25 protein-coding genes (1 of these 25 running past the window's edge) are annotated in these 41,122 nt (G+C 41.9%); 16 read left to right on the top strand and 9 right to left on the bottom strand.

Annotated features, from left to right (window positions below; translation table 11 throughout):
- Positions 1-11,834, bottom strand: an 11,834-nt coding sequence (locus C7Y70_RS16985; protein WP_135476049.1) for an Ig-like domain-containing protein, incomplete at its 3' end; no start/stop codon positions are given.
- A 580-nt stretch (positions 11,835-12,414) separates the two neighbouring features.
- Here C7Y70_RS16985 and C7Y70_RS16980 point away from each other — a divergent pair.
- Together C7Y70_RS16980 and C7Y70_RS16975 are read left to right on the top strand one after the other, a co-directional pair.
- Positions 12,415-13,212, top strand: a complete 798-nt coding sequence (locus C7Y70_RS16980) for a hypothetical protein (protein ID WP_135476047.1) — start codon at positions 12,415-12,417, stop codon at positions 13,210-13,212.
- A gap of 197 nt (positions 13,213-13,409) precedes the next feature.
- Positions 13,410-13,796, top strand: a complete 387-nt coding sequence (locus tag C7Y70_RS16975; RefSeq protein WP_099296887.1) for an MmcQ/YjbR family DNA-binding protein — start codon at positions 13,410-13,412, stop codon at positions 13,794-13,796.
- A 139-nt stretch (positions 13,797-13,935) separates the two neighbouring features.
- Here the strand turns inward: C7Y70_RS16975 and fadJ are convergent, their stop codons facing one another.
- Positions 13,936-16,203 (bottom strand): fatty acid oxidation complex subunit alpha FadJ, encoded by a 2,268-nt coding sequence (fadJ, locus tag C7Y70_RS16970; RefSeq protein ID WP_135476045.1) that lies wholly within the window; start codon positions 16,201-16,203, stop codon positions 13,936-13,938.
- Positions 16,203-17,513, bottom strand: coding sequence for an acetyl-CoA C-acyltransferase FadI (gene fadI / locus C7Y70_RS16965; RefSeq protein ID WP_099296889.1), 1,311 nt, complete (start codon positions 17,511-17,513; stop codon positions 16,203-16,205). Before fadI ends, fadJ begins: the two co-directional genes overlap by 1 nt.
- A 286-nt stretch (positions 17,514-17,799) precedes the next feature.
- Here fadI and C7Y70_RS16960 point away from each other — a divergent pair, with 286 nt between their 5' ends.
- The 9 genes from C7Y70_RS16960 to C7Y70_RS16920 all read left to right on the top strand — a co-directional run bounded on the left by C7Y70_RS16960 (position 17,800) and on the right by C7Y70_RS16920 (position 27,055).
- Positions 17,800-18,756 carry a MoxR family ATPase gene (locus C7Y70_RS16960; RefSeq protein ID WP_135476043.1) on the top strand — a complete coding sequence of 319 codons (957 nt, stop codon included), beginning with the start codon at positions 17,800-17,802 and terminating at the stop codon, positions 18,754-18,756.
- A gap of 3 nt (positions 18,757-18,759) precedes the next feature.
- Positions 18,760-19,704, top strand: coding sequence for a DUF58 domain-containing protein (locus C7Y70_RS16955; protein ID WP_135476041.1), 945 nt, complete (start codon positions 18,760-18,762; stop codon positions 19,702-19,704).
- 1 nt (position 19,705) lies between these two features.
- The gene (locus C7Y70_RS16950) at positions 19,706-20,143 is read left to right on the top strand and encodes a DUF4381 domain-containing protein (protein ID WP_099296892.1); all 438 of its coding nucleotides are present in this window, start codon (positions 19,706-19,708) and stop codon (positions 20,141-20,143) included.
- Positions 20,136-21,119: a VWA domain-containing protein gene (locus tag C7Y70_RS16945; protein ID WP_135476039.1), complete on the top strand. Its 984-nt coding sequence runs from the start codon at positions 20,136-20,138 to the stop codon at positions 21,117-21,119. Before C7Y70_RS16950 ends, C7Y70_RS16945 begins: the two co-directional genes overlap by 8 nt.
- Positions 21,119-23,014, top strand: coding sequence for a VWA domain-containing protein (locus C7Y70_RS16940; protein WP_135476037.1), 1,896 nt, complete (start codon positions 21,119-21,121; stop codon positions 23,012-23,014). The genes C7Y70_RS16945 and C7Y70_RS16940 overlap by 1 nt, the downstream gene beginning before the upstream one ends.
- Positions 23,008-24,642, top strand: coding sequence for a BatD family protein (locus C7Y70_RS16935; RefSeq protein ID WP_135476035.1), 1,635 nt, complete (start codon positions 23,008-23,010; stop codon positions 24,640-24,642). The genes C7Y70_RS16940 and C7Y70_RS16935 overlap by 7 nt, the downstream gene beginning before the upstream one ends.
- A gap of 63 nt (positions 24,643-24,705) precedes the next feature.
- The gene (locus tag C7Y70_RS16930; protein WP_099296896.1) at positions 24,706-25,263 is read left to right on the top strand and encodes a sigma-70 family RNA polymerase sigma factor; all 558 of its coding nucleotides are present in this window, start codon (positions 24,706-24,708) and stop codon (positions 25,261-25,263) included.
- The gene (locus C7Y70_RS16925) at positions 25,263-26,042 is read left to right on the top strand and encodes a DUF3379 family protein (protein WP_099296897.1); all 780 of its coding nucleotides are present in this window, start codon (positions 25,263-25,265) and stop codon (positions 26,040-26,042) included. The genes C7Y70_RS16930 and C7Y70_RS16925 overlap by 1 nt, the downstream gene beginning before the upstream one ends.
- A gap of 179 nt (positions 26,043-26,221) precedes the next feature.
- Positions 26,222-27,055, top strand: coding sequence for a Tim44-like domain-containing protein (locus C7Y70_RS16920; protein WP_135476033.1), 834 nt, complete (start codon positions 26,222-26,224; stop codon positions 27,053-27,055).
- Between the two features lie 329 nt (positions 27,056-27,384).
- Here C7Y70_RS16920 and C7Y70_RS16915 read toward each other — a convergent pair whose 3' ends face one another.
- The 4 genes from C7Y70_RS16915 to C7Y70_RS16900 all read right to left on the bottom strand — a co-directional run bounded on the left by C7Y70_RS16915 (position 27,385) and on the right by C7Y70_RS16900 (position 31,335).
- Complete coding sequence (locus C7Y70_RS16915) at positions 27,385-28,575, bottom strand: amino acid aminotransferase (RefSeq protein WP_099296899.1); 1,191 nt, start codon at positions 28,573-28,575, stop codon at positions 27,385-27,387.
- Positions 28,576-28,655: 80 nt separating this feature from the next.
- Complete coding sequence (locus tag C7Y70_RS16910) at positions 28,656-29,315, bottom strand: GAF domain-containing protein (RefSeq protein ID WP_135476031.1); 660 nt, start codon at positions 29,313-29,315, stop codon at positions 28,656-28,658.
- A gap of 68 nt (positions 29,316-29,383) precedes the next feature.
- Positions 29,384-31,030, bottom strand: a complete 1,647-nt coding sequence (locus tag C7Y70_RS16905; protein WP_135476029.1) for a fused response regulator/phosphatase — start codon at positions 31,028-31,030, stop codon at positions 29,384-29,386.
- Entirely contained in the window at positions 31,030-31,335 is a 306-nt protein-coding gene (locus C7Y70_RS16900) for an STAS domain-containing protein (protein ID WP_099296902.1), read from the bottom strand. Before C7Y70_RS16900 ends, C7Y70_RS16905 begins: the two co-directional genes overlap by 1 nt.
- Before the next feature lie 143 nt (positions 31,336-31,478).
- On the opposite strand from C7Y70_RS16900, the gene C7Y70_RS16895 reads away from it, so the two are divergent.
- Positions 31,479-31,808, top strand: coding sequence for a stress response translation initiation inhibitor YciH (locus tag C7Y70_RS16895; RefSeq protein ID WP_099296903.1), 330 nt, complete (start codon positions 31,479-31,481; stop codon positions 31,806-31,808).
- Between the two features lie 248 nt (positions 31,809-32,056).
- Here the strand turns inward: C7Y70_RS16895 and C7Y70_RS16890 are convergent, their stop codons facing one another.
- Positions 32,057-33,094 carry an endonuclease/exonuclease/phosphatase family protein gene (locus C7Y70_RS16890; RefSeq protein ID WP_099296946.1) on the bottom strand — a complete coding sequence of 346 codons (1,038 nt, stop codon included), beginning with the start codon at positions 33,092-33,094 and terminating at the stop codon, positions 32,057-32,059.
- A 422-nt stretch (positions 33,095-33,516) separates the two neighbouring features.
- On the opposite strand from C7Y70_RS16890, the gene yghU reads away from it, so the two are divergent.
- Both yghU and C7Y70_RS16880 read left to right on the top strand, forming a co-directional pair.
- Positions 33,517-34,353 (top strand): glutathione-dependent disulfide-bond oxidoreductase, encoded by an 837-nt coding sequence (yghU, locus tag C7Y70_RS16885; RefSeq protein ID WP_135476027.1) that lies wholly within the window; start codon positions 33,517-33,519, stop codon positions 34,351-34,353.
- Positions 34,354-34,374: 21 nt separating this feature from the next.
- Entirely contained in the window at positions 34,375-35,673 is a 1,299-nt protein-coding gene (locus tag C7Y70_RS16880; protein ID WP_135476025.1) for an MFS transporter, read from the top strand.
- A 66-nt stretch (positions 35,674-35,739) separates the two neighbouring features.
- Here the strand turns inward: C7Y70_RS16880 and C7Y70_RS16875 are convergent, their stop codons facing one another.
- Positions 35,740-37,662 (bottom strand): S9 family peptidase, encoded by a 1,923-nt coding sequence (locus C7Y70_RS16875; protein ID WP_135476023.1) that lies wholly within the window; start codon positions 37,660-37,662, stop codon positions 35,740-35,742.
- Positions 37,663-37,874: 212 nt separating this feature from the next.
- On the opposite strand from C7Y70_RS16875, the gene C7Y70_RS16870 reads away from it, so the two are divergent.
- Together C7Y70_RS16870 and C7Y70_RS16865 are read left to right on the top strand one after the other, a co-directional pair.
- Complete coding sequence (locus tag C7Y70_RS16870) at positions 37,875-39,257, top strand: VCBS repeat-containing protein (RefSeq protein WP_135476021.1); 1,383 nt, start codon at positions 37,875-37,877, stop codon at positions 39,255-39,257.
- A 687-nt stretch (positions 39,258-39,944) separates the two neighbouring features.
- Positions 39,945-41,122, top strand: partial view of a hypothetical protein gene (locus C7Y70_RS16865; RefSeq protein WP_135476019.1) — the 5' portion only. Its footprint extends 928 nt past the window's final position; only the first 1,178 of its 2,106 coding nucleotides appear in the window; the start codon lies at positions 39,945-39,947; its stop codon lies beyond the right edge, outside the window.

Here is a 41,122-nt window from a genome sequence, read left to right as displayed (position 1 = left end):
GCATTGATTGTAAGCGTCACTTTGGCCGCTTCTGAAGCCAATCCTTCACTGTCTTTAACCGTATAAGTAAAGCTGTAAACTCCGTTGATGTTTGTCTTCGGTGTAATGGCTAAACTGCCATCTAAATCAACACTCACACTGGCAAAGCTGTATTCTCCCACGCCGTCGCCTTTATCTTCTAACAATACATTCGCGCCATTGAATCCTTGGTCTTCAACGTCTGAATCGTTCGTTAAAATGGCAATACTTGTCGCGGTATCTTCGTCTGTGGTCACTGCATCATCAACCACTATTGGGCGGTCATTCACTGCGCCTATATTAATCGTTACCGTGGCGGTGTTAGAGACTAACCCTTCACTGTCTGCAATGGTGTAGGTAAAGGTGTCTTGGCCATTTTCATTAGCACTCGGTGTATAAATTAAAGTTCCATCATTTTGGTCGATACTGACGGCCCCTTTTGAAGGCTGTGCTACAACTGCAATATTTCCTGTCGGAATCGTGTCTTCAATATCAGTGGCACCTCCTCTAACTTGAATCGCGTTAGTTGCGGTGTCTTCATCCACCATTTCATTAAAGTTACTCACTACAGGGGCATCATTCACTGGAGTAATATCAATGTTCACAATCGCTTCGTTTGATTCTGCAAGCGTTGAGTCCTTCACCGTATAAGTAAACGAATCACTTCCGTTAACGTTTGAATTTGGTGTAAACGTTACAACACCATTAGCAATACTAAGCTGACCTTTTGTTGGTTGCGTTTTAACTGTAACAGATGAGGCAACCATATTGCTTTCAGGATCTGAGTCATTACTAAGTACATTAATTGATTTAGATTCATCCTCTAGAGTCAAAATGCTGTCATTAAATGCTGTAGGGGCATCTTCAACAGCATTCATATTAATTGTTACGGTATACACTGATGAACTAGCACTTTCACTGTCTTCAACATGATAAGTAAAACTATCAGTTAGATTTTCACTGCCATCGTGAACATAACTAAAGCTACCATTGCTATTGAGCGTTAAACTACCGTATTGTGGGTCGGTATCTTTAGCGATCGTCAAGCTGTCATTAGAGTCTAAATCATCATCAGCTGCTAACGTGAGTAAGCCATTATTAAAGTCTCTTGAAAGTGTTCCTCCTTCATTAATGGTATAGCTGATGTTTTGCCCCGTTGGTGCATCATTGGTATTTATTACTTCAATATCAAAGGCCGTTAAATTACCTGTATCTGTGCCATCATCAACCGATATTTGTATGTTTGATGTTGTGCCAACATGCTCATCCGTTGGTGTACCCGATAATTCACCTGTTTGTGTATCAAAGCTAGCCCAAGTCGGCTTATTAGTGATTGAGTAAGTATGCGTATCTTCACTATCTGAATCAGTTAATGTTGGTATAAAGCTATAAACACTATCTTCATTTATGCTTGTTGTGGGATTACCTGATAACACTGGCACAACATTATATTGCTTGGTGACTGTATCAGTCACTCCAATTCCAGGGTTTCCGCTTTCATCAGTAACGATTGCAGTAAGTGTTAAGGTGCCTTCATTAAGGTTTGTAACATTAATCGATGAAACTTGTTCTGTATTACTGGTTATAGCAACCGCACTTTGACCACTTACAGTATTAGACCCATCAGAAATTTGATAAGTGAAACTGCCTGAGCTTTCTAATCCTGATAAGGTAAAACTAAGCTCTGATTCATTACTTCTATTTATAATGCTTTGATCAATAGCTGCGGTAGTTCCTGTTGGCGCCACGTTATCTAAGATCACAGAAGTACTTGCAACACTAGACGTGTTGCCCGCACTATCTGTTTGAGTGGCATTAACGGTCAATGTACCATTATTAAACGTGCTAACATCAAACTCACTGCCACTGAGTGTCCATGTACCCGAGCCATCAGCCGTGACCGTACGTGTATCGCTATTCGCGCCATCGCTGATAGTAACAGTGACACTAGTATCAGCCTCTGCACCAGAGCCGGTGATTAGTACATCACTGTCTTCCACTGCATTAACTTTACCATCGCCTTCAATTGGAGTTGTGATACTCACAGCACTTGGCGCTGAGTTATCGAGCGTAATCGTGGCTGCTGCTGCCGTCGAGGTATTACCAGCTGCGTCAGTTTGTGTGGCACTCACACTGAGCGTGCCATTATTAAAGCTGCTGACATCAAACTCGCTGCCACTAAGTGTCCATGCACCTGAGCCGTCAGCTGTCACAGTCCGCGATTGGTTATTCGCGCCATCGCTGATAGTGACCGTGACGCTGGTATTAGCTTCTGCGCCTGAGCCAGTGATCAATACATCGCTGTCTTCCACTGCGTTAACTTTATCATCGCTTTCAATTGGCGTGGTTATAGTTACAGCATTTGGTGCTTCGTTATCTAATGTAATGGATGAAGTTGCCGCCGTCGACGTGTTACCTGCTGCATCTGTTTGCGTGGCGCTAATACTGAGTGAGCCATTATTAAAGCTGCTGACATCAAACTCGCTACCACTGAGTGTCCACGCACCTGAGCCATCTGCTGTCACAGTGCGCGATTGGTTATTCGCGCCATCGCTGATCGTGACCGTAACGCTGGTATTAGCTTCTGCGCCTGAGCCTGTAATTAACACATCACCGTCTTCAACAGCATTCACAATACCATCTGTTTCTATTGGTGTGCTAATCGTTAATGCATCGGGGGCTTGGTTATCGAGCATAATCGTAGTTGTAGCAGCCGTAGATGTATTACCTGCCGCATCTGTTTGTGTTGCTGATACCGTAAGCGTGCCATTATTCAGCGCGCTAATGTCTAATTCGTTACCCGACAATGTCCAATTACCACTTGAATCGGCGGTGGTGGTTTTAGTCACACCGTCAATACTGACTGTGACTGTTGCACCTGACTCTGCGCCGCCACCTTGAATTACCACATCACTGTCTTCAGCAGCGTTTACTATGCCGTCAGTTTCAATCGGCGTAGTAATACTAACAGCATCAGGGGTTTGGTTATCGAGCATAATCGCAGTTGTGGCAGCTGTCGAGGTGTTACCTGCCGCATCTGTTTGTGTTGCTGATACCGTGAGCGTGCCATTATTCAGCGCGCTAATGTCTAATTCGTTACCCGACAATGTCCAATTACCGCTTGAATCGGCGGTGGTGGTTTTAGCCACACCGTCAATGCTGACTGTGACTGTTGCACCTGACTCTGCACCACTACCTTGAATTAACACATCACCGTCTTCTGCGGCATTCACAATGCCGTCGGTTTCTATTGGTGTACTAATCGTCAACGCATCCGGCGCTTGGTTGTCCAAGCTGATGGTTGTGGTTGTCGCTGTTGAGGTATTACCTGCGCTGTCAGCTTGTGTTGCTGATACCGTAAGTGTGCCATTATTCAGCGCGCTAATGTCTAATTCGTTACCTGATAATGTCCAATTACCGCTTGAATCAGCTGTCGTGGTTTTAGCCACACCGTCAATGCTGACCGTCACTGTTGCGCCTGATTCTGCCCCGCCACCTTGAATTAACACATCACCGTCTTCAGCAGCATTTACAACACCATCTGTTTCAATTGGCGTGGTGATCGTCAGTGCATTCGGGGCTTGATTATCCAAGCTGATGGTCGTGGTCGTCGCTGTGGAAGTATTGCCTGCGCTGTCGGCTTGCGTTGCTGATACCGTAAGCGTGCCATTATTCAGCGCGCTAATGTCTAATTCGTTACCCGACAACGTCCAATTACCGCTTGAATCGGCGGTGGTAGTTTTAGTCACACCGTCAATGCTGACCGTCACTGTTGCGCCTGATTCTGCCCCGTCACCTTGAATTAACACATCCTCATCTTCTGCGGCATTCACAATGCCGTCAATTTCAATCGGTGTCGAAATGCTGACAGCATTGGGCGCTGAGTTATCTAATGTGATGGATGTCGTTGCCGCCGTCGAGGTGTTACCTGCTGAGTCTGTTTGTGTTGCTGATACCGTGAGCGTGCCATTATTCAGCGCGCTAATGTCTAATTCGTTACCCGACAATGTCCAATTACCGCTTGAATCAGCTGTCGTGGTTTTAGCCACACCGTCAATGCTGACCGTAACTGTTGCGCCTGATTCTGCCCCGTCACCTTGAATTAATACATCACTGTCTTCCGCAGCATTCACAATACCATCGGTTTCAATAGGTGTCGTAATGGTAACAGCATTGGGCGCTGAGTTATCTAATGTGATGGATGTCGTTGCCGCCGTCGATATGTTACCTGCCGCGTCACTTTGTGTGGCGCTCACACTGAGTGTGCCATCATTAAAGCTGCTGACATCAAACTCGCTGCCACTGAGTGTCCATGCACCTGAGCCGTCAGCAGCCACCGTGCGTGATTGGTTATTCGCACCATCGCTGATAGTGACCGTGACGCTGGTGTTGGCTTCTGCGCCCGAGCCTTGAATTAATACATCACCGTCTTCTACAGCATTCACAATGCCATCGGTTTCAATCGGTGTCGTAATGGTGACAGCATTGGGCGCTGAGTTATCTAATGTGATCGAGGTTGTTGCCGCCGTTGAAGTGTTACCTGCCGTGTCGCTTTGTGTGGCGCTCACACTGAGTGTGCCATCATTAAAGCTGCTAACATCAAACTCGCTGCCACTGAATGTCCATGCACCTGAGCCGTCAGCTGTCACTGTTCGCGATTGGTTATTCGCACCATCGCTGATAGTGACCGTGACGCTGGCGTTGGCTTCTGCACCAGAGCCTGTAATTAGTACATCATTGTCTTCCGCAGCGTTCACAATACCGTCGGTTTCAATCGGTGTCGTAATGGTTACAGCATTGGGCGCTGAGTTATCTAATGTGATTGAGGTTGTTGCCGCCGTCGACGTGTTACCTGCTGAGTCTGTTTGTGTTGCTGATACCGTAAGCGTGCCATTATTCAGCGCGCTAATGTCTAATTCGTTACCCGACAACGTCCAATTACCGCTTGAATCAGCTGTCGTGGTTTTAGCCACACCGTCAATGCTGACCGTCACTGTTGCGCCTGATTCTGCCCCGTCACCTTGAATGAATACATCACTGTCTTCCGCAGCATTCACAATACCATCGGTTTCAATAGGTGTCGTAATGGTAACAGCATTGGGCGCTGAGTTATCTAATGTGATGGATGTCGTTGCCGCCGTCGAGATGTTACCTGCCGCGTCACTTTGTGTGGCGCTCACACTGAGCGTGCCATTATTAAAGCTGCTGACATCAAACTCGCTGCCACTGAGTGTCCATGCACCTGAGCCGTCAGAAGTCACCGTGCGTGATTGGTTATTCGCACCATTGCTGATAGTAACAGTGATGCTAGCATTGGACTCTGCGCCAGAGCCTTGAATTAATACATCACCGTCTTCTGCAGCATTCACAATGCCATCGGTTTCAATCGGTGTCGTAATGGTGACAGTATTGGGCGCTGAGTTATCTAATGTGATAGATGTCGTTGCCGTCGTCGAGATGTTACCTGCCGTGTCGCTTTGTGTGACGCTCACACTGAGTGTGCCATCATTAAAGCTGCTAACATCAAACTCGCTGCCACTGAATGTCCATGCACCTGAGCCGTCAGCTGTCACTGTTCGCGATTGGTTATTCGCACCATCGCTGATAGTGACCGTGACGCTGGCGTTGGCTTCTGCACCAGAGCCTGTAATTAGTACATCATTGTCTTCCGCAGCGTTCACAATACCGTCGGTTTCAATCGGTGTCGTAATGGTTACAGCATTGGGCGCTGAGTTATCTAATGTGATTGAGGTTGTTGCCGCCGTCGACGTGTTACCTGCTGAGTCTGTTTGTGTTGCTGATACCGTTAAGCTGCCGTTATTTAGCGCACTGATATCTAACTCATTACCGAGCAGTGTCCAAATACCACTTGAATCTGCAGTGATCGTTTTATTGATCCCTCCAATATTAACCGTAACTGCAGCGCCAGATTCAGCACCACTGCCCTGTACCAATACATCGCTATCCTCACTGGCATTAACATTACCATCGCCTTCAATAGGCGTAGTGATGCTAAGTGAGCTTGCACTTGTATCAATGTTAACATTTAGAGAGCTTGACGAAATGCTATTATTGCCAGCAAGATCAGTTGTAAAAGCACTAATCGAGTGTAAATTTGAAGACAACGCAGATGATGGTGTAAAACTCCACGTACCACCAGATGGCACAACCACAGATCCTAATACACCATCTTGATCTGAAGTGAGTGTAACCGTATCTCCAGCTGTAGCAGTCCCAACAAAAGTGGGCGTGGCATCAGTTGTAATATTGTCTGTATTTGAACTTCCGGTATCACTTGCACTGCTTAAATCAGGTGTACTTGACACACTTGGGATTATCGAATCTAACGTGATACTCAAACCGCTGGATATCGACGATATATTATTACTTGCATCCGTTGCAGTTGCCGTAAAGGTGTGAGTGGTGTTAGAAGTTAGTGTACTTGTTGTGATCTCCCACGTTCCACTCGTTGCAGTCCCTGTACCAATAACAGTGTTTCCAGTCACACTACTAAACAACTTAACCGTTGAGCCTGCTTCTGCAGAGCCCGACAATGTGGGGGTTGTATCATTGGTATAATTATCAGTATTTGAAGATCCACTATCTGATGCTGCATTCAAATCGAGTGACGTTGGTGCACTTGGCGCCACATCATCACTGATAGTTATGGTAAATGACTCTTGGAATGAAGTACTACCATCGTAAGATTGCACACAAATAATGTAGCTGCCTGCGCTAATTGTTGCCTGCGTTTCTAATATACTGCCGTTTATTTGGAAACTACTGTTACCACTACTCGCTGTACACGTTCCACTTGTTGATGCTCCCACACTAACTAAAGTGTAAGTATGACTGTTATCATCAACATCTGTAGAGCTTAAGGTTCCAACATCAGCACCTACACTAGTACTTGATTGAGTCAAACTTAATGAAGATAACGCTATATCTGTCGGCGTATCATCAACAGCAGTAATTGATACAGTTGCTTGATTTGTGCCAGTACTATCAGACGTACCGTCATTAAAGATATAATCCAATGTAACACTACTGGATGGGTCTTCAGAAGTATTAGCATAAGTGAGAGAAGAGATAACCGCATCAACAATACTTGATGTTGCACTACTATTAAATGTGAGTTTAATAGTACCCGCAGAATTGGTTGTTACAGTACCTACTGATACACTATTATAAGTAAAACTATTACCTTGGGTCAGCGTTCCCAACAGACCGCTATTCGCAAATACATCAGCACTATTTGCACCACCACTTCTTGAAATTGTAAGACTTGCATTATTGTAATCGCCATTGCCACTATTGAGTGCGTCTAATTCAGTATCAGACACTGTCACGTCACTATCTATCGCAACAGCACTACCATTTTCAATAAACGTTGAACCGCCATTTAATGAAGAAAATACGGGTACACTATTACTAGCAATGAACGTGACCACCGTATTTGCACCACTATCAGCAACAGTAAATGCTAAATCTGCTGAAGGTGCGTTTGTCAGTGACAGTGTCAACTCGGATATATTAAAATCAGTCGCATCGGTATCAACTTCTAAGGTGCTTGAACCATTAAAACGTACGTTGTTAGTTGATAGCCCCGTAACGCCGATTAACGTGATCATGTCCCCAATGGCTAAGTCTGCAATGGTATCACCAGAAAGATCTGACGTACTGCCTATAAAGTTGTCATTACCACCGTTCCCTGTCATTGAATCGGTGCCGCCACCAGGGCGGATGGTATCAGCGCCACTGCCACCAGTAAAAGTATCAGAGCCATTTAAATCTGCTGCTGAAATAGTTAACACGTCACCACTAAATGCACTCGCATCCAACGTAATTGTACCGGTGATCGCACTGCCTGTGGTATTGGTTATATCGACCGTGCCGCCATCTGATGCAAAATTATCCGTTAAAGTAATTGCAAAATTACTATTTGTTCCAATAGCTACACCTTCAACTGATGAAACCGATGTGCTGCTAAAATCAAACGTGCCGCCATCCATTAATTTCAGTGTTTCGTTGCCAGCACTACCGACCATTGACGTGCCAAAATCACCGATATTGCCAGCGTCGATAGCAACCGTTGCACCACTGCTTAAGCTCAAAGTACCAATATTAAAGTAACTACCACCAGAGACATCTGCTCCATTAGAGGCCGATACTCTATCAGTTTGACTGGTATCACCGGTTAGTGTGCCTATATAGGCACTTGAGCCTATATCAAATGTTATTGCATCTGTGGATGAAATAGCATCCACATTGGTGCTGCTTGAAACTGTAATGGTTCTAGTATTAGTGCTGTCATCACCCACGCTATAGCTTTCAACACCGGCTAAAGCAGTAAAATCACCATCTCCGCTAATGGTAATAGATTCTGAGCCAGACGCAGTTATTGTGCCACTAAACGCATTATGCTGACTTGCGGTCATACTAACTGAAGCACCTGATGCCAAAGTTAAATTACTTATGTTGCTTATGGTACCCGCTGATATATTTGCACCATTACTTAAACTCAGTGTATCTGAAACAGTATTGTCACCCGTAATGGTGCCCGTAAACGCAAGCGTGCCTAGATCAAACGTAATGGCATCGGTCGTCGATGTTGCAGTAACAGAATGCCCTGCACTGGTTACAGTCACCGACCGAGCGTTCGTACTGTCATCATTTAAAGTATAATTCTCAATGGCTGATACCGTACTCAAATTGCCATCACCAGAAACAGATACCGTTTCTGTGCCACTGCCAGATACGGTCCCTGTGAACCCTGACAGTTGGGCTGCGTTTATTGTCACAGTACCACCAGCAGCAACCGATAAATCCTCAAACCCGCTGACTGTTGCACCTGATATATTACCGCCGTTGGTAACAACCAAGGTATCTGTGCCACTTCCACCCGCTAAAGTACCCGTCGCACTCAACGCATTCACATTTACAGTGTCGTCACTACCACTACCCGTTAGGTTCTGTGACGCGCTGCCTAAGGTAAATGTATTCCCTGCTGACAATACATAGGTTTCAACTGCGCTATTCCCAGTTAGGCCATCGGTCGCGGTGCTTATGGTGATTGAATCAGCGCCAGAAGCCGTTACCGTTGAAAAACTGTCGTGTTGCGCCTCAGTCATCGTCACTGAAGCACCACTGCTTAATGTTAAAGACTCGAACGCACTTACTGTGGCATTACTAATATTAGCACCAGTGCTCATTTGCAGTATGTCAGTACCGCCGCCGCCAGCAAGCGTCCCCGTAACACTTAAGCCTGCAATATTAACGGTATCAGCACTGCCACTTCCGGTAATATTTTGCGCTGCACTTGATAAAGTAATATTGAAAGCGGCATTTAAAACATACGTTTCTATGTCTGCATCTGCAATTACAGTGCTATCCCCATCGGCACTTGCCAAGGTAAATGTATTTGTGCCAGTCCCATTTATGGTTGTAAACGCATCGTGTTGTAACTCGCTAAGTGTTAACGAGCCGTTATTATAGGTAGAGAGCGTTTCAAAAGCGGTTAAACTGGTCAAGTGCGTGAGATCACTACCATCTATAACAATAATTTCATCTGTGCCGTCGCCACCTTGGGCTGTAGACCCAACAATATGACTCGCTGATGCTATAGTCAGTGTTTCATTGTCACTGCTGAAACTAATGGCTGGGCTTAAGTTGGCGCCCGATGTGGTATTAAATGATGCCCCGGTCGTACTGGCCGCTGTTACATTGGCTACACTAATAACAGCACTTCGTGACGCACTGTTGTCAGTTCCGTCGTTAACAACAACGCTCACCGTGCGCGACGTGGTATCCGGCGTCGAACTCGTATTATTGTAAGTTACAGCTTGTAAGAAAGCTGCAACCTCGGCTGTTGTCGCTGTTGCGCCCGTTATAGAGAGTGTATCTTGCAGTGTTATGTCAGAAGCGCCACTTACTCCTGTCAGCGCATTTTGCGCACTGGCTGATACATTAAGCCCTTCTGAAGCGCCATCTTGATCATTCGTTAAACTGACTGTAATTGTTGTTATTGTATCAGTATCCGTGACTGTTGGGCTTGTCATGAAGCTAACGGCACCAGACCCTTCAGAAAATGAAGCTGTGGTATCATTACCTGATGTACCACTATTTAAATCAACCACAGGTGCGGCGTTGATTGTAGTAAAATTAAAGGTGGTATCGTCACTAATGCCCGCAAAACTATTGCCTGCTGAGTCATCAACTGCCGTTGAATCTACTCGCACTGAATATTGATTACTGCCCGTTAAACTACTTGTCGGATTTATATAAATTTTGTCATTAGCGATGCCGATACGACCCGCGCTTGGGCTGGTCGTTGCGCCATCACTTTGCGTCGCAACATTAAACACCTCAAAGTTGCTGCTACCAGTGACATCGCGCACCGTTATATTGCCCATACCCAGTGCAATATTTTCATCAAAATCAATAACAATGTTATTACTGACAGACACATCCGTGTCATCATCATTAGGCGTTGAATTACCACCGTCAAAACTAGGTGCGGTGACATCTGCAGTAGTAAAGTTAAATGTTGTATCGTCGCTAATCCCTGCAAAACTATTACCAGCAGAGTCATCAACTGCCGTTGAATCTACTCGCACTGAATATTGATTACTGCCCGTTAAACTACTCGTCGGATTAATATAAACCTTATCGTTTACAATACCAATGCGGCCCGCACTTGGGCTAGTGGTTGCGCCATCACTTTGTGCTGCAACATCAAATACCGCAAAGTTGCTGCTGCCAGTAACATCTCGGACCGTTATATTGCCTGTACCAAGTGCAATATTTTCGCTAAAGTCGATAATAATATCGTCACTAATTGGTACGTTGGTGGCATTGTCACTCGGCGTTGCGCTTGCACCATCAAACGTGGGCAAAGTTACGTCAACAGTAAAGCTCATAATAGCCAGTTCATTACTTGTGTTACCCGCAGCATCTGTAACAGTTACTGTACAATTACTATAAGTGCCATTTGCTAATGCACTACTATTATCAGTTTGCGTCAATATGATTGTTTGATTCCCTGTGCCACTTATCGTTGTTGACGTCGAAGTACCACAGCTTCCTCCCATCAAAAGCGTTCCTACTTCATCCGTACTGAAAATATAATTTGGGGTATTATCATTTGTGGGCGAAGCAACAGGTGTTACCTGACTGATAATCGGAGCCGTACTGTCAGCAGGACCATCATCAATAACGATATTAACTGGGGCGTGGCGGGGATCATAATCACTACCCATTCCCACTACAGGAAAATCAAAAGTTACCTTATCAACATTTTTAAAAAGGTCATCATTAAAGTCTGACGCTCGAGTCATGGTAAACGAGGAATTAACGGAGCCATTCGGAATAACAACGTTGCTAGTAACCATAAGGCTACCGTCTAAATAACCTTTCAACGTTACTGAGTCATTACCATTTTCTGTGGACGTTTGACGAAAAAATGTAAATGACTCTAAACTAAAGTTATCTCCATTTTCTTCGTAAAGCACCATGCCAACGCTAGTTCCCCCAGTTAAAACATTCGTGAGTGAAAAAGAATAAGCTGCTATGCCGTTAAAATACTGCCAGTCATTTATACTTGTATAGTCAGATGCCAAACCAGCGTCGAATATAAAACTAAAACCAGTAACATCGTTCACACCATTTTGCCCATCTTGCAAAAATTGCAATCCAGAGCCATTTCCAGCAGAAAAGTTTATTGTTTGTGCTGCTGCCCAAGCATCTATTGATAATGTATTAGCTGCACACGCGCCTATAAGCGTCATAGCCTTTGTGACTTTATTTAATTTCATCATATCAACCTAAATAATATTGAACTAAATATACTTTTTTCAGAGCAACTGGCGCAGCTCTGTGTTTACTTTTGCTTTTAAACTCGAGCTAAATAAGTATTGATTCCTTATATAACTCATCACTTGGGGAACCACGTATGGCAAAGTTGCTGTTGATTGTAAACTTTTGCTTCCATGCTGAAATGTCCCTGTGATATCCAATTATCATGCTACATTTCTTTGCAAATATTAATGCTAAATTCAGTTAAAAGCTTAGTTTAAAAGCTACAGGCCACAACTTTATTTTTCACTTATTTTATAGAGCTTTCAGTTTATTTGATTTATATCAAGCACCATAAAAACCATTATAAAAACAATTGCCTTACTAAATGCAGCTTTATTTTTATCCATACAATTTTGCTTTTTAACTTATTGCGCGTTATCACTTATTTATGGGGAATTACTACACAGGAACTGCATTAACTAAAAAACGACTGTAAACAATCTCGAAAGATACACATGTCCAAGCTAAACTTAATTAAAAAGGTGACTAAAAATGACACCCAAGCTCAACTAAAATCATAAAAAACTCAAAGGAATATACGTGCTTGATAAACTTTTTACGCCAGAACAACTTACACTGATATGCGCTGATCTAGCCCATTTACGCTTATTAGCTGATTTAAAACTGGCACCAACAATCCCTTACTTTGCTGAAAAGCCTTACCCTATTGGCCGATGTAGAGAAATTCGCGATGAAGTGTTTACACTATTGCAAACGGAATTACCTACCACAGACAAGCCTGGGATTAACTTAATAAAAGATCTTATAGACCAAGGCAATCCTTTACAAAAAGCCTGGGGGTCACTGCGGGATGAGTACTTTCAAAATGCGTTTATACTTGGTCCTTGGTATATTGATGTTGCTAACGACACCGTAAATGCCAATAAACCCAGAGTAGAGATTTTGCCTTTAGCGACATCAAACTTTACACCGATAAAGGATTTTGCTCAGTTTGTAAAAATAGCCCGGAGCTATTGGAAGGTTGATATTTATAGAAATGATGTATGCCCTGCGCTGGCTCCTTACATGCCACTTTTATGTGTTGGCACTAATGGCGCAAGTTGGCTTGGGGCAGCAAACGACGATATGCTAAATATTGCAATTAATAGCAATTTTGAAGAATCTAAACTTATTTTAAACGCTTTATCCACTGCTCCCGTACAAATTGTTAAGAAATGGCAGAAAGTCTTATCTGGTTATAGCCATGATAATTTATTAGCCCATGAAGGTGACCCCATTGCATATTGTGATATTTATGGGAAAGCCTCATCTAAACCTGATTTAGTAAAGCGAGATGCCGCTGTTATAGCTTACTCATCTTTACCAAAGTCAGTTTAATAAACACACTGATGTTATTTCACAATAGGCTACTCAACTGGCCTATATAAAACTATCAACATACGTTTAAGCTTTTGGCAATTATTGTAGGGGTTGTTTTTACTAATAAATTATACCTATTAATCGCTTTTTCATGACTAAACTAGGAAAAAGCTGCTATTGTTAACTTATCTTAAAATGACTTCAAGGACTGGATCATGGATCAACACACAGCACATGAGTATTTAACTAAAAAACCCTTGGTTATGGTTACCCAACCTTTTGGCCAAGAAGTTGACGTTTACAAAGTAAATCATAAAATGTTTGCCACATTATCCGTTGGTAATGAAGGACAAACAGATGAAGATGGCAACCCCGTTTGGTGGATGAACTTAAAATGCGACCCTGATGAGGCACAAGCATTACGTGATATTTTTCCTTCAGTGATACCTGGCTACCATATGAATAAACGGTTATGGAATACTGTTATTCTGGATGGTTCAGTTCCAAAGGGGGAAATTGAACGAATGATAGACAATTCCTTTGATTTGGTTGTATCTAATATGCCAGAAAAAGACCGTAAAGCTATCGAAGTTCACCTGTAAAAACGAGTATTGTGCTGAGAATAAAGCTCGGTGCAATGACTTATTTTGCTATGTCGTCTCAATTACCTTATCTTTACTAAGCTTTATTTTAAACATAAAAAACGCACCTCAGGTGCGTTTTTTGTTTAGGTATATAACCCTAAGACGTTTTTTCGTCTTTTGGTTTTTCGTCTGTTTCTATCTCTTCAGTCTTAGGTGTTTCCACCGTTTCAACTTCTTCAACAACCACCTCTTCAGTAACTACTTCTTCTGCTGAAGAATCCGCCGTTACGTTTTGCTCTTCATTTACTGGAGTGGCAGGTTTAATCTGATAAAAACTCGCGCCTTTATCTGCCATATCAACCAATGTATCACATGGTGTAAATACAGGGTTGTAGTTAGCAAACGTCGCCATTTCTGAGCTTACTTTACTCGCGCCCAGTTTATCCATGTAACTAAATGGACCGCCTAAGAATGGTGGAAAGCCAATGCCAAATATCGCACCAATGTCGCCATCACGTGGGCTTGCAATAATGCCATCATCTAAACAACGCACGGCTTCGTTAAGCATTTGTGCTACACAACGCTTAGCAATTTCGCTTTTATTTAAGCGCGGCGATGGGCTGACACCTAGTAACTCGTAGATGGACTCCTCCACTTTTTTGGCTTTTTTATCGTAGATATAAAAACCACGACCGGTTTTACGACCTAAACGTTTTGCATCAATTAAGCGGCTAAATGCATCAGGGGCTTTAAAACGCTCACCCAGTTCTTTTTCAAGAATTGGGGCTATTTTAGAGCCAATGTCGATACCTACTTCATCCAGTAGCGCCAATGGTCCAACAGGGAAACCAAACTCAACAAGTGCTGCATCAATTTTATCAATTGGCTCACCCGCTAGCAGTAAATTAGCAGCTTCGTTTACATAAGGCGCTAAAATACGGTTTACATAAAACCCTGCCATGTCTTTAACAACAATCGGTGTTTTACCCTGTTTACGGGCAAAGTTCACCACGCGAGCAATGGTTTCTTCTGACGTACCTTCATGCGGAATAATTTCAACCAGTGGCATTTTTTCAACTGGTGAGAAATAATGTAAGCCAATCACATTTTCAGGGCGCGTGGCCTCTGCCGCTATTTGCGAAATAGGTAACGACGATGTGTTACTTGCAAAAATAGTGTTGTCTTGGCACTCACGCTCAATATCAGCGACCATGCCTTGTTTAAGGCTTAAATCTTCAAATACCGCTTCAATAACAATATCAATGTGCTTAAAACCACTGTAATTAGTCGTACCAGTTATTTTACTCATGGTTTGCTGTAAGTCAGCTTTAGACAAAATACGGCGTTTTTGCTTTTTATCTAAAATCTTGTAGCTGTAGTTCATAGCATTACTAATGCCCTGCTCTGCTACATCTTTAATACGTACTGGCACGCCCGCTTTAACAGCACTTACATGGGTAATACCTGCGCCCATTAAACCACCGCCTAACACGGCGGCTTTTTCAATCGCTGGGGCATCATCGTTGCGCCACTCTTTTTTCATTTCAGTGGTCGCAAAAAAGATCCCACGCAGTGATTTTGATTCATCACTCATTACTAAGGTTGCAAAACCTTCGGCTTCTGTTTTGTAGGCTTTTAATTCATCAAGCTCAACACTTGCACGCACCGCTTTGATGATTGCCAACGGTGCAGGGTAATGGCCACCGGTTTTCTTCAGTACGTTTTCTTGGGCTTTTTTAAAGATGATATTGCGGCCAAACGGGTTTGACTCAAGCAATTGGCTAATACGATCAAGCTTTGGTTTTGGCGCTTTTGCTTTGCCTTTTAAAGCAAACTCTTTCGCCACACGAAGTAAAACTGTCTGCGGTACGCAGTCATCAACTAAACCCGCTTTTTTAGCTTGTTTAGCACGAACCTGCTTACCTGTTAGCATCCACTCAAGGGCTTTTTGAAGACCAACTAATTTTGGTAAACGTTGTGTGCCACCGCCACCAGGTAATAAACCAAGCTGCACTTCCGGCAAACCTAATTTAGTAATATCGCTGTTTGAACACACACGATAATCGCACGCTAACGCAAATTCTAAACCACCACCGAGTGCTGTACCATGTATTGCGCTTACTGTTGGAAAGGGTAGTTTTTTCATATCAAAAAACGCGCGATGGCATAGCTCACTGATAGCCAATGCATCTTCACGTTTTTCAACGTTATCGAGCATTTTCACATCAGCACCGGCGATAAAGTTATCGCTTTTACCGCTGATAAATACCATACCTTTTACAGCTTGTTGTTTCGCATCATCAAGCAGCGCTTTTAGATCGTCGGCAAAGGTATCGCGCAGGGTGTTCATTTTCTCACCCGGCACGTCAATAGTAACAACGGCCAAGCCGTCTTCAATTTCTAAACTAAATACTGAATCTGTCATTACGCACTCTCCAATACAAAGGCTGCACCTAAACCACCCGCCGCACAAGCAGTAGTCAGGGCTAAACCACCGCCACGGCGGTTAAGTTCGTGTAAGCTTTGAGTGATAAGTCGTGCGCCAGTTGCTGCAAATGGGTGTCCATATGCAAGCGATCCGCCCATCACGTTAAACTTATCCATGTTAATTTCACCAATGGCTTTACTACGACCAAGTTTTTCTTGGGCAAACTTATCTGAAGCAAACATTTTCATATTAGCCAATGTTTGCGCTGCAAATGCTTCATGCATTTCAATTAGATCAAGGTCAGCAAGTGTGATTCCTGCTCTATCAAGCGCGATAGGTGTTGAATGAGCCGGCCCCATTAGCATATCTTCATGCACACCAATAGCTGAAAAAGCAAAGCTACGTACATACCCTAAAATATTGTAGCCTAACGCTTTTGCTTTACTTTCGCTCATCATCAGTACCGCTGCTGCACCATCGGTTAATGGCGTAGAGTTTGCTGCGGTTACTGAACCATGTTGACGGTCAAAGGCAGGCTTTAATTTAGCATAACCTTCAACGGTTGAGTTATGGCGAATATTGTTATCTTGCTCGATAAAGCTCTTATACGGTGGCAAATGCGCTGTCATTACTTCTTCAGCTAATTTGCCATCTGCCCATGATTGGCTGGCAAGCGAGTGCGAACGGTGCGCTAATGCATCTTGATCAGCACGGCTAATATTATGGGTTTTAGCCATTTGCTCAGCTGTTTGGCCCATCGATAAACCGGTTGAATACTCGGCCACAGCTGGCGGTACTGGCATTAAATCTTTCAAACGCAGTTTTGAGAATATTTTTAAACGCTGGCTAAAAGTACGTGCTTTGTTTAAATCAACTAAGCTACCAGCTAGTTTTTTGCTTACACCAATAGGTAACACTGATGAAGAATCCGCACCTCCGGCAACACCTACTTGGACAGAGCCTGCCATAATTGACTCAGCAACATTCGCAATGGCCTGAAAACTAGTCGCACATGCACGTGACACTGAATAAGCATCAACTGATACCGGCATACCAGTGCCTAACACAATTTCGCGGGCAATATTTGGCGCTTCAGGCATTTGTACTACTTGGCCAAATACCAGTTGGTCAATTTCTGACTTGTCAAAATTCAATCGCTCTAGCATTTCATTAACTACTAGCTTACCCATGTCCAAAGCTGGAACGTGGTGAAATGCAGTTGCTTGTTTTGCAAACGGTGTACGTAAGCCACTAACGATGGCGATACGGTCGCCCTTTGCTGTTTTAAGTATGTTTTGCTCAGACATTTATGCTCTCCCGCTGACAGGTCTGACCTGTTTGTTTTCCTCGATTCTAAACAACCCGTGTACTAAAGCCAATAGAGAATTTGAAAATAGTATAATTAGTTACCAACCATAGGCTTTTTTTAACCTGTTTACAAAATTATCCTTTATTTATATGTTAGGGTAAAAATCGTTAAAAAATAACGAACTATTTTGAAAATGATAGTCTAACACTTGGGTTATGGCATCCTAGCCCATATTACTTATTAAGCTTTTTTAAACCCGTGCTAACGAGGATACTCTTTTTATTATGGCCGCTAACGCTTTTTCACAACTAAAAACTTACTTAGACAGCCAAATTATTGGTCAGCCAGAATTAACTCAAGCATTGCTGATTGCCATCTTAGCCGATGGTCATCTATTAGTAGAAGGCCCGCCAGGGCTTGCAAAAACGCGCGCAGTTAATGCATTAGCAAAAGGTGTAGAAGGCTCATTTCAACGCGTACAATTCACGCCAGATTTATTGCCAGCCGATGTCACCGGTACTGATATTTATCGTCAACAAACCAGTGAGTTTGTGTTTGAGAAAGGGCCGTTGTTCCATAACCTAATATTAGCCGATGAAATAAACCGCGCCCCTGCAAAAGTACAATCAGCATTGCTAGAAGCCATGGCCGAGCGCCAAGTTACTGTAGGCAAAAATACCTACCCACTGTCAGATTTATTTATGGTAATGGCCACGCAAAATCCGCTTGAGCAAGAAGGCACTTACCCACTACCTGAAGCCCAACTTGACCGCTTTTTATTGCACTTGAGCATTAACTACCCAGGTGCCGAACATGAACGTGATATTTTACGACTTACCCGTGGTGAAGCATTAAGTGAACATCAAGCGCCAGCACAACAAATAAGCCAAGCTGATTTATTTGCCGCACGTAAAGAAATTTTAGGGTTATACCTTGCCGAGCCCCTTGAGCAATATTTAGTGCAGCTTATTATTGCTACCCGTGAAGGTGGTGAGCTAGATGAACAACTAGGCCGCTGGATTGAATATGGCGCAAGTCCACGTGCCACAATCGCACTTGATAAATGTGCACGCGCACACGCTTGGCTAAATGGCCGTGACTTTGTAGCACCTGATGATATTCAAGCTGTGCTGCACAATGTATTACGTCACCGTATTATTTTAAGTTATGAAGCCCAAGCAGATGGCGTAACAAAAGATCAGGTGATCAGCCGTATTTTAGAACTTGTTGCTGTACCCTAAATTATGCAAAGCGAATTAGATAATCAAAGCTGGCTCAAAACCAGCCATAGCCATGGCGTAAATTTAGCGTTAAAAGAGCTAATGTATTACAAAGCGAAGGCGCGGCTGTTAGAGCTTACACCGAAAGTAAAAATCAAAAACAGCTTAGCGGGGCAATACCTTGCACCGCATAAAGGCCGCGGTATGGAATTTGCCGAAGTACGCCATTACCAACAAGGTGATGATATTCGCTCAATTGACTGGCGCGTTACTGCACGCACAGGCGAAACCCACACTAAGCTGTTTCAGGAAGAAAAAGAACGCCCTGTTTTTGTTTTTACCGATTTTTCTAACTCCATGCTATTTGGCTCAAAGTTATTATTAAAGTCAATTCAAGCCGCGCACATTAGTGCATTAGTTGCATGGTCAGCCTGCCAACGCGGTGACAGAATTGGTGGTGTTGTATTTAATCAACACGGTCATTTAGAGCTAAAACCCAGCGCCAGAGAAAAAGCGGTGTTAAAGCTGTGCCATAATCTATGTGATAGCCACCAACAAGCGCTTACACAAATTGATCAACCAGCAAAAAATAACTTTAGCGATAATTTAAAACGCCTTAACCATTTAGCCAAACCCGGCAGCCTTGTTTATTTAATCTCAGATTTTAGTGCATTAGATGATGCCAGCTTTAAGCAACTTGAAATATTGAGTCGCCACTGTGAGCTGATCGGCTGCCACATTAGCGATCCATTTGAACATCAGCTTCCAGCATTTAAACAAACAGTAACAGTAAGTGCCAATGGTAACGAATTTGCGCTGCCATTAATGGACAAGGGCTTTCGCGACAGCTTTGCAAAAACAGCTGAGCTGGCCTTTACAACTCGAATGGATAGACTGACGAAGTCAGGCTTAAATTTAATATCATTTGATGCAGCCTCCCCACTCGAGCTGCAATTAGTGAGAAAGTAATATGCAAGCATCTCCTTTAGATGGCCTTAACGATGTCATTGTGCCAGACCAAGTGGCTTGGTGGCCACTCGCCCCTATTTGGTGGGTTATTATCGCAGTTACAGTAGTGGCCGCTACTTTATTAGTCATAAAGCTATACCGTAACAGCCAGTTTAAAAAAGCAAAACGTTACGCTATTACACGCAGTGATACTGTGTCAAACGACTGCGCGGCGTTACATATACTGATCAAACGCCTTGTCTTACATTATTACAGTGCTGAACATGCAAGTTCATCAACCAAAAACTGGTGTAAGACATTAAATAAACTCACTGAACAGCAGTTTAGTGAACAAGAAATAATGAGTTTATACCAAGCAAATAATACACAGCCTGAACTAGCCGCGAAATTAAAAGCAGGTATAAAACAGTTTAAACTAAAGGAGTCGCTAAATGTTTGAGTTTAGTTGGCCATGGCTGTTCCTTTTGCTACCGCTGCCTTTATTAATACAGTTTTTACAACCCGCTAAAGATGAATCGCAAGCTCGGCTACGTATACCCGGTTTTGCGAAACATAATTTAACAAGCCAAGGAGCTGTAAAGCATGCCCGTGGTGTTAGTTTTACTGAATGGCTAATCTGGGCACTTTTAGTCTGCGCAGTTGCAAACCCAACATGGCTTGATGACCCAATCACTTTGCCAAATGAAGGGCGTGACATTATGCTCGCGGTGGATTTGTCAGGCTCAATGAAAGAGCAAGATATGGCCTACCAAGGTCAATATGTAGACCGCTTAACCATGGTTAAAGCTGTATTAAGTGAGTTTATAGAGCAGCGCCAAGGTGACCGGCTAGGGCTTATTTTATTTGGCGATACCGCCTTTTTACAAACTCCCTTAACACGTGATGTAAAAACAGTGAGCCAGATGCTTTCAGAGGCGCAAATTGGCTTAGTTGGACGTGCCACCGCCATTGGTGATGCACTCGGTTTATCAGTCAAGCGTTTTGCAAATAAAGACGAAAGTAATCGAATTGTTGTGCTACTTACTGACGGTCAAAACACTGCCGGTAATTTAGACCCTGACGAAGCTTTGCTTTTAGCTCGCGAAGAAGGCATAAAAGTCTATACCATAGGTGTTGGCTCAGATAACCCGCGTGGCTTTAGTTTATTTAACATGGGAAGCAGTGACAGCAGCTTAGATGAAAGTTTACTTACGCGTATTGCAGAACAAACCGGCGGGTTATATTTTCGTGCTAAAGATGTGGCAGGCCTACAACAAATTTACCAAGAGCTCGATAAACTCGAACCCATTAGCGCTGATGAACAAACTTTTAGACCCCAAAGTTCACTCTTTTATTTACCATTATTAGTTGCGCTACTGATTATCAGCCTTCGTGTTATGCTGATCACTGGCCGCGCTTTTAGGCAGGAGGTCTAATGGACTTTGAATTTATACGCCCCACTGTTTTATGGCTACTAATCCCAGTTATTGCACTCTTTATGGTTGCATTAATTAAACATAAAAAAACGGGCCAAGGCGAGTTAATAGCCCCGCATTTAGCTCACTTTGTTATGAACAAAAAAAATCAAACTACAGGGCAGCCTATGTGGTTTGTTGCACTTTTTTGTGTTTTAGGTGTGATTTTTAGCGCAGGGCCTAGCTTTGAAGAAAAACAGGTGCCTGTATTTCAGAGTAAGAATGCCCGCGTTATTGTAATGGATATGTCGTTATCTATGTACAGCACCGACATTGCGCCAAACAGGCTTGTTCAAGCGCGATTTAAAGCTCTTGATATGGTCCAATTATTTAAAGAAGGTGATACAGCACTGGTCGCTTATGCAGGCTCTGCCTTTACAATTTCACCGTTAACGAATGATGCTACAACGCTTGAGAATTTAATCCCGAGCCTAAGCCCCGACATCATGCCAGACAAAGGCTCAAACGTGCTGGCAGGCCTTGATCAAGCAAAAGAGTTATTAACTCAAGCAGGTTACCTCGAAGGCGATATTATTTTGATAACAGATGGTGTCGAACAAAATGAGCTCTCTGACATTAATCAGTTTAGTAGCTCTAACCGTTATCGGTTAAATGTTTACGGTGTAGGCACTGAACAAGGGGCTCCCATCAAATTACCTGAAGGTGGATTTATTAAAGATAACTATGGCCAAATTGTGGTGCCTACACTCAATGTGTCACAATTGTCAGCGATAGCACGCAACAGTGGCGGACACTTTGCACTTTACCAGCCTAGCAACACTGATATCGCCGTATTTGCACCAAGCGCGAATACAGAATTGCTTAAAGACGAAAAGCAAGGTAAGGCGCTTTGGCGAATTGATGCTGGCATGTACGGATTGATCATGTTGTTGCCTATGATGGTTTGGATCTTCCGAAAAAGCGCACTTGTCGGCGTTTTTGCATTAGTTAGCTTTCTACCAACAGATACCGTATACGCCGTTGAACTTCCAAGCTTATTTAAAAACCAAGACCAACGCGCATTAGAGGCCTATCAGCAAGGCGAATATGAGCAAGCCGCAGCCGCTGCTAATTCAAACCAACTCAAAGGAGCAGCGCTGTATCAGCAAGGTAACTTTGATGCCGCATTGGATGCATTTAGCCAAGATAAAAGTGCAAATGGATTTTACAATTATGGCAATGCTTTAGCTAAAGCTGGGCAACTTGATGAAGCGATTGACGCTTATAAACAAGCGCAAAACCTAAAACCCGATTTTCCACACGCTAAAGAAAACCAAGCTTTAGTGGAGCAGCTGAAAAATCAAAAGCAACAACAAAATCAAGACTCGCAAGACGGTGAACAAGGCGAAAATCAAGAGCAGCAAAACGAGCAAGGTCAGAATCAGCAAAATCAAGATGGTTCACAACAAGATGAACAATCAAAGCAAGACTCACAATCACAACAAGGCGAGCAATCTGACCAGCAAGATAAGTCACAAGACGGTGAACCTTCTGGACAGCAAAGTGATGAGCAAAACAAACCTGATATGCAAGCCGAGCCTGAGCAAGCACAGCAAAGCGAATCAAATGATTCACAACAAACACCAAACGAAGAACAGCCTGAACCAAGTGAGCAAGCTCAGCCACAAATGAGCCCTGAGCAACAAAAACAGGCTGAAGAATCTGCAAAGCAACAGGCAATGCAAGCACAAACCGCTCAGCTCACAAATGAAGAAAAAGAAAAAGCCCAGCAACTTAATCAATTGCTGCGTAAAGTACCCGACGATCCTGCTATTTTGTTACGTAACAAAATGCAATTAGAAGCACAAAAACGAAACTATCAACGTCGTCCACAAGGAGTCGAAAAATCATGGTAATGCGATTATTTTGCTGTTTATTGCTTATCAGCGCTATGCCCCTGTGGGCTATGACCCAACTGCAAGCCAGTGTTGACAAAAACCCTGTATTAGCAGGTGAATTTTTTATGCTCACAATCACTGCTGATGACACAATAAAGAACGATCAGCCTGATACCTCGGCTTTACTCAAAGACTTCGTTGTCGGCCCAATGAGCGTGAGTACACGCACAAATATTGTTAATGGCAGCATTTCAAAACAAACCAATTGGTCTGTTAAGCTTATGACCCGAGATGCAGGCGACTATACGATCCCGTCGTTTAATGTTGCAGGCATTAGCTCTGAGCCTATCGCATTAAAAGTGGCAGAGCGAAGTAAAGAAACAGAACAAAATAATGATATTTTTATAAAGTCATCTATGTCATCAGACTCTTTGTTCGTGCAAGAAGCTGGGGTTTACACTGTTAAACTCTACCTTGCCAAAGAGCTACTTGATGGTAATTTGACCGCCCCGACGATGCCAGATGCGCAGCTTAGCCAAATAGGTAAACAGCAAGAAGAATATGAATTGGTTGACGGCAAACGCTATTTAGTGATTACTCGAGAGTACTTAGTACAACCACAGAAAAGTGGTGTCTACACGATAGATGCACCGGTTTTCCAAGGCCGTATACGTCAAAATTATCGCCAATTAGAAGTCTCAGCTATGGGTGACAGTACCACAGTTGAAATTAAGCCTATTCCAAGTGACTACCAAGGTGCATGGTTGCCCAGTGAATTAGTTAATTTAGATGAACAATGGCAGCCAGATAGCGATACTGTCGAAGTTGGTACGCCAATCACTCGTACTCTAACACTTACCGCTCTGGGGATAACTAAAGAACAGCTCCCTGATATTGAGCTGGCCGAGGTGCAAGGGATCCGTAGCTACCCGGATGAAAAAGAAAATAATCACCTTGTGCGTGATGGCCGTGTTATTTCCCAACAAACCGCTTCATATGCATTGTTACCGCAAACACCGGGCACGTATACTTTGCCTGAAGTCAGTGTCCCTTGGTACAACACAAAGATTAAACGTATTAGTTACGCAACGTTACCTGCACGCACAATTACTGTAACAGCAAGCAGCCTGAACGCAACTGTACCTACTCCTGCGCAAACACAACCGATCGCTGAACAACCCCTAGCAGAACGTGTTCAGACTGTTAAAATCAATAACACCCCACTATGGCTTATTATTGCATGCGCTATTGGTTACTTACTGTGGTTAATTACGCTTGTTTTATGGTGGAACAACAGAGCCACACCTTTATCAGGTAAAGTACATACCAAAACAACAGAGGATGATAGTTCAGCCGCCTCATTAGCACGGTTAAAAACACAGAGTAAAAAGGCAGATTTATCTGCATTTCACCATGAGCTCAACTGTTATGCCAAGCTAGTAACTCAACAACCACACAACGCGATAGATGTGCTTACACAACAAATTAATGACCAACAACTTACACTACAAGTAGCTAAATTAAGAGTAGCGCTCTATAGTTCAACTGAAAGCACTGTTGAATTGGCAGAAATATTAAAAGTATTAGAGGCAAATAAAAATAATAAACGGACAAATCAGCACACAGCATTAAAAGGACTTTATTAATTTAATCAATTGTTTGCATATTTAATATGCAAACTAAAGACTCCTTAATATAAAAAAGAGCTTATGCCGGGAAATAATAATTCTAAAAGTCAGGTCTTAGTTGATATGACAGAGAAAAAAGCACGCTATGAAAAACTTGTTCATGTTTATCATAGCGAATTATATCGCTTTGCCTATTGGTTATGTCGCGACCCTAATATTGCTGAAGACCTTGTCCAAGAAACGTTTTTACGTGCTTGGCGTGCGCTTGATTCATTATTAGACCAAAAAGCAGCTAAACCATGGCTATTAACGATTTTGCGCCGTGAAAATGCACGACGTTTTGAACGAAAACAGTTTGATTACAGCGATGTAGAAAATGATACGCTGGTCGATGAAAAAAGCGTAACGCTAGATGATGAAGTAGAGCAAGCAATCGTTCAGCGTCAAATAGCTAAACTACCTGATGAATACAAAGAGCCGTTACTTCTTCAAGTAGTCATGGGCTGCTCAGGGGAAGAAATAGCTAATATATTAGATTTAAATAAAAACACGGTTATGACTCGCCTCTTCCGTGCTAGAAACCAACTGAAAGAGGCACTTAGCCGTAATGATGAACAACTTAAAGGGGCATCAAAATAATGGATGATCTCGAGTTTCGTCGCCGAGTAATCGCACAACCTCATAATGAGGAGCAGGATATTGCTGACTATGCAAAACAAGATCCTGAACATCAACAGTTCATCGAGCAAATGCAAGAACTTGATGATTCATTAACTCAAGCATTGGATATTCCCGTGCCTAAAGGGTTGGCTGATCGTATTTTGGCTAATACACCCGAATTTAACGATGAGTACAATACGCCTAGTAACGAAAGCCAAGTAAATGAAGCCGCTGAAGATAACGTTATCAATGCACAATCGCGGTTTAAACTTGGTGGTACACCACTCGCTATGGCGGCATCATTACTTGTCGCTATTGGTGCTTTCTTTTTTACCAGTAGCGAGCATAACGTTGCATATGGTGCTGGAGAACATGCACTGACACACATATACCATGAGATTAACTCTCTGGAAAAAACTAACGAAATAAGCCTACAAACTGTAAACGAAAAATTTGCCGAACTCGGTGGAAAATTAGATGAGCTACCAGGTAAGGTGACTTATTTAATGTTTTGCGATTTTAAAGGTCAACGTGGTTTACACTTAGTATTCGAATCTGACTATGGGCCAATGACCGTGTTTATTGTACCGTCTAAAGCGCAGTCTTTCGGTATTGGCGACAATGATTTTAGCGATCAGCGTTTTGCAGGTCACATTGATCGCGGCCCTGACGCTGATACGATCTTAGTTGCTAGTTTAGGTGCGCCTGTTGACCAATATACTAGCCGTATTAATAGTGCCATCCGCTGGTTGCATTAAAAACCAATATTGCTGCCACTGATTTAAAGTGGCAGCAGAACATTTTTCATTCTACAAATGTGTTAAATATCAGCAAACGCGCCCTGTTCGTTTAGTTTTCATGCCATTTCCACTTGTACCTATTTATCCAATCATTGAACTGATTTAGAATCTGCTTTCTAAATTTTTTGAGGATATTCATGAAAAACCTGATTGTTATTTTGTCTTTACTGACACTGTTATTTACTACAAGCTTTGATGTAGAAGCGCGTAAAAAGTTTGGTAGTAAAAAACGTGGTAAAACACCAGAAACTCAACAAACAGCACAAAAACAACAAACTGATACAAAGACAATTGCCCCCGCCACAAAGCCTAAATCAAACAAAAAAGGGATCATGGCCGGTATTTTTGGTGGGCTATTAGCGGGCGGTTTGATTGCCGCGATGCTGGGCGGTGACTTTGAAGGTATGCAACTATTTGAAATATTGTTACTCGCAGCGATTGGGTTTATTATTTTTAAAATAGTGATAGGTATTATACGCCGTAAAAATACCCCGGCTTATGCTCACGCTGGGCAAAATACCCCACAAATGAAGCAAAACGATACTGCTCAAGTCAGTTCAACTGGTTTTGGTCAAACAAGCAATGTGCCATTTAACCTTCCACCTAACTTTGACACTAGTGGCTTTCTACAAGGTGCTCGTAGCCATTACCACACCCTACAAACAGCGTGGAACAATGCTGACTTTAGCACAATGGCAGAATACCTAAGCCCAGAGCTTGTTGAAGAATTTAAAGCAGAACGTGAAGCGATTGAGAGCGTAGCAACAGAAGTGATGTTTATTGATGCAGAGCTCGTACGCGCTGACACTGACGCACAAAAATGGCAAGTAAGTGTTCGCTTTAAAGGTAAGTACCGCGACTTAGGTGATAAAGAAGAGCATGCAATTTTAGAGATCTGGCATTTAGAACGTGCAACTAGCGATGATTCACCTTGGTTGATCGTCGGTGTTGAAGATTTAATCGACGTATAATTTAGTATACCCAACAACATCTAGAGGCAGAATTCAGCATTTCACAGGGGCTTAATATCAAAGCGTTACTTTGCAAGCATGGCAGTCCCTTTGAAGAAGGAACAACGATGGGACTAAGTCTTTGTGAAACGCTCTACGGGTTGGTTTAAAAGCGATTTATACTGCGTTATTGATTTTAATAATAGAACCACTATTACCTGCAATCAATGCCTTGCCTAAATCGCGTTTAATTCCAACGACGCTCGCATCTTGAGGTCGCTTGGGTATAGATAAAAAAACCGCACTTCATACTATGAAGTGCGGTTTTTTATTGTATTACTTACATGGTATTACTTACAAACGTCAGCCACAGCGTTAGCAAAGTAGTCAATATTTGCTTGGCTTATACCAGCGACATTGACTCGGCTAGAGCCAACGATGTAAATACCGTACTCTTTTTGTAAACGCTCTATTTGCTCTTTATTAATACCTAAGAATGAGAACATACCATTCTGACGGTCAATAAATGAGAAGTCTTGGTCAATATCTTTTGCCGCTAAGCTATCTTTGATCAACGTACGAAGACCATTAATACGGTTACGCATTTCATCAAGCTCGCTGTGCCATTCTTGAGTAAGCTCTGTGCTTCCTAAAATAGTGTTAACAATATCTGCACCGTGCGCTGGCGGCATTGAGTAAATGCTGCGTACAACACTCAGCATGACTGAGTTTGATATATCAGCAGATTTGCTATCTTTAGCGATGATTGAACATGCGCCAATACGCTCACGGTATAAACCAAAGTTTTTAGAACATGAAGAACAAATTATCAACTCATCCACTGCATCAGCCAAGATACGTAAGCCATTTGCATCTTGCTCAAGACTTGCACCAAAACCTTGGTAAGCGATATCAACAAGTGGCGTAAAGCCGACTTCTTTCGCAAGCTCTGCAACAGCTTTCCATTGTGCTTCGTTTAAGTCCATACCACTTGGGTTATGGCAACAAGCATGCACAAGGACAACATCACCTTTTGGTACTTGCTTAAGCGTGTCCATCATTTCATTGAACAATAAATCTTTGTTTTCATAATCGTAATAAGGGTATTCTTTTACAGTTAAACCCGCAGCTTCAAATAAACTAATATGATTAGCCCAGGTAGGGTTAGTAACCCAAATAGTTGCTTCAGGATTACAACGTGCAACAAACTCAGCAGCAACACGTAAAGCACCTGTTCCACCTGGTGCTTGCGCTGTACGTACGCGATTAGCCAATAAAGCTTGGTGCTCGCCTAATAGAAGGCTTTCCATTTTTTGGCAGTAATCTAAGTTGCCAGCCAGACCAATGTACGATTTACTCGTCTCGTTTTCTAAACGAAATGCTTCTGCTTTTTTGACGGCAGTTAATACGGGTGTGTTACCTTGCTCATCTTTATAAACACCAACCCCTAAGTCAATCTTATTTGGGTTAGTATCTTGCTTATAGGCCGCCATAAGGCCAAGAATAGGATCTGTTGGTAATGGTTTTAGTACTGAGAACATTGACTATCTCTTATCGTTATTTAGGGGTTAGCTGTTGTACTTAGCTTAACATAAAAGCTCACTAGAATGACTAGTGTTATTTACACTAAAAAGTGAGGAATTTTAATACAGCACGCAATTAATAGTGCAAGCGTTTGATCAGTGAAAAAATCATTTTTAAATGCTTCACCATCTACAATCCCTACACAGTTATTTTGCACATCAAAAAGCGGTAAACAGGCTTCTGATTTCACTTTAGGATCACATGTGTAATATTCTCCGCCGCTCGCTAAATACTGCTCCACGTTATTGATCACTCGGCCTTTACTGCTCAAAGCAACTTGAACATTATTACTACCACTAGCAAATTGCTCTGTTAACGGAAAAAGAGGTCGGCTGGGTGCCCCAAAATAAGCCAGCTTAAGTAATTGCACTCCCACTTCGGTTTGGGTGTTTTGATATATCCCAAACCAGTCAACACCCGTTTTCTCAACAACATAATCAACTACGCTTTGTAACTGAGCCAGCTTTTGCCTCGTTTGAGCATCTTCAGCCAAATAATCGGTGAGTTTAAATGGTTCATCCTGAAGGTGACCAAATAAACTACATGCTCCTCCTTCACCAAGTTCAGGTATTTGATACTCCCAGCGAACAGCTGAGGGTTGGCTAGTAACCAAAAAATCTTCTAGCTTAGCAAGCTCCAAAGACACTAGTTGTTGAGGCACATTAAGTTGTGCATGAGATAAATAAGAAGAAACCATCTAGCCGTCCAAACATCCAAATAAAGCAAAATAGTAACATGTGATTTATTTGTAGACCAGCTTTGTACCTAAGTTAGTTTATAACACATTTCTATTTGGTTTCCGGAGGCGTTATAAGTCACATGCTCTGCTATTTCCTCTAGTAAAGAAATACCACGGCCATGCTCTCTTGATAAGCTCATTCCGTCACTAGCACTACTCTTATGGCCATTTCCCGAGTCACAAATAGTAAAATAAAGGCATAAACTGGTTGGGCAGTAACGCATATCTACGATGATCATCGCACCTTGCAAACTGTTTAGGGCTGCTTCGCGTTGTTGATAAAATTCTAAAAAACCATCTTCTTGGTTTTTTATATCAGAATCTAAGCCGAGTAACCCATGATCAACCGCATTATTGTAGGCCTCAGACAAAAGCAAAAATATATCCGAACGATGTGCTCTCAAGCCACTTATTCGAGTTAATACATCGACGATTTCAAGCACCGGATCAGTGGTTTTTATTTGCGTCGAATTCAAACTTAAAGACATATTAAATGGCAGTGGTGAATAACTTTCTTGTTCGCCTTTTTGTTTAGGTATTTGCAGGCAATTAAACAACACAATACTTAAATCATCTTGTTGCTTTTCACCTTGTGCAAAATGAGTAACATGATGAATAATGTCATCACATGAAATGCTCGGTTTCTCGGCCAGCAAGTCTATAAAGCGGTGCTCACCAAAATACTCTTCTTTATCATTTGTTGTTTCAATAATTCCGTCAGTGGCCAATACAACTCTCATCGTACTGTCTACTTCAAAATGAATCAGCTCACGTTCAAACTCATGCGTTTCTAATATACCCAGCGCCATGTGTTGTGACTCTAAGGTTTTAAGCACGTTACCGTGTTGATTTATAACATAAGCATCAGGTAACCCACCCAGCCAAGCAGAAACACTTTTCCCAGAGCTACTAAGCTCGATAATTGTGGCAGCACAAAACATATTACCTGGCAGCAATTTGACCAATAGTGTGTTTATCTCATTGGCTATATCACTGACCGCCATCCCCTTATTAACCATAGTGTAAAACACTTTGGAGGTTGGCAGAGCTCCCACTGCAGCCGCGAGCCCGTGTCCGGTAAAATCTCCAAGCATACAATACAAGCTACCGATTGGGCTTTGCGCAACTAAGAACACATCTCCGTTAAACATAGAGGCTGGCGATAAATGAAAGTCGATGTTATCTGGAAAGTCATGTTGGTTTTCAAGTGCATTATTAAATATATGCTCAACAATGTCGTGTTCACGTTCTGTTTGATTGTTGTGGTATTCCAATAATCTATTTTGTTTTTGCGCTTCGAGACTAAGCTTACGAGTTCTACTGTGTGCTTTTATTTTTGCTGTTAAAATTATTTTATCAAATGGTTTATGAATAAAATCATCACCGCCGAGTGCCAAGCAACGCTCAAAGCTTTCTTTATCATCTAAAGAAGTAATAAAAATGATAGGAAGGTAAACGTCTTTACTGCGCTGCTTTATTTTGGGGGCTGTTTCATAGCCATCCATTTCTGGCATGATTACATCTAAAAGCACGATATCAACAGGGCCACTATCAAGCACTTCAAGTGCTTCAATACCATTGCAGGCTGTTACTACATCATAATGTTGTTGCTCAAGCATGATCTTGAGCAAATCCCGATTAAGCTTTTGGTCATCAACAACGAGGATGCGCATCAGTCAATATCAAACTTCTTATCAAACCGTGATATTTGTAATATTTTCTTTAGTTGTGGTTGGCAGTTGCTAATACGGATTGAGTCTACAGAACTACCCAGTGTTTTTTTCATATTCAGTAGCATCCCTAAAGCTGAACTATCCATATAATCTGTTTCGCGCAAATCAATTTCCACTTTATCAGTACTATTGCCAATGTCGGCATAGGCTTGGCGAAACAATTGCACTAGATTAAAATCGAATTTACCTTTTATTTGAATTGTTAATATTTTTCCGTCACTCGATAGTGCTTTACTTAAACTCATTGTTTACTCCATATTGAAAACATAATCCGTTCTAATTGTTAATATAAACGCATACGTCCATATACGCCAAAAATAAAAGCAGGTTAGCAGAAATTTGTTATCATGCATGCCACAGAAGTCTATTTTTTCATAACAGGTTTAGCATGAGTGATAACAATCTCGTTTATTCAACAGAAACAGGTCGTATTAACCAACCTAAAGCAAGTAAAGAAATTGCCTCTAAGGTATTTAAAGACGGTGCTTTACGCATCGAGCGTCAAACCAAAGGCCGCAAAGGCAAAGGTGTTATGCTCGTAGTTGGTCTTGATAGTGAACAACATGACCTTAAAAAATTAGCGAAAACTATCAAAAGTAAAATGGGTCAAGGCGGTGCTGTGAAAGATGGGGTGATCGAAGTGCAAGGCGATGACCGTGAAAAGCTAAAAGCCATTTTAGAAGCTTTAAAGTTTAAGGTGAAAATCGCTGGAGGCTAGTCTCTCTAGGCGCTCAATTAAGGTTTTATAAAATTAAGAGACCGTCTCTATTAAATTATGAGCGCCATTGCGCTCATTTTAACGAGGGCTTGTTGACCTTTGCGGATTAAAACTTGTTCAAACTATGGACAGCTTAATCGTCTAGGTAGAACCCTTCTGACAGCATTTATTTGATGTTAATCTTGCGATATCAACTATTTAGAACAACCATAGAACACTTGCTAATACCAAACAGCCTGCTGCAAGTTTTAGCTTCTTAGAGCAAAAGTAACCATCACAACAGCATGATCTGTGCTTTGATCATCAATATCAAAATCTGGGTTTATTAAATGTCGGTCATATGTATTGTATGCAACAACGTCATAAAAGCTATCATGGTAACTAGCATCGAATTCGCATGATAATAAAATATAGTCAAGCACCGAGCTGTTTGCGCCAAAATAGTGTGTGGGTGTGCGTGTTGGTATGGCTTTATCAACCCTCGGACCACTTTCATGCCATAAAGCATTATTAGCCAGTGAGTTAACATACAAATCCCATGCGTCGTTAAGGCAGTATTTTGCGAGAAAAGCTTTAGAGTCAATGGCTGGTGCAAACCGTAAACTATTAGTCAGTAAATTACTTAACACGCCATCAGTAAGATTATTATTAAAATCACCCATTAATATAACCGGGTTTTGTGAACTTTCCCGTCGAGAAATTATTTCTGACATTAACAGTGTGGCTTCGCTGCCACGCTGTACTGTTGCTCCCCAACTCCCTGCAATGCTCGCACGTAGATGCTCAATAATACATTTTTCTGGCGTAACATCATTATGCTGTGCAATGTCGATGGTAGAGCGTTTCGACTTTAAATGCACAACATAGCAATCCGTTTCATCTAGGTGTGGTAAATCAACCGTCACTCGAAGCACTTTACGGCTGTATTCAAAATTAGCATCTAAACCTAACATAAGTGCTAAGTTGCGATCATGTTGCACAGCCTTAATGTTAGTAATAGGGTAAAATGATGCAATAGCAACGACAGGACGTGAATAGATAAAGTCATCTACCACCTGCGGTTCATCCACTGTGGCAAAATAGGCATAGCCGGCTTCATATAGAAGGCTTTTAAGTGATTCAATACTAAACACCTCCTGAAAACCAATGACATCAGGTTGATGTTGCTTTAAATAATCAGTAATCCAACGTTGCTTTTTCGCCCATTGCTGCACAGTATAAATTCGCTCAAACTCATAAAAAGCATTCGGCGGCTCAAGATAATTAAATAAATTAAACGTTGCCACTTTTAGCAAGTTGTGACCAATATCACTTGATGCATCTTCTCTGGTTTGCACAGATGTAAAGCCCTGTTGTATTGAATGACACTGGATAATAAACACCTACTCGTTTAAAAATCAAAATTTAATGCTAAAAGGTCAACATAAAAATGCAATACTGACTCATTACAGTCAGTAACCTGAACACTGAAGCTAAGACACAAAGTTAATAGCATAAACTTACGTGCTACCAGCTTGTTTGTAGACGTAAACCTAACGTAGCTGGCGATTGAAATAGCCGTTGCAAGTAACTTTGTTATCTAAAGTTCAAGTTAAATTCTGTACTGGCTACTCTGGCCTGCTTTATTTGGTCAAACTGATCATTTAGGATAAGTAACACGTAATAAAATTAATACCCCAAATTTATTAGCAACGATTAAGGATTCCTGATGAGTGATAACGATTATACCCCGCCTCAAGTATGGAAGTGGGACGCGAACAATGGTGGCGAGTGGGCTAAAACAAATCGCCCAATCGCTGGCGCAACTCACCAGCAAGATTTACCCGTTGGTGAACACCCTTTGCAACTATACTCGTTAGCCACCCCTAACGGCCAAAAAGTAACAATAATGCTCGAAGAACTTTTAGAGCGCGGTTTTAATGAGGCTGAGTACGACGCTTATTTAATAAAAATTGGTGATGGTGATCAATTCTCATCTGGATTTGTTAGTGCAAACCCTAACTCAAAAATACCCGCATTAATGGACCACAGTACTTCACCAATTACGCGTGTTTTTGAGTCAGGTGCAATTTTACAGTACTTAGCTGAAAAGTTTGATGTGCTTGTACCTCGCGACCATACGAGTAAAACAGAGTGTCGCAACTGGTTATTTTGGCAAATGGGATCTGCACCGTATTTAGGCGGCGGATTTGGTCACTTTTACGCGTACGCACCTTTTAAAATGCAATACCCAATTGACCGTTTTACCATGGAAGTTAAGCGCCAACTAGATGTGCTAAATCGTCATTTAAGCGATCACGATTACATGGCAGGCAGCGAATACTCAATTGCCGATATTGCTATCTGGCCTTGGTATGGCAATTTAGTATTAGGTAAATTGTACGATGCAGCTGAGTTTTTAGACGTTGAGTCATACACTCACGTATTACGTTGGGCTAAACAAGTAGAGCGCCGCCCAGCAGTAAAAAGAGGCATCCGCGTAAATCGCACATGGGGCCCAGAGGAAGATCAACTCGCAGAGCGCCACAGTAAAGATGATTTTTAAATTGTGTAAGTAAATTTTTGTATGAAAAAGCTCAGTAAAGAAGAAGTATACCAAAGACTTAGTAACACGGAAGACGCCAGGGCATGTAAAGCCATTGACGAAAATGCCTGCAAAGTCGTACCCGGTAACTTTATTACTCTTTTGGTTAGCCAGCTGTTTAGTAAGTTTGCTGATGCTTTACTAAATCCAAAAGTGACGTTGCCTTGGCTATTACAAAGCCTAAACGTACCCAGCAGCTTCATCGCATGGCTAGTGCCAATAAGAGAGTCTGGCTCCATGCTCCCGCAACTTGCAATCGCCAATGTAATTAGGCAGTGCAAAGTTAGGAAATGGGTTTGGGTTGTAGGTGCGCTCGTTCAAGCGCTCTGTATTGTTGCCATGCTTGTAAGCGCTTTAACTCTCACCGGTCATACCGCAGGATACGCAATCATTGCGTCTCTTATCGTATTTAGCCTTGCCCGTGGATTTAATTCGATTGCCTCCAAAGATGTACTTGGCAAGGTGATCCCTAAACAACAAAGAGGTAACATAAGTGGCCTTGCAGCTAGCTTTGCAGGCTTTGCCACCCTAACGTTTGGACTTGGTTTATGGTATTTACAAACTCTAGGCTTTGAAAATGGCGTGTATATTGCGCTTATGCTCGCCGTTGTTATGTGGCTATTTGCCGCCCTCTCGTACAGCCAAATTAAAGAATATGCTGGTGCAACTGAAGGCGCTAAAAATGGATTGATGCATGCTTTATCAAAATTGACTTTACTGTATGAAGATAAGCAGTTTGCTCATTTTGTTTTTACTCGCGCACTGCTACTGTGTTCCGCTTTAAGTGCACCATTTTATATTGTGCTAGCAAGCGAGCAAGCGTTCGACTTTTCATTACTTGCTACCTTCATGGCTTTATCAGGGCTAGCAAGCCTAGTGTCAGCGCCTATATGGGGAAGATTAAGTGATTTATCCAGTCAGCGGGTATTGGTGTTTGCCGCACTTTTAGTTACCCTAAACGGCCTAGCTGTTTATCTAATCGCCCGCTTTAATCCGTCAGCATTAGATGAGTTTTGGCTATTACCGTTGTGCTACTTTTTCCTCACAGTTGCTCACCAAGGTGTTAGGCTAGGTCGTAAAACTTATTTAGTCGATATGGCTCAAGGCAATAAACGCACTGATTATGTTTCTGTCAGTAATACGGTGATCGGACTTGTATTACTTATATTAGGAAGTGTGGGCCTGCTCAATGCTTATTTATCAACCGCTGAACTAATTTTATTCTACAGTTTACTTGGTTTAGCTGGAGCTATAAGTGCTTGGCGACTGCCCAACACTTAACCCTGACAATAAAAACTAGGTTGAATTAGCTAACGAAAACATAAAGGCGACCGAGGTCGCCTTTTACTAATCTTTTAAGTGTTTATCAAAAAAATCTAGAAACGCCTGCAACGTTTTAATTCGGTAAGGCTGGTGTGATAAATAGTGATCGCCATCTTCAAGCTCAATATAAGTGACCTCTTTATCTTCATCACTGAGTTCATCTTCCATTTCTTGGCTATGATACACAGAAACGATATTGTCATCTGAACCATGCACCAATAGCACTGGACGGTTAATTTGTTTTGCAAAGTTAACAGGCGAGTACTTTTCAAGCTCATCATCGTCGGTGCCAAACTGCTTGCGAACAATTTCTTTATTAGTGAAATAACGCGCTTTTGAAACTATGTATTCCAAATCTGTGACACCTGCAAAGCTTGCTGCGCATTTAAATGTTTCAGGGTGCTTAACGACTGCCATCAATGCTGCATAACCACCATAGCTTGCGCCACCGATACAAATTTTGTCTTTATCAGCGATACCTTCATCGACTAACCAAAGTGCGGCATCTTGCAGGTCGTCTTGCATTTCTTTACCAAACCCTTGCACCGAGGCCATCATAAAGTCATGCCCATAACCACTTGAGCCTCTAAAATTAGGTTGCAGAACCGCATACCCATTGTAAGTTAACAGTGCAGTCCAATAATCAAACCCGGCATAATCACGTGCCATTGGCCCACCATGCGGAAACACGATGGTCGGCAACTTATCTCCAGCTTTATAACCCACAGGTAAGCTTAAGTAGCCCTCAATGGTCAGTCCATCTCTGGCTTTGTAACTAATGTGTTTTTTATCAGTGTAAACAGTGCTATCAATATCTGGGTAGGCATTGGCAAATACCACCAGCTCGCCACTGTCGCGGTTACCTAACATGTACGTACCAGCACTTTCATCACCGGTTAAGTAAATGACATATTGTCGCTGATCATGGCTGGTATCAATAATATCCAAATCAAACTTTTCACTGGGCAACACTGAGCGAAGAGACGTATGCAGTTTATTTAAGTCTTCATCCCAATAGCGTACTCCATCTTCAAGTTGAGAGTGGGTAAATCCAGCCACATTATTCGTCAGTGAAGAATAAAAGATAGAGCCATCAAAATCATAATTCTCATCACTAAAGAGCAACTCGTTTTTATTGGTGGTTAAATCCATTTTATACAAAGCGTCACGGCCATCTTTAAGTGCGGTGTAATAAATAATGTTAGGGTTTTTATCAAACCCTAAAATACTCACACTCTCTTTACTAAATGCGCTAAAACTAAATAACGTTTTACGCTTTGCTCTGTCTTCGATATATAAAATATATTCAAATTGATCTTCATCCATTTTCATCGCAATGCGCACATTGCCTTGCCTATCAGCAATCCAGCTGGTTACTTTGCTTCGAGCACGCTGCACTTTTTTCTTACGGAAAGTATTTAAATTAAGCTCATACACCGCAGGCGTGTTTGCTATATCGTAGTCCCCCTGAACTAAAATAGTGTCTTTTCGTTCGGGTAAAAAGCTGATCACTTGATCGCCAAATTGAGGCTGGCGTTCATCGCGACTAGAATTGGGTTTTATAGCAAGTCTAACGTTTTCTTTCTCTTTTATATTGTAGGCATACATGCGTGTTGATGAGTATTTTGGCCCACCAAACTCACGCTTTATGTAACGTGCCCCTAGCAACAAAACCTCGTCATTAGCCCAGGTGTACCAATCAAAGAAAATAGTGTGGTTATCAGAGCGAATGATTGGTGTGAAATCTTTCTTTTTTCGGTCATAAACCATTAACACCAATTCACCATTGACGTTACGAACAAAAGCAAGGTTTTCACCATTGGGAGAGAGCTTTAATTGGCTAAAAGCTTTGAGCGATGCAAATGATTCAACAGGTAATGCTGTTTTTTGGCCAGCTAACGCAGTGAAGCTCAGTATTAGTAACAAAGCAGGAAGTATAAACTTCATGGAAAGTCCATTTAAATAATTTTTGTATCAGCAATTTTAACATAACCATAATGGGAACTTCCAGATGTTAGTTGTTCACTCCCTGCGTATGTTACCCAAACATCACTGCAATTTATTACACTTGCTTACAAAACTAAGATTGTAAAACCAGCTTGATTGTTAATAATACATTTACAAAAATTACCAACGATTAAAATTAAATGGAATTAAATATGCTCAAAACATTTTTAGCCACGTCAATTCTCTTCGCATCGCCGCTTGTACTTGCAAGTCAACAACTTGCTATTAAAACAAACAATGAATTAATAACCACAGACACTTCAATGGCATTTGCCTATAACGATGAGTTACAGCAATTGGCGCAAGTGGATTTAGCGAATAACCTTAATTATATGCTCACACTGCCACAGCATTCTTTGGGCTTTGACACGGCGATACTTGCCAATAAGCAACACCCTCAAGCTTTAATTTTGACCACTGATGGGGTCTACCTCAGTGAAAAAGATAAAAGCGTTTTATTATTCAAATATGAGTCCGTTTTAAACCGTTTAGAAAGTGATAAATTCACTAAAGTGAACTTTATAATTGATGCCAATAAAGATGGTTTAAGCGATATTCTTTTGCCAGATATTGAAACAAATACCCTGTACATTCAGGATAAACAAGGGAAATTTAACGCGCATACTTTCACTAAACAAGCTCAATTTAAGGGTGACTTTAGATCCAGTCGATTTAAATTAGATATTGATATTAGTATTGCTCCACAAGTCATCGATTTAAACCAAGACGGCCTGACTGACTTAGTGTTTTCAAACAAAAAAAACGCCCAAGTATTACTGGCCAATGAAACTGGTTTTGCACAAAACACCTCCTATTTAGACTTCAACATGCAACTTGGCAAAACACCGGATGGTGAAACTCTCGAAATTGAATCACTGCTGGATATAAATAACGACGGTTTTGTTGATCTTATTACCAAAAGAGTGCCCGACGTTGATGGTATGGATGCGATGAGTGCAACCGTTCACCGTCAACTTCACATGGGGTTAGCCGCTGGCGGCTTTGCACAAAAAGCGTTCAAACTACCTAAAACCAGTATGATAGGTGATATAAAGTTTGATGAAGATTTTGATAACGATGGCTTGATGGACTTACAGCTATTTAATATCGATTTTGGTCTTGGCACCATTGCATCGATGGCAATGGGCGGAGGCGATACCGAGGTAGATGTTGAGTTCTCTGTACATAAACAACTCACAAGCGGTCAATTTAGTGAAGACCCAAATGCCGATTTTGAAGTAGAAATGCCACTTTCAATGTCTAACAACTCATCACTCAAACCACTACTTTTAGGTGATATAAATGGTGATAACAAGCTTGATGCCATCTATAAAAGCGGCCGTAAAACACTTTCTGTTTACTATGGTGGAGGCGACGACTTACTCAGTAGCAAACGCAAGAAAATCAAACACAAATTACCTGAAAAAAACCACAACATCCTACTGCTGGATATTAATAATGATGCAAAAAAAGACTTCGTATTTAAATTTACCGACGAAGACGGCACTAGCACAATTAAAACTATTATTAATTAACAGCCAGCGTACTAGGCTTATTACAACTTATCTGTCGTATAGCAACTATTGCTATACGACCACTCGCTTGGTGTAAACGTTTCAACACGTAGTCGCTCATATCTGCTGTGAGACTTTCTACCGAGTAAATTTAGATTTCAGCTCACAGACATCGATCAGCGTAAACCGGACGGTCGAACAAACTCATTTTTGGACAGAACCGAGTTGGGCGCCTTCAGCTCAAATCCACCCTTCGGATAACTTTTAGTCGCAAAGCGAACTCAGCCACCGTTCCTATTGGAGGCAGATCCGCGCAGAACTGGACAAAAGCTGTCATCTGTTGTGCCAGACTTACTTTATGCAGAACTTGCTAAAAGGTATGCATGTAACCCGTCAGTTCATGAAGTACCATTATCCTATTCGGTGTTAGAACACATTAATGCTTTAGATTTCATATCATCTTTTGACTTCTCATGTGACCGCAAAGTATCTATTTTATTCAGTCATCACCTATTTGTAGCAACTATTGGGAGGGCTACTCATAGAAGCCGAATAACCTACCTATTGAGCACTGTTTAATACAGATAATGATAAACATGTCAAGAGTAACTCTAAGCACAGGCGCTAGAATTAGCGACTTAGCACCGATATCGGTGTTACTATATGCACATAAAGAAGATAGCTAATGGTATGGAAACAATAAGCCCTATGAAAGAACATTCTCAATCTGAACACAAGATAACTTATACCTCTTCCTCGGCTTCAAAACCACTAGGAACAATTGATGCTCAATCTCCAGAAGCCTTGGATATTGGAAGAAAAATCCATGAGTCGTTACAAGGAGTACCAAGTCAGATTGCACATGATACTCTTGTGGATACTCAAAGTAAGATTGAAGAAGGGTTACATGAGGAAGCAATAGACTTACTGCTACAGAATGCATTCTTTATCACTAAGCTAAAAGATAAGCGAGTTTTGGACGTTATTGAGTCAATCGATAGCACTAATCTGGATAAAGAACTTAGGAAATCACACTTATCGCTTTGCCTTGGATATGCGTCAATCATCGGCGAGTTAAACGCAGTCATTAAGTATGTTGAACTCTTGGAAAGTGAGTTTTCAGAAAATCTAAATGATAGTTACTTGGAAGGCTTCATTTTAGAGAGAGCAAGATACGCTAAAGAAGAGGGCAAGAGGAATCTGGCCGTAATTCAGTATCAAGAGTTGATAAAAAGAGAAAATGCCTCACCAAGGAATACAGCAGTTGCTTATCAGGGCTTAGCAGATCTCGCCACCAACGAAGAGGATATCGCTCGATATCATCGATTAAGTGCAGACAAATTTCTTGAAGCAGGACAGAAAAAGGGTGCGATTACTAATTTACTGCAACTCTCTAAGCTACAAGCTAAAGAGTCACAATCTTCAGCATTAGAAACATTGGAAACTTGTTTAAAATTAGTAGATTCAGATGACTTGCTTGAGCGTCACGGAAAAGCCCACCTCTTACAGGACAAAGCCACATATTTGCATAAGCTAGGAAGTAAACTAGAAGCTTTAAAAACTATTGAAGATGCAATTGGTCTAGATGAAGGTGTTTTTGGTGCTGAAATCAATTTACATACTTCGTACATGATGGCAGCTCAATATGCTTTAGAACTTGGCATTCAAGACAAAGCTAATCGCTACAATCAGTTGGCTGTGGACATTGGTTCAACTATTGATGATGAGTTATTCAATCTTCAAACTAAAGTTGCTGATTACTACGATGAACATAATCAACTGAGTAAGGAAATTTTAGATGATGTATTGGCGTTTGGTAACTCTGGCTTAATTGGGACGGTCTTACTCAAAGAATCTATCAATCCATCTAATTCAATTACAGATTC

This window comes from Pseudoalteromonas sp. KS88 (genome assembly GCF_004766475.1).
Classification (GTDB): Bacteria; Pseudomonadota; Gammaproteobacteria; order Enterobacterales; family Alteromonadaceae; genus Pseudoalteromonas.
The sequence above is the reverse complement of the archived record's forward strand: the minus strand, read 5'-3'. Positions and strand labels throughout refer to the sequence as shown.

Bases quoted from the DNA above. Each gene is read 5' to 3' on its own strand.
- C7Y70_RS16975 (WP_099296887.1), top strand. From the start codon at position 13,410: ATGGATCAACACACAGCACATGAGTATTTAACTAAAAAACCCTTGGTT.
- fadJ (WP_135476045.1), bottom strand. From the start codon at position 16,203: ATGACAGATTCAGTATTTAGTTTAGAAATTGAAGACGGCTTGGCCGTT.
- fadI (WP_099296889.1), bottom strand. From the start codon at position 17,513: ATGTCTGAGCAAAACATACTTAAAACAGCAAAGGGCGACCGTATCGCC.
- C7Y70_RS16960 (WP_135476043.1), top strand. From the start codon at position 17,800: ATGGCCGCTAACGCTTTTTCACAACTAAAAACTTACTTAGACAGCCAA.
- C7Y70_RS16955 (WP_135476041.1), top strand. From the start codon at position 18,760: ATGCAAAGCGAATTAGATAATCAAAGCTGGCTCAAAACCAGCCATAGC.
- C7Y70_RS16950 (WP_099296892.1), top strand. From the start codon at position 19,706: ATGCAAGCATCTCCTTTAGATGGCCTTAACGATGTCATTGTGCCAGAC.
- C7Y70_RS16945 (WP_135476039.1), top strand. From the start codon at position 20,136: ATGTTTGAGTTTAGTTGGCCATGGCTGTTCCTTTTGCTACCGCTGCCT.
- C7Y70_RS16940 (WP_135476037.1), top strand. From the start codon at position 21,119: ATGGACTTTGAATTTATACGCCCCACTGTTTTATGGCTACTAATCCCA.
- C7Y70_RS16935 (WP_135476035.1), top strand. From the start codon at position 23,008: ATGGTAATGCGATTATTTTGCTGTTTATTGCTTATCAGCGCTATGCCC.
- C7Y70_RS16930 (WP_099296896.1), top strand. From the start codon at position 24,706: ATGCCGGGAAATAATAATTCTAAAAGTCAGGTCTTAGTTGATATGACA.
- C7Y70_RS16925 (WP_099296897.1), top strand. From the start codon at position 25,263: ATGGATGATCTCGAGTTTCGTCGCCGAGTAATCGCACAACCTCATAAT.
- C7Y70_RS16920 (WP_135476033.1), top strand. From the start codon at position 26,222: ATGAAAAACCTGATTGTTATTTTGTCTTTACTGACACTGTTATTTACT.
- C7Y70_RS16915 (WP_099296899.1), bottom strand. From the start codon at position 28,575: ATGTTCTCAGTACTAAAACCATTACCAACAGATCCTATTCTTGGCCTT.
- C7Y70_RS16910 (WP_135476031.1), bottom strand. From the start codon at position 29,315: ATGGTTTCTTCTTATTTATCTCATGCACAACTTAATGTGCCTCAACAA.
- C7Y70_RS16905 (WP_135476029.1), bottom strand. From the start codon at position 31,030: ATGCGCATCCTCGTTGTTGATGACCAAAAGCTTAATCGGGATTTGCTC.
- C7Y70_RS16900 (WP_099296902.1), bottom strand. From the start codon at position 31,335: ATGAGTTTAAGTAAAGCACTATCGAGTGACGGAAAAATATTAACAATT.
- C7Y70_RS16895 (WP_099296903.1), top strand. From the start codon at position 31,479: ATGAGTGATAACAATCTCGTTTATTCAACAGAAACAGGTCGTATTAAC.
- yghU (WP_135476027.1), top strand. From the start codon at position 33,517: ATGAGTGATAACGATTATACCCCGCCTCAAGTATGGAAGTGGGACGCG.
- C7Y70_RS16880 (WP_135476025.1), top strand. From the start codon at position 34,375: ATGAAAAAGCTCAGTAAAGAAGAAGTATACCAAAGACTTAGTAACACG.
- C7Y70_RS16875 (WP_135476023.1), bottom strand. From the start codon at position 37,662: ATGAAGTTTATACTTCCTGCTTTGTTACTAATACTGAGCTTCACTGCG.
- C7Y70_RS16870 (WP_135476021.1), top strand. From the start codon at position 37,875: ATGCTCAAAACATTTTTAGCCACGTCAATTCTCTTCGCATCGCCGCTT.